Consider the following 57,671-nt stretch of genomic DNA (forward strand, 5'->3'; position numbering starts at 1 on the left):
GGGTTCAGGGTATTGACACTCCATCCAGAGGCTCCACACTCCTTCCCGAATCCCGAATCCCGAATCCCGAATCCCGAATCCCAACAACCGAACCCTAAAATCATGTCCCTACTCCAAGCCACGAACCTCGTCAAACGCTACCAGACCCGCGCCGTCGTCAACGATGTGTCGGTGCAGGTCGGCAGTGGTGAGGTCGTCGGCCTGCTCGGGCCCAACGGCGCCGGCAAGACCACCTGCTTCTACATGATCGTCGGCCTGGTCGGCTGCGACAGTGGCCGCATCCGCCTCGGCGACCGCGATATCACGCGCCTGCCCATGCACGCCCGCGCCCGCGCCGGGCTCGGTTATCTACCCCAGGAAGCCTCGGTGTTTCGCAAGCTGAGCGTACGCGACAACATCCTCGCCATCCTCGAGACCCGCGCCGGGCTCACCCGCCAGGACCGTCAGCGCCTGCTCGAGGAACTGCTGCACGAACTGCATATCGACCATCTGATCGACCAGCCCGGCATCAGTCTGTCGGGCGGGGAGCGGCGGCGCGTCGAGATCGCCCGCGCGCTGGCCACGGCACCGCGTTTCATGCTGCTCGACGAACCCTTCGCCGGCGTCGACCCGCTCTCCGTCATCGACATCCAGCGCATCGTGCGGCATCTTACCGACCGTGGCATCGGCGTGCTGATCACCGACCATAACGTACGCGAAACGCTCGGTATCTGCGGCCGCGCCTACATCCTCAGCGACGGTCGCGTGATCGCCGCCGGGGTGCCGGCGGAACTGCTCGGCAATGAACAGGTGCGCGAGGTTTATCTGGGTCAGGATTTCCGGTTGTGAAAAAACCCCGGGAAGCACTGGCACAAATAATGCTTATTGGTTAGAGTTAGACGCTGAGACCGCCATTTGGCATCCGCCGGAAACTATGAAGCAATCGATCCAACTCCGTCTCGGCCAGCATCTGACGATGACCCCGCAACTGCAGCAGGCGATCCGACTGCTGCAGTTGTCGACGCTGGAGCTGCAGCTCGAGATCCAGCAGGCGCTGGACTCGAACCTGATGTTGGAGGCGGTCGAGTCCGACAACACCGAGGAGCCGCATGGCGCCACCGCGGCGGAGACCGCCGAGGCAGAGACCGTCGCGGCCGCCGCCCGCGAGGACAGCCACGTCGAACCCAACCCCGAAGCGGATTTCTCCACACCCGAGAAGATCCCCGAGGAGCTGGCGGTCGACAGCGACTGGGACGCGATCTACGATTCCGGTGCCACCAGCTACAGCGCGTCGGGTGGCGACGACAACCGTGACTTCTTCGAAACACACAACGCCGGCGGCGGAACACTCTACGATCACCTCCTGTGGCAGATGGAGCTGACACCCTTCAGCCTCACCGACCGCGCCATCGCCACGATGCTCATCGACGCCATCAACGACGATGGTTATCTCGGCGCCCCGCTCGAGGAACTCCTGGAGGGTCTGAACAAGGCGAATCCCGAGATCGAACTGGACGAGGTGGAAGCGGTATTACATCGCATCCAGCACTTCGACCCCGTCGGCGTAGGTGCGCGCAACCTGAACGAATGCCTGGAGATCCAGCTCAAGCAGCTGCCTGGCGACACGCCCTGGCTGGCCGAGACCCTGAACCTGGTCACGCAGTACCTGGATCTGCTCGGCGCGCGCGATTACACCCAGATCATGCGCCGTATGAAGATCGACGAGGGCGGTTTGCAGGACTGCATCACCCTGATTCAGACCTTGAATCCACGGCCCGGCTCGCAGATCTCCGGCCCGCCACCCCAGTACATCGTACCGGACGTATTCGTCACCAAACGCAACAGTAAGTGGCGTGTCGACCTGAACCCGGACGCCGCGCCCAAACTGCGTATCAATGCCCAGTACGCCGGGCTGGTGAAACGTGCCGACAACAGCGATGACAACAACTATCTGCGTAACCATCTGCAGGAGGCGCGCTGGTTCCTGAAGAGCCTGCAGAGTCGCAACGAGACGCTGCTCAAGGTCGCCAGCTGCATCGTCGACCGTCAACGGGGCTTCTTCGATTATGGCGAGGAGGCCATGAGGCCACTGGTGCTGCGTGAAGTCGCCGAGGTAGTGGAGATGCACGAGTCGACCATCTCCCGCGTCACCACCCAGAAATACATGCATACCCCGCGCGGCATCTACGAATTCAAATACTTCTTCTCCAGCCATGTCAGTACCGCCGACGGTGGCGAATGCTCAGCGACGGCAATCCGCGCTATGATCCGGAAACTCGTCGCCGAGGAGCTGCCGACCAAGCCGCTCAGCGACAGCAAGATCGCCGACCTGCTCGGCAAGGATGGCATTCAGGTAGCGCGCCGCACCATCGCCAAATACCGCGAGGCGTTGGCGATTCCGCCATCCAACGAACGCAAGCGGCTGAGCTGACCCAGGTTACACCCACTCCAGGAGTAGCAACATGCAAATCATCATTTCCGGCCACCATATCGACATCACCGACGCGCTGCGCGACTATGTCAACACGAAGATGGAACGGCTGGAACGACGGTTCGACAATGTCACCGACGTCCATGTGGTGCTGAGCGTCGAGAAGCTGCGCCAGAAGGCCGATGCGACGGCACACGTGTCGGGGGGCAAGCTGTACGCGGAAACCATCGACGAAGACATGTATGCGGCCATCGACGCCCTGGTCGACAAACTCGACCGGCAACTGAAGAAGTACAAGGAAAAGCTCACCGACCACCATCGCAGCGAAGGCTCACTCAAGAATCAGGACGTCTGAACCCGACATGCTGCCCGGTCGGGCGACGAGGGATAGACCCACGATGCACATCTCCAGCCTCCTCACCCCGGAACGGGTTGTCCTCTGCCGGGACCTGTCGAGTAAGAAGCGTGTTTTGGAACAACTCAGCCAGCTGCTGGCCGCGTCCGCGCCCAACGTCACGGCCGAGGAGATCTTTGACGGCCTCATCGCCCGCGAGCGCCTGGGCAGCACCGGCCTGGGCCAGGGCGTCGCCATCCCCCACGGCCGCATGAGCGGCCTGGCGGAGCCACTGGGCGCCTTCATGCGCCTGGAGGCGGGTATCGATTTCGATGCCAGCGACAGCAAGCCCGTAGACCTGGTCTTCGGCCTGCTGGTGCCGGCGGAATCCACCGACGAGCACCTGCAATTACTGGCGCAGCTGGCGCAGATGTTCAGCGAAGCATCCTTCTGTGCGCAGCTGCGGGAGGCACACGATGAGCAGCGGCTGTACGAGCTGCTGCAACACTGGGAACCCGACCGCAAACTCGCATGAGCGAACCGCTCACCACCACCACGCTATTCGATGCCCTGCAGTCCAAGCTGCTGCTGGAATGGGCGGCAGGCGAAGGCGGCCATGGGCGTGGTATTCGTTACCAGCCCGACGATGAACGCTCCCGCGTATCGCTGGTCGGTCACCTCAACTTCATCCATCCGCACCACATCCAGGTGCTCGGTGAGGCCGAGCTGAACTACCTCGATGGCCTGCGCACCAATTCCCGCAAGGACACCATCAAACAGCTGTTCGCCGACACCACGGACCTCGTCGTGTTGTGTGAGGATCAGCCGCTGCCCGACGACCTGCGCGCACCCGCCGATGCGGCCGGTATCCCGGTCTGGCGCTCGCCCGTGCCGAGTCAGGAATTGATCACCCAGATCCAGTACTACCACGGTGGACTGTACGCCCAGCGCGCCACGCTGCACGGGGTGTTCATGGAAGTCATGGGTATCGGCGTGCTCATCACCGGCGACCCGAGCATCGGCAAGAGCGAACTGGCGCTGGAACTGGTCAGCCGGGGCCACCGCCTGATCGCCGACGACATTCCCGAGTTTGCCCGTATCGCCCCCGACCTGCTGGCGGGCAGCTGCCCGGAGCTGCTGCGCGATTTTCTGGAGGTGCGCGGCCTCGGTATCCTGAACATCCGCGCGTTGTTTGGTGACAGCGCCATCAAACAGAGCAAGTATCTGCGCCTCATCATCCATCTGCAGAAGATGTCGGAACAGGACATCCGCGGTATCGACCGCCTGCGCGGCAACCGGCGCGCCCGCGAGGCCCTTGGCGTGGAGATACCCGAGGTCACCCTGCCCGTCGCACCCGGCCGCAACCTGGCGGTGCTGGTGGAAGCGGCCGCGCGTACCCACATCCTGGCCATGAAAGGGTATGATGCCAGCCAGGTGTTCATCGAACGGCAACAGAAACAGATCGAAAAGAATGCGTTATGAGACTGGTGATCGTCAGCGGCCTGTCGGGGTCTGGCAAGAGCGTGGCCCTGCACACACTCGAAGATCTGGGCTATTACTGCATCGACAACCTCCCCATCGGCCTGCTCGAGCCCTTCGCCCAGCAGCTGCTGGATAGCCCATCACCGAACCCGGACAATGCGGCGGTCGGTATCGATGCACGCAACCAGTCCACCGAGCTGCAGCATTTTCCACAGATCGTGCGACGCCTGCGCGAGCGCGGCATCCACTGCGAGATCGTGTACCTGCAGGCCGATGACGAGACGCTGCTCAAGCGTTTCAGCGAGACCCGCCGCAAGCATCCGCTGAGCGGGCCCGACGTCCCGCTGGCCGATGCCATCCGCCAGGAGCGCTCGCTACTGGAGCCGATCTCGGCCAACGCCTCACTGCACATCGACACCACCCATACACATATCCACCAGTTACGTGACCTGGTGCAGGAGCGGGTGGCCGGCAAGACCACCGGCACCCTGTCGCTGCTGTTCAAATCGTTCGGCTTCAAACACGGCGTCCCGGAGGATGCGGACTTCGTCTTCGACGTGCGCTGCCTGCCCAATCCGCATTGGGACGCCCGTCTGCGGCCACAGACGGGGCTGGATGCGGACGTGGTGGAATACCTTGATGCACAACCCATGGTCGACACGATGTTCGACTCCATCCACGATTTTCTCGACACCTGGATACCGTACTTCGAGCGCGAGAACCGCAGCTATCTCACCGTCGCGCTTGGCTGCACCGGTGGTCAGCACCGCTCCGTGTACCTGGCGCGCCGCCTGGGTGAGCATTTCCGCGCACGCCACCCGTCGGTACTGGTGCGCCACCGGGAGCTGTCATGAGCGTCGGCCTGCTGATCGTCACCCACGGACGGCTCGGCGACGACCTGCTGAACACCGCCACCCAGATGCTGGGCGTCTGCCCGCTGGCGACCGCGGTGCTGCCAGTGACCTTCGACTGCGACCCCGAGGCCACCCTGCAGAAGGCCGAACAGCTGGTGGAAAAACTCAACGGCCACGGCCACGGCGTACTGATCCTGACCGACATCTACGGTTCCACGCCCAGCAACATCATCAACCGCCTGCATGACCACTACCCGGTGCAGATCGTCGCCGGCATCAACGTGCCTATGCTGGTGCGGGTGTTGAACTATCCACGTCTGAACCTGGACGAATTGACCGCCAAGGCATTGAGCGGTGGCCGTGATGGCATCGTGCTGTGCAAACCGGCAACCGGACTCTGAGATGCAGCAAAAAGACATTGTCATCATCAACAAGCTCGGCCTGCACGCGCGCGCGGCAGCCAAGTTCGTGACCCTGGCATCACAGTTCGAGAGTACCGTCGAGGTCGCACGCAACGGCCAGACGGTCAATGGCAAGAGCATCATGGGCGTGATGATGCTCGCCGCCTCCAAGGGCACGACACTGACGGTATCGACCGAGGGCCTGGACGAGGCGGAGGCCCTGCAGCAGCTCGAGGCACTCATCCTGGATCGCTTCCAGGAGGGGGAGTGAGGGGGCGTGAGGCGTGAGGTGTTAGGCGTTAGGAGCGAGGAGTGAGGCGTTAGGAGTGAGGAGAAAAGATCTTAGCCACGGAAACACACGGAAAAGCACGGAAGAAATTTATTGTCAAAACCGGCAGCCCCGATAGAGTGGGACGATAACCCGAGCAGGAGCCTGTAAGAGCCAAGGCTCCAAAATACCTCAGGTTTTCCGCCATAATAGACATTTCGTGTTTTTCCGTGTGCTTCCGTGGCTAAGATCTTTTCTCCTCACCCCTCACTCCTCACGCCTCACGCCTGACGAGGCCATTCGACAGGAGATTGGCGAGACACCATGGCCGTCCAGCTCACTGGTATCGGGGTATCGCGCGGCATTGTCATCGGCAAGGCCCACACGCTGCTGCGTGGCGAGTTGGAGGTGTTGGAATATTCCATCCCGAAGGAGCTGCTGGACGACGAGGTGGCGCGCTTCCGCCGCGCCCTGGAGATCGCCCGCGGCCAACTGCGCGCCATCCGCGAACGTGTCCCGCCCAATACGCGTGCCGACATCGTCGAGTTCATCGACACACACATCCTGATGCTCGAGGATTCGACCCTCACCGTCGCACCCGAGCACCTCATCCAGTCACTGCAGTGCAATGCCGAATGGGCGCTCAAACTGCAGCGCGATGCCCTGGCGCAGGTCTTCGAGGAGATGGACGATGCCTATCTGCGCACGCGCAAGGACGATATCGATCACGTAGTCTCGCGCCTGCAGCGCATCCTGATCCATGAGTACCAGGGACCGGAACACGAGGACATCGTCGACGGGCGGCTGAACGGGCGGATCCTGCTGGCCGACGATCTCACACCCGCCGACGCCGTACTCATGCAGCATCAGGGCATCGCCGCCTTCGTCACCGAGTACGGTGGGCCGCTGTCGCATACCGCCATCATTGCCCGCAGCCTGCGTGTCCCCACCGTCGTCGGCGTACGCCACGTGCGTCGCTACCTGAAAGACGACGAACTCATCATCGTCGATGGGCAGCGCGGTATCATCATCGCTGGCGCCGATGCGGCCCTGCTGGCCCAGTACCGGGCGCTGCAGGCCGAGGAGCAGCGCCAGCAACGTGCCCTGAAGCAGCTCAAGGGCACGGCGGCCGTCACCCGCAACCGTGTCGCCATCCGGTTGCAGGCCAATATCGAACTGCCCGAGGACGTCCAGGCGGTGCTGGCGGCCGGCGCCGAAGGGGTGGGCCTGTACCGCACCGAATTTCTGTTCATGAACCGCGTGGACACGCCCGACGAATCCGAGCAGCTGGACGCCTACACGGCAGTGATCCGCCAGCTCGATGGCCTGCCACTGACCATCCGCACCCTGGACCTGGGCGCCGACAAGGAGGTCGACGGCGGCAACCCGATCGGCCGTCCGTGTACCAACCCCGCGCTGGGGCTGCGCGCCATCCGCCTGTGTCTGCACAATCCCAGCCTGTTCCGGCCGCAACTGCGCGCCATCCTGCGCGCCTCGGCGCTGGGACCGACGCGCCTGATGGTCCCCATGCTGTCCAACGCCCAGGAAGTGCTGCAGGTGCTGGAACTGATCGCCGAGACCCGGCGCGAACTCGACGTCGAGGGACTGGCCTATGACCCCACCATGCCCATCGGCGGCATGATCGAGGTGCCGGCCGCGGCGCTGTCCGCCGATTTTTTTGCCCACAAACTGGATTTCCTGTCCATCGGTACCAACGACCTGATCCAGTATACGTTGGCCATCGACCGCACCGACGACGAGGTGAACTATCTCTACGACCCGCTGCATCCGGCGGTGCTCAGCCTCATCCACCGGGTCATCGAGGCCGGCAGCCGCGCCGGCATCCCGGTATCGATGTGCGGCGAGATGGCCGGCGACCCGCGCTATACCCGCCTCCTGCTCGGACTGGGGCTGCGTGACTTCAGTATGCTGCCGGCGACACTGTTGGAGGTGAAGCACATCGTCAATGGCAGCGACACCGAACAGCTCGGTCTGCTGACCATGAGGTTGCTCAAGGAACACGAGCCCGCGCACATCGCGGCGCTCCTCGAGCGCGTCAACGCGGCCAGCACCTGAGCTGCACCCCACCGTCGTCGGGGCGGCCACGCAGGCAAGATTCCCGCAGCATTTTTTTACCGCACTATAGCCGCCTGTTACACTGCGCGTGATTGCTCATGTCCGCCCCTCGAGGACACCCATGGCCGACGCCGACACCGAACAGCACCGTACTCAGAGCCGCCTGGAGATCCTGTCCGAGGCGCTTGCCTCGGGTGCGGCCGGCAAGGTACGCCGGCTGATGCACAACCTGCACCCGGCGGAGATCGGCGATCTGCTCGAATCCCTGCCGCTGAAACCCCGCATCATTCTCTGGGAACTGGTCGACCCGGAGGACCGTGGCGAGGTATTGCTGCACGTCAACGATGAGGTCCGCGGCGGCCTGATCCGGGAGATGGAGCCGGGCGAGCTGGTCGCCATGACCGAAGGCCTGGACACCGACGACCTGGCCGACCTGCTCGCCGACCTGCCCGGTGCCGTGATCCACGAAGTGCTGCGGGCCATGGACCTGCAGAACCGCCACCGCCTGGAGGCGGTGCTGTCCTATCCAGAGGACACCGCCGGCGGCATGATGAACATCGACACGGTGACGGTGCGCGCCGATGTGTCGCTGGACGTGGTGCTGCGCTATCTGCGCCTGCGCGGCAACATCCCCGATCTCACCGACAGCCTGATGGTGGTGAGCCGCTACGACAAGTACCTCGGCCTGCTGCCGCTGACCACACTGCTCACCAGTGATCCGGACAAGACCGTCGCCGAGGTCATGGACCGTGAGGTCGAGGGCATCCGCGCCGATCTGCCGGACGCCGAGGTCGCCAAGATCTTCCAGGACCGCGACCTGATCTCCGCGCCGGTGGTCGACGACACCGGCAAGCTGCTCGGCCGCATCACCATCGACGACGTTGTCGACGTCATCCGCGACGAGGCCGACCACTCCCTGATGAGCATGGCCGGTCTGGACGAGGAGGACGACATGTTCGCGCCGGTGTTCTCCACCATGCGACGCCGCTCCCTGTGGCTGGCCCTCAACCTGGTCACGGCCTTCGTGGTGTCATCGGTGGTGGGACAATTCGAAGGCACGATCGAGAAGGTGGTGGCACTGGCCGTGCTGATGCCGGTGGTGGCGAGCATGGGCGGCATCGCCGGCAGCCAGACGTTGATGCTGGTGATCCGCGGGTTGGCGCTCGGCCGCTTGAGCGATGCCAACACCCGTCACCTGTTCGTCAAGGAATCCAGCGTCGGCCTGCTCAACGGTGCCGTAGTGGCGATGGTAGTCGCAGGCGTCACCATCTTGTGGTTCCATGATGTACGCATCGGTGTCATCGTCGGTTCGGCCATGATCATCAACCTGCTGGCCGGGGCGGTGGCCGGTGTGGCCATCCCGCTGGCACAACGCCGTATGGGCATCGATCCCGCACTCGCCGGCGGCGTGATGCTCACCACCGTCACCGACGTGGTCGGCTTCATGACGCTGCTGGGACTCGGCACCCTGTTTCTGCTGTAGCCGGACGGTCCTCCATTTCCGCCGTCGCGTCGACCTTGGTGCGCACCAGCTTCTCCAGCACGGGGATATCCAGCGTCGTTTTGTAGGGGAAGCGACCGTCGTAGCCGAGCGCCTCCTGCTGCAGTTCGTAGCAGGTCGTCCCACCGATATCCAGCAACACCAGCGGCAGGCCCGCGCGCTCGAATACCTCGCTGTGCTTGATGAAAAAGGTCTGGCAGGTCATGCCGACCACGCCGGTCGAACCCTCGGCACGCAGCCGCGCCAACAGCGTCTCGAACCCCACCGAGGTGGTACCCTCACGCACGCTCAGCCCGTACTCCTGCGCGGTGCGATAGGCGCTGCCGACCTCACAGCCGGAACAGTCCTGGCAGTCCTCGAGCGGGCGCTCGCGGCACCCGGGCGGACGCGCACAGTACGGCAACAACAGCGTATCGGCGCGCGCGACCAGGGCGGCCGCGGCGGTCGTGTCGGCGGCGCCCACCAGGGTCAGACGGTTGGCCTGATCCACACTCAGCCCGAAGCGGCGCTGCTGTTCCGCACGATCCCAGGCACGCTCGAGCACCGCCAGCAGGTCCGCGCGGCGGAAGCCGACCAGTCGTGCCTGCAACTGGTCGCACACCGCGGCGAAGCGCCCCGGCAGCTCGATGCGCGACACACCGACCAGGTCCTCTGCCAGGCGCTGGAACAGGTTCAGCGGATAGACCTGCACCTGACCGCCGACCTCCAGATCACGCGGTGCCTGGCGCAACGCGTCCCAGTGCAGGCGGGCGCGCAGCAGACCGGTCGGCGTGTGCCAGAAGGACTCGGCCATGTCGGCCTGGGTGGCCGCAAGCTCACGCCAGTAGGTGGTCGCCGTCGGGATGCGCAGCGGCCGGTCGAGCCCGGCCGGCCAGCCGTCGGGCCGGGTGATGTTGCGCAGCGTCGCATAGACCGTCTTGGTGGAGGGCTGCGCGCCCAGATTGAAGACCGTGGCCAGCGCCTCGGCCAGTGCCTTGCGCAGCCGCGCCGGCGCCGGCGGGTGTGCCAGCAGGCGGTCCAGGGCGGTCAGGCGCTCGACCGCCGGTGCATGACCGTCGCCGGACGCCGGTTCGGTCGGTAGTCGCAGGGCACTGACGATGCGCGCGCTGTCGGCGGCCATCAGCAACACACCCTGCAGCAGGATGGAGCCGCGGTAGCGGCTGATGAACAGGCTCGCGAGCTTGCGGCCGCCCACCTCGATGTCGTTCGGCGCCTTGAATTCCGCAGCGATGCCGAACCCCTGCAACGCGACCACCAGCGCCTGGCAGCCGCGCTGCAGGATCGCGGTCTCGCCCTGCTCGGCGAGGCGCTCGCTCCATTTGATGATCAGGCTGAAGCCGAGCTGCCGCTCGTCCACGTACAGGGTGCCGCCGCCGGTGATACGACGCACCACCTCGAGACCCTTGCGGTGGCAGTACAACAGCCGCAGCTCGCGCTCCGGCCACTGGTGCAGGCCGAGCCAGGTGCTCGCCGGGCTGCGATAGAAGCGTAACAGACTGGCACGCTCGCCCGCGGCGTGGCCGACCAGCCAGGCCCGGTCCATCGCATTATTGACCTCGGCGCTGTTGACTCCCGTCTCGACCACCATGAACGGTGCGCGGCGCATATACCCTACCTCCGGCTCATGCGGCGGCCCACCCTCACCCACGAGTACCTCCCGCGGTGGCCACCTATCCATAAGAAAGCTCTAATAATAAAGTCGCGGTGGAATATTGACTTGATATGGGTCAACGCGCCCCGCCGGCTTGGCATGCTCCTGCCCGTAGGACGGTCGGCATCGTGTTGGGGACGTTCCTGGCGCTGGACGAGCTGCGCACTATCGGGGATCAGGCGTAGACTGGTCGCCACCTATGCCATGCTCAGAATCCCTACCGATACGTACTGCGGCCGGCCGCACCAGGGCCGCCCTCTCCCCGGCAGCCCTGTGCACCTGTCGCGGCCTCATCGCCGTGCTGCTGCTGTGGTGTTGCGCACCCAGCTTCGCCGCAGAGCCACTCAGCAGCGCGCATCTCGCTGCGGTCGACCGCAGCGCCCTGGAGGCGACCGTCCACGGCGATGTACTGGCACTGGAGCGTCTGCTGGCAGCTGATTTCCGGGCCGTGATCCAGGTACCGACCGATCGGGGCCCACAGACGCTGCACCTCGGCCGTAGCGAGTTCCTCCTGTACGCCTGGCAGGCCAATGCGGTCGCCGACGGCTACCGGGTGCGACCGCAGCCGGCGCAGTACCGCATCGCCGCCGACCGACGCTCGGCCGTCGGCGTACAGCTGCTGCACGAGAGCCTGCGCTGGAACGGCCAGCCACTGCGCTACACCAGTCGCCGCACCACCCACTACCGGCACGCCGGCGGCGGAATCCGCATCACCCGTCTCGACGTCGAGGTCCTCGACTGGCGCCAACCGTGACCGGCGACGGCAGACCACGCCATTCGTTGACAAATGTTGGCTGCTCGGCCATTGCACCGGTCTCCATGGGCGAGATTTGACCTGCATCAAGTCGCCCACGCGCCCGATTCGCTATCACATCACACCTCAGAATCCGGTCAGTACGGTGCCGGGGCTGGTGCTCACGCGCCACCACACCGACGACAGGATCGACAGCGGCAGCAACAATGGGCACGGGGCGCGGCAGCACCTGAGTACCGCGGCCCACCTCCGCTTCTAACGCGCAAGAGCAGTAACCGCTGGCAGGCGGTGCGAGGGCGTCCCCCCAGGATGGGGGGGCGCCTTTTTTTATGTGAACCGCCGTGACGCAAGCGCCGCAGCAGTGCGCAACGCACCGGGCAGCGCGGCCAGGCGGTCGGCCGTATGCGTTCCGCCGCCCTGGCAGCAGCCGGCCCGCTCAGGTTGTTCGCGAGATCGCCGCCAAACAGGGTTATGCAGCCGGGGCCAACCACACGGTGGGTTTCACCCGGTCGGGCCCCGGTGTAGTATTGATAAAAATCAAAATGCTGGAGGGGGACCTTGCTCACCGCAGCGCCACCCATTCGCCGCCTGCTGGACGTCAGCCCCGCGATGACCCGGGCCCCCACGGTCCGTGGGCTGCCCACCGGCGTCTCCCCCGTTGCCCTGTCGGCACTGGCGCAGCCATGACCGTCAGACAGGTCCTGCTGGCCATGATGGCACTGTTCAGCGCCCTGCTGTTCGTCTCGGTCCTGCCGCCGCTGAGCAGTACCTCCTATCTGCCCAATCCCACGCTGCACACGGCCGTCGAGATGCTGGGCGCCATTCCCGCCATCGCCTTCGCCGTCCTGTTGCTCGGTCGGGACCGGCAGGGTGATCTCGATAGTCACCTTTACCTGGTGGCCCTGGGATTCCTGGCCATGGGCATCCTGGACGGCTTCCACGCCGTTTCGGACGAGACCGCCCCCACTTTTGTCTGGCTGCGCAGCCTGGCATCGATCGCCGGGGGGCTCTTCCCCGCACTGATCTGGCTCGGCTGGGGACCAGCGCTGCAACGGCTCGCCTTCCATCGCCTCGTGGCCGTGCTCGCGGGCGGGGTCGGGCTGTTCTTCCTGCTGCGCCCCGAGGCGCTGCCCGCCCTCGATACCTATGGGGGCTTCGCCGTCCCGCTGGAGGTCATCAACATCGTCGCGGGGCTGCTGTCGTTCACCGCCTGCGTTTATTTCGCCAACCGCCACGCCCGTAGTCGGGACGCCGAGGATCTGACCTTCGCTGTCTTCTATATGGTGCTGGGCACGGCGGCGATCATCTTTCCCTTTTCGCGTCTCTGGGACGGGCAGTGGTGGCTGTGGCACGTCCTCCGGTTGATCGCCTACGCGTTCACCATCCAATACATGTTCGCCTGCCACATGGGCATGCTGCGCGACATGAAGCAGGAGATTACCGAGCGCACCCGTGCCGAGGCCCAGATCGAGTTCCTCGCCTACCACGATGCACTGACGCACCTGCCGAACCGGCTGTTGGCCCGCGATCACGCGGAGATGGCGATGGCGTATGCCGACCGGTCCGGCAACAAGGTGGCGCTGCTGTTCCTCGATCTCGACAACTTCAAGACCATCAACGACTCGCTCGGACACGTGGTCGGCGATGCCGTGCTCACCACGATCGCCGCGCGTCTGCACGACTGCATCCGCCATATGGACACCCTCGCCCGTCTGGGCGGCGACGAGTTCCTGGTGGTCGTCGCCGACGTGCATAACACCGACGTCATCACCGACGTCGCCGAGCACATCCTCGACCAGCTGGCCAAACCCTTCGACGTCGACGGGCACGATCTGTCCACCTCGTTCTCACTGGGCATCGCCGTCTACCCGGACGACGGCCGTGACTTCGACACCCTGCTGATGAAGGCCGACACCGCCATGTACCACGCCAAGGATGCGGGGCGGAATACCTATCGCTATCACACCGAAAAGATGAACCTCGACGCGGTGGAGCACCTGCAGATCCGCAACAGCCTGCGCAAGGCCCTCGATCAGGGGGAGTTCGTACTGCATTTCCAGCCACAGATCGATCTCGAGACCATGGCGGTGACCGGCGCCGAGGCGCTGATCCGCTGGAATCACCCCGTATTCGGCCTGGTGGCGCCGTTCCGCTTCATCCCCATCGCGGAGGACAGCGGGCTCATCGTGCCCATCGGCCAATGGGTGATCGAGGAGGCCTGCCGCCAGGCGGCCGCGTGGCAACGCGCGGGGCTGCCGCCGCTGACGGTCGCGGTGAACCTCTCAGCGGTACAGTTCCGGCGTGGTAAACTGGAGCAGATCGTCGCCCAGGCATTGAGGGCGTCCGGCCTGCCGCCAGAGAACCTGGAACTCGAGCTCACCGAGTCGATCCTGATCCAGGACACCGAGAAGGTGCTGGCGAAGGTGCGGGAACTGAAGGCCCAGGGCGTGAAGCTGTCCGTCGATGACTTCGGCACAGGCTATTCGAGCCTGGCCTATCTCAAGCGCCTCGACATCGACAAGCTGAAGATCGACCAGTCTTTCGTCCGCGATATGGTCGATGACCCGAACGATGCCGTGATCGTCCGCGCCATCGTGCAGCTGGCGCGCAGCCTCAATCTGCGCACCGTCGCCGAGGGCGTGGAAGACCAGCGGACCCTCTCGGCCCTGTGTCACGAGGGCTGCGACGAGGCCCAAGGCTACTGGTTTTCGCCGCCACTGCCCGTGGATGGATTCGTCCGTTATCTTGCCAGCGGCACGCGCCCCACCCCCGCCGGCATGCCTTCCCTGGAGCGGGGATCGGGGCGATAATCCCAGCCCTTCGAGACCCCGCCACCGGGGCCGGTTTCGCGAACGCAGGCCCGGCGTTCGGGCAAGGCACGAGGCCACCTGAGAGGCAGCGCAGAGGGCCGGGCTTCATCCACACAACATGAGGTGTGCCCGGGCAGGTCTTGTAAGGCCGCAGACCAGCGGCCGAGATACATTCTGAGGCAGATTCCAAGCAGTCCCATGACATCCCGCACCCCCAGGACCCTCATCGCCGGCGCCACCGCCATCAGTCTGCTGATCCTGGTGCTGGCCGCCGTGAGCCTGTTCTACCTCTCGACCATCCGCGACCGGGTCGAGACCATCAGCACGCACCACAACGCCAAGATCGACGTACTGCACGAGATGAGTCGCGTGATCCGCGAGCGCTCACTGCGCATGCACGCCCTGTACTTCAAAGATGACCCCTGGGTCCGGGACGACGAATTTCTGCATTTCAACGCGCTGGCCGCCGACTTCATCCGGCTGCGCGACCGTTTCCGGACCATGGGGCTGACACCACGGGAGCACGAGGAGTTCGCACGGGTGCTGGACATCATCCGCACCACGGCACCGCTGCAGCGCGATATTGCCGCGCGGCTTCACGTCGGCGACCGGAGCGGCGTGGAGCAGCTGATCGCGGCCGATCTGCCCTTGGAAAGCGGTCTGCTGACGGTGTTCGATCACCTGATCGACCTGGTGCGCGCCGCGACCCAGGGGGCGGTACAGGGGGCCAAGGCGGATGTACATGCTGCGTTCTGGCTGCTCGGCGGCATGACCCTGAGCGTGCTCGGTCTGACCCTCTGGGTCATGCTCGTCATGCGTCGCCACATCCTCGCCGCCGAGGCGGCCCTGTTCGAGGAGAAGGAACTCGAGGAGCTGACCCTCAAAAACATCATCGATGGCGTCATCAAGACCGATGCAGTGGGCCACATCCTGACCATGAATCCGGTGGCGCAGCAGTTGTCCGGTTGGAACGAGGCGGAGGCCCGGGGACGATCACTGGAGCAGGTCTATGCGCCGCGGGATCCCGACAGTGGGGCGCAGTCCAGCCTGGGGGATCTCCTCAGCCAGGCAAGCGGTACCCTGTCACGGCCGCTGCGCTATCTGCAGCTGGTCCGTCCCACGGGCGATCGGCGGCTGATCGAGGAGACCATCTCGCCGATCTTCACCGCCTCCGGCCGTCTGGCTCATGTAGCCTACATCTTCCGCGACGTCACCCAGCAAAAGCGCCAGGCCGACCGCATCAGCTGGCAGGCCTCACACGACCCCCTGACCCGGGTGCTGAACCGCAACGGCTTCGACCAGGCCTTGCGTCAGGCGCTGCGCGCCGCGCGCCATAGCCGTGCGGTGCACAGCCTGCTCTACATCGATCTGGATGATTTCAAATCCATCAATGATCGCTTCGGCCACGCGGCCGGCGACGAATTGCTGATCGCGCTGTGTCGGCGCGTCGAAGGGTGCCTGCGAAAGGGCGACCAGATCGCCCGTTTGGGCGGTGACGAATTCGCCGTGCTGCTGAAACACTGCGGCACCGCCGAGGCGCACACGATCGCGGAGGACGTCCGCAAGGGTATTGAGTCTCTGGAGGCCGGTCACCCATCCCGGACGTCCGGCATCGCGGGGGTCAGCATCGGCATCGCCGCGCTGTATCCCGACGCACCCGATGGCTGGCTCGCCGTCGAGGCCGCGGACAGCGCCTGCTATCTGGCCAAGCGCGAAGGCAAGAACCGCACCCGCCTCCCGGCCTGAGCCCCATCCCCACACTTCGTTCCCCGGGCACGGGCGGCGCGGATGCCCTATGCTTGAATACGCCCATCCACGCCCCGGAGCACTGCCATGAACAGCACCCTCGACGCCACTGCCAAGCTCATCCTGCGCCTGACCCTCGGTATCCTGATCCTGCTGCACGGCATCGCCAAACTGCTACACGGCATCGGCCCGATCGAGGGTATGCTGGTGGGCATGGGTCTGCCGGCCGTTCTCGCCTACGGGGTGTTTCTGGGTGAACTGCTGGGGCCGATCCTGCTCATCATCGGCTTCCATGCCCGCCTCGGTGCGGCGCTGATCGCCGTCAACATGCTGTTCGCCTTCCTGCTGGCACATACCGGCCAACTGACGAGTCTCGCACCCAGCGGCGGCTGGCAACTGGAACTGCAGGGCATGTTCCTGTTTACCGCCGTGGCGCTGGCCCTGATGGGGCCGGGGCGCTTTGGTATCAATCAACGCTAGGAGCCTCAGTCCCCCGCCACGGTCATGCGCTCGATGAGCACGGAGCCCGTGCGGTAGTTGCCGCGGTGTTCGACATCGGTACCGATGGCGATGAGGTTCTTGAACATGTCCTTGAGATTGCCGGCGATGGTGATCTCTTCGACGGGGTGCTGGGGCACGCCGTTCTCGACCCAGAAGCCGGCGGCACCGCGCGAATAGTCGCCGGTCACCATGTTCACGCCCTGCCCCATGAGTTCGGTGACCAGCAGGCCAGTGCCCATCTCGCGCAACAGACCGTCGAAATCCAGCGTGCCGGAATCCACCATCAGGTTGTGCACGCCACCGGCATTGCCGGTGGTCTGCAGACCGAGCTTGCAGGCCGAATAGCTGTCCAGCACATAGCCTTGCAGTACACCGTCGGCGATCAGGTCACGGGCACACGTCGCCACGCCCTCGCCGTCGAAGGGGGTGCTACCGAGCGCACCGCGCAGGTGCGGCTGTTCATGGACATGCACGAAATCGGGAAAGATCTGCTGGCCGAGATGATCGAGCAGAAAGCTGGACTTGCGGTACAGGGCACCACCGCGGATGGCGCCGACGAAACCACGGAACAGACCGGTGGCGATGTCCGCCGCGAACAGCACCGGGACCTGGCGGGTGGACAGGCGGCGTGCGCCCAGCCGGCGCACGGCCCGTTCAGCGGCACGCCGCCCGACCTGCTCGGCAGCCTCCAGATCCTCGTGCCGGCGGGCGACGGTATACCAATCATCGCGCTGCATCTGCGCGTCGCGTCCGGCGATGACCGAACAGCTGATGCTGTGCCGCGTGCTCGGATAGCCGGCGACGAAGCCGTGGCTGTTGCCGTACACGCGCAGGCCCCGATGGCTGGAGAGCGTTGCACCCTCGGAGTTACTGATGCGCGCATCGGCGTCACGCGCCGCTGTCTCGCAGCGCCGGGCGATCTCGATGCCGCGCGCGGCATCGATGTCCCACGGGTGGCAGAGATCGAGGTCGGGGATCGCGGTCGCCATCAGCGCCGCATCGGCCAGACCGGCACAGTCGTCCTCGCTGGTGTAGCGGGCGATGTCGCAGGCCGCGCGCACCGTCTCACGCAGTGCCTGCGGTGCGAAGTCCGAGGTGCTCGCCGAGCCCTTGCGTTGGCCGACGTACACCGTCACGCCGACGCCACGATCGCGATGGTATTCCAGCGTTTCGACCTCGCCGAGACGCACCGTCACCGACAGGCCTGCCTCCAGGCTGATACCCGCCTCGGCGGCGCTCGCACCGCCGGCCTTGGCCTCATCCAGTACCAGCCGTACCAGGGCCTCGAGTTCCGCCGGCTGCGGCAGCTCCGCACCGCGGGATTCCACTGCTTGGTTTGCCATCAACGACCTCGTTTGCGATGCACCATGACTTTTACCACGAAGGACACGAAGGAAAGCCCAATTGATGTAAAACCGTGAGCTCCCTCCTCCCGGATAAGGGAGCCCCCGAAGGGAGAGGGGACTCTCCATTCGGCATACGCGGGCAATTTTCCTTCGTGTCCTTCGTGTCCTTCGTGGTTAAAATGAACCCCACACCCACAGCCAGCGGCCACACCATGCAGGACGATTTCGACAGCGATGCCGACGAGCGACCCAGCCGGTCGCAGCTCAAGCGCGACGCCGAGGCGCTGCAGGAGCTCGGGCGTGAGCTGGTGGGACTGCCGCAGGCCCGGCTCGACCGCATCGAACTGCCCGAGAAGCTGCGCGATGCCATCGCTCTGGCCCGACGCATCACGGCGCACGGCGGCAAGCGCCGGCAGCTACAATACATCGGCAAGCTGATGCGCCGCATCGACGCCGAGCCGATCCGCGCCCGACTCGAGGCCATGCAGCAGGCCGACCACCGCGCAGCGCAGCGTTTCCATCATCTCGAAGCGCTGCGTGACAAGCTCATCCACGAGGGCGACGCGGCACTCGGCGCGGCCCTGGAAGACTATCCGCATGCCGACCGTCAGCACCTGCGCCAGCTCATCCGCCAGGCGCGGCAGGAGCGCGAGCAGGACAAACCGCCGGCCGGCGCACGCAGCCTGTTCCGCTACCTGCGCGAGCTGGATGAACAACCGACGTAACCACGAAGGACACAAAGGACACGAAGAGAAACCCCCAAAGAATGTTGAATGGAGAGCCCCCTCTCCCCGGATGAGAGAGGGAACTCACGGTTTTACATCAATTGGGTTTTCCTTCGTGTCCTTTGTGTCCTTCGTGGTTAATCTGTTCGTTACTACTCTGCGCTTGTGCCACCTACGGTCAGGCCGTCGACGCGCAGGGTCGGCTGGCCGACGCCGACGGGGACGCTCTGGCCTTCCTTGCCGCAGGTGCCGACGCCCTGGTCGAGCTTGAGGTCGCTGCCGACCATGGACACGCGTGTGAGCACGTCGGGGCCGTTACCGACCAGGGTCGCGCCTTTCACCGGGCGCGTGACCTTGCCCTTCTCGATCAGATAGGCCTCGCTCGCGGAGAATACGAATTTGCCCGAGGTGATATCCACCTGGCCGCCGCCGAAATTCACGGCGTACAGCCCCTTGTCCACGGAACGGATGATCTCTTCGGGATCGGATGCGCCGGCGAGCATATAGGTATTGGTCATGCGTGGCATGGGCAGGTGGGCGTAGGATTCGCGGCGGCCGTTGCCGGTGGGCGCCATGCCCATCAGGCGGGCATTCATCTTGTCCTGCATATAGCCTTTCAGCACACCCTTCTCGATCAGCACGGTGCATTCGGTGGGCGTGCCCTCGTCGTCGATATTGAGCGAGCCGCGCCGCCCCGGCAGGGTGCCGTCGTCGACCACGGTGCACAGCGGTGACGCGACCTTCTGGCCAACCCGGCCGGCGAAGGCCGAAGTGCCCTTGCGGTTGAAATCACCTTCCAGCCCGTGGCCGATGGCCTCGTGCAGCAGCACGCCGGGCCAGCCGGGGCCGAGTACCACGGTCATGTTGCCGGCGGGCGCAGCGACGGCCTCCAGATTCACCAGCGCCTGGCGCACGGCCTCGCGCGCATACTCGAAGGCCTCGCCGTTCATGAACAAGTCGTAGCCGCCGCGCCCACCGCCGCCGCTGCTGCCCTGCTCGCGCCGGCCGTTGTGCTCGACGATGACGGAGACGCTCAGGCGCACCAGCGGGCGTACGTCACCGGCCAGGGTGCCGTCACTGGCCGCCACCAGCACGACCTCGTGCACCCCGGCGAGGCTGACGATCACCTGCTGCACGCGCGCATCGATGCGGCGGGCCTCGGCGTCGATCCGCTTGAGCAGATCGACCTTGGCATCGGCACTCAGGCTGTCCAACGGATCGACCGGCCGGTACAGCCCCAGCGCGCCGCTTGGTCGCCACGCCTGCAGTTGCGCCTCCCGGCCGCTGCGGGCGATGGCGCGCGCCTGCCGCGAGGCCTCGATGAGCGCGGGCATGACGATCTCGTCGGAATAGGCAAAGCCGGTCTTGTCGCCCCTGACGGCACGCACGCCGGCGCCCTGTTCGATGCTGTGGTTACCTTCCTTGACGATGCCGTCCTCCAGCACCCAGGACTCGAAGCGGGTGGACTGAAAATACAGATCGGCGCTGTCGATGGCATGCCCCATCAGCCGGTCGAGCACGGTGCCGAGATCGGCATCGCCGATGCCGGTAGGGACGAGCAGGCGCTCGCGGGCGAGTTCAAGAGTGGAGACCGTCATGGGGTAGTCACATCGTCACAGCAGGGACGATCAAAGGTACGCGATGGGGTGGCTTGGCTCAACCCCATGGCGGTTGGAGGGATGCTGCTTAACCACGAAGGACACGAAGGAAGTTCATCCGTGCAGGTTGAATACGCCCCTTCAGGAGTGCCAGGGAGAGGATGATACAGCTTCTGGCATCCCCTCTCCCACGACGAGCGAGGGAATCCACCGATTCCCATAAAGTGATTTCCCTTCGTGTCCTTCGTGTCCTTTGTGGTTATGTCCTCCGTCCCAGCCGCAAAGACCATCACCCGCAATGCAGCCGGCGATGGTCGACGGCCGGGAAGTTGCGGCGGGTGCTCTTCACGCGCTCCAGGTCGATGGCGGCGCAGACCACGCCGGAGCCACGTGGCAACCGGTCGAGCACCAACCCCCAGGGATCGACGATCATGGTGTCACCGTGGGTCTCGCGACCGTTGACGTGGTAGCCACCCTGCGCGGCGGCAAACACGTAGGACAGGTTTTCGATGGCGCGGGTGCGCACCAGCATCTCCCAGTGGGCGCGGCCGGTGATGGCGGTGAAGGCCGAGGGTACGGCGATCATGTCCATGCCCCGGTCGAGCAATGCGCGAAACAACTCGGGGAAGCGCAGGTCGTAACAGATCGCCAGGCCGAGCCGGCCGAAGGGTGTCTCCACCACCGTCAGGTCGGTGCCAGGCTCGATGGTCTCGGACTCGGTATAGCGCTCGTCGCTGCCGACCAGCCGCACGTCGAACAGATGGATCTTGTCGTAGCGTGCCACCCGCCGGCCACGGTCGTCGTAGACCAGACAGGCCGCGCGCACCCTGGTCGGATCGCCGGCCGCCAGCGGGATGGTGCCGCCGACCAGCCACAGGCCCAGGCGCTTGGCGGTATGGGCCAGGAATTCCTGGATCGGACCGTGGCCGTCGCGCTCACGCGCCGCGACCTTGTCGGCCTCCTTGAGAGCCATGATGGCGAAGTTCTCGGGCAGCACGACCAGCCGGGCGCCCTGCTGGCTCGCCTGGTAGATGAGCTTCTCTGCCTCGAACAGGTTCGCGCCGACATTTGGCCCGGAGGCCATCTGGATGCATGCCACTTTCGTCATTCTCGTGCCTCGCCGGCGGCTCTCGCCGCGGTCGTCTCCAAACGCCGTTTCAAGATGTCGCGGCCCCCGGATCGGGGTTCGCCGCGCCGGGCCGCCGCAGGCCGGTGGCCAGCCCACACCTGGCCCTATATTACTGTCCACCCGCCGGTGCGTCTCCCGACCCCGCTGCCCCCGTCGATTTATCCTGCAAACCCCGTACCGTTTCGCCGACCGGCTGCAGCTGCGGGTCCTCCCAGCTACCCGTCACGGTGTACTGATAGCGTGCAAAACGGGTCAACCCTTCCATCTGCTCACCAAACAGTTTGTCGGCCAGCAACAGGGCCGCGCCGACCAGCGGTCCGCCGGCCAGCGCCCCGGCCAGCGGCAGGCTCGACTGGACCTGGGGGATGACCGTCACCAGTTGATCGTAATCATGCCGCGCCAGCCCCGTGCGGCCGGAGATCTCGATGCGTGCCGCCGGCCCCTCGATCTCCAGATCATTGGTATAGGCGTCCGAATCCAACAGGGTGAAGTGCCCCTCGATGCGGTCGAAGCTGAAGCCTTTTTCGAACACGTCGCTGAAATCCAGGGCCAGGCGGCGCCGCAATCCCTGCAGGCTGAACAGACCGAACACCCGTCCCGCACCGGCCTCGACATTTACCAGCCGCCCCGCCCCGATACGCAGGGCCAGCGATCCCTCCAGCTTCTGCAATGCGAAGTCGGTCGGACTACCAGGCCAGTTGGCGTCGATCTCGCCGCGGGTCTCGCCGCCGACGATGGTGCCGGCATAGCCGAAGGCCGACAGCAACGGCCCCAGTTCATCCGCCTGCAGATCGATGCGGAAGCGCGAGGCATCCCCGCCCGCCCGGCGGGTCCACGCGCCGCTGGCGTCCAGGCGCATCCAGTCGGCTGCCACCCCCAGCTGGTCGACGGCGAGACCGTCGGCCAGCGGGTGGCTGCGGAGGGTAACACGGCCGAGGTCGAGATCGCCAAGCCGGAAGCGGCCGATCTCGGCATCCAGCGCCGGCAGATGCGCCGGTGAAAGCCGCGCTTCGACCTCCGGCTCGCCTGCCACCGGTGGCAGGCGCAGATGGTCGAGGCGCAGGCTTACGGGCCGCGCCGGCGACTGCGGCAGCAGGACGATGCCTGCGGCGTCGGGGCCGGCCAGTTGCACGCGCCAGCCGTCACGGTCATGGCGCGCATCGACGCGTACCTGGCGAAAGCGGCGCTGCAAGGCGGTCAGCTCACCGACGTCCACCGCGAGCGCGGTCAGCGCGCCCCATGACACCGCCGCCGACGCTGCCGCCGCAGTGTCGGGACCGGCGGGGGCGAGCAGCGGTCGCCAGTCGTCCCAGACAAACCGCGGCAGGCTGCCGCGCACGCGCAGCCCGTTCCCGTCCGGTAGCCGCGCAGCGGGGCTGCCGAGGTACAGTTCACCGCGCAGCAGCCGCCACGCGCCGCTCTGACGCTGTAGTTCGGCGGCGGCGCTGTGCTCGCCGTATTGCAGGTACAGCGACCGGAGGCCATCCGCGAGCGCGACGGTGGTGCGCAGTCGTAAGGGATAGACCTCTGCCGCCGTCTTGCCGAAGGGCGCGGGTAGATCCACGCTGATCCCGCGCAGATCAGATACCAACTCCAGCGTCACCGGCGTGGCGCGCGGCGCCTCCCGCGGCAGGTCGACCGACGCCGTCCAGTCGCTGCTGCCGCTGATCCGCGCCCCCAGACCGTCAGTGGTGTCCGCCTTGAGCCACTGCAGCAGCGGCAGCGCGCCGCGCACCGCGACGCGGGTCGCGGGATGACCGTCGCGCCGCGCGTCGTCGACAGTCAGCGTGACCGGTACCCCGTTCAAACGCGCCTTGAGACCGTCCGCCGTCACGCTGCGCTCGGTGAACCTCAGGTCGCCCTGCAACTGGTCGAAGGCCAGCTCCCAGGCGGGCAGCGCGAGTCGATTGGCGGCCAGGCGCACCTCCCCCACGACCGTGGCCGGCCGGTGTTCGGCCAGCGGGATGACCAGGCCGAGCCGCAGCTCGGCCGGACCCTGTGCCTGTACCGCGCCCAGGGCATCGCCGGGCCCGCCGCTCAGCGGGCTTTCGCGGACGAAGCGCAGCATGTCCGCCAGCGGGCCGTGGGCGCGGCCGTCGACCTCCAGGCGTGCGTGCGCGAGGTCGTCGATGCGCACATCGACCGCCTCCAGATCCGCACCCAGGATCTTGCCGGCGACGCCGCGGATATGCATGCCGCGGTTGACGAAGGCGAGCTCCGCCTCCAGCCCTTCGATGCGGTGCCAACCTTCCCCGTAGTCCAGGATCGCATCGGTGACTGTCGCGCGAACCTCCATGCGACCGGATGCCTGGTCGAACGGAAATTCACCCGGGTGACCGTGAAACAGCATGGCGCCACTGCGGATCTCGCCGCTCACCAGCGCCCGGTCCAGCCAGGCGACGGTGCGCGGGGGCATGATACCGGCCGGCAGGTAGCTGCCGGTCTGCCCGACCTGCCCGCGGCGAAACTGACTGTAGAGGTCCAGAAAGGGTCGCGAACCGTCCAGCGGGAGGTCCAGCCGCAGCCGTGATTCGGTGGCGATGTCGGCATTCTCCGCGGCCAGGGACTGCGTCTCGATACGCAGCCGGTCGGCACTGCGCCGCCACAGGACACGACCCTGCAGCCGGTCGAGCTGCAAGGGGTCACGGAACAGACCGGGAAACGTCAGCTGCGCACCACGGCTGTCCAGGTCCACGGTGCCATGGTCGTGGCTGCCCGCAATGCGGCCGCTGAGTGCAGTGCCGCCCGGCAATTGGTTGACGGCCGTTGTCTCTACGCCGTCGAAACGCATCTGATAGACGACATCCACGAACCGCCCGTCGAGTGCCCGGAAGGCGAGCTGCAATCCCTCGACCTCGCCGCGGGGCTGCAGCGCCTCCAACAGCGCCTTACGTTCCGGTGCGGCCTCCAACAGGTGGCTCAACCAGGGCGCGACCAGCTCCAGGCGCAGATAGCTCACGCCGAGCTGCACGGCATGGTTTCCATTCTCCTGATCGCGCACCGCCAGGGTCAGGCCCGTCTCGGGCCAGGCCTCGCCACCTTGGACCAGCTCGACCTGACCCAGATCGAGCGTCCAACCGTCCACGGCACGGCGCCACTCCCACTGCCCGGTCAGGCGCTCGGCATCGAGCAACTGGCGGTCCCTGGTGGCGGCGGCGAGACCCTGTATATCCATATCGCCGCGCATGTGCCGCAGGCGACTACCGACCAGTTCAGCCCACAGGTGAGTGTGCGCCCGGCCGCGTAGCTGCAGGCCGCCGGGCGCGCGCCGGCCCAGCCAGCGCGCGATATCCACACCATCGACGTCGATGAACAGCTTTCCGGCCCAGTCCTGCGGCGTACCGACGTCGCCGCGCAGGTCGGCGGCGAGTTGCAGTTCCTCGCCATACTCCGCCGGCAGCCGCACGCGCACCTGCAGCTGGTGGCGGCGGCCACGATTGAGCAGTTGCAGATTGGCGTCCTGGAGGCGCAACGACGGCAGCGCCCCGGTATCGTCACGCCAGTGCACCTGGATATCGCGCAGTTCGACCCGCGGTTGGGACAGCACCAGCAGCCAGGGATTGGCGTGCGGCACCTTGAACTGCACGCCCTCGATGCGAAAGTGGCCTTCGGTGTCGCGGTACAGACTGACGTCGCTGCCGACCAGGACCAGGCGTGACGGCACCGGCTGCCACGCCCGCAGCGACGCCCACAGATCGATGCCGACGCGCAGCTCCCGCGCCGTCAGCAGGTCGCGGCCGGAGGGCGCGTCGTACAGGGCGAAATCGGTGATGCGCACCTCCGGTCCGAAGCCACGCCAGCTCAGTTCGAGACCGCCGATACGGGTATCCTGGCCGACGGCCTCCTTGACCAGACCCTCCAACCGGCCTTCGTGTGATTCGAGCAAAGGCAGCAATAACCGCCCCATGCTGAACAGCAAGGCGACGGTCACCACCAGGGAGACACCGACGTACCAGAGACTGATGAGCAGGCGCCGCTGCATGGCGAGGAATCTCTAGCGTGCAGGTGCCGGCCGTGCGCCGGCGGTGCCCGTGAGCATGCGGCAATGGCGCCCGGCAACGCGCCTCACAGCAGCACCACGTCGAATTGCTCCTGGGTGTAGAGCGCCTCGACCTGCAATTTGATCGGCTTACCGATGAAAGACTCCAGTTCGGCCAGCGCCGTGGACTCCTCGTCGAGCAGCAGATCGATGACCTCCTGCGTGGCCAGCACCAGCAGTTGCTGCACATCGAACTGACGCGCCTCGCGCAGGATCTCGCGGAAGATTTCGTAGCACACCGTCTCGGGCGTCTTCAGCGAGGCGCGCCCGCCACAAGTCGGGCAGGTCGAGCACAGCACGTGCTCCAGGCTCTCGCGGGTACGCTTGCGGGTCATCTGCACCAGGCCGAGGCTGGATACCTCGCTGATATGGCTCTTGGTATGGTCGCGTTCGAGGCTCTTCTCCAGCGCGCGCAGCACCTGACGCTTGTGCTCTGCGTCAGACATGTCAATGAAATCGATGATAATGATGCCACCCAGATTGCGCAGCCGGAGCTGGCGCGCGATCGCCTGTGCCGCCTCCAGATTGGTCTTGAAGATGGTCTCTTCGAGCGTGCGATGGCCGACGTAGGCCCCGGTGTTGACATCGATAGTGGTCATCGCCTCGGTCTGGTCGATGACCAGGTGGCCGCCCGATTTCAGCTGTACCTTACGCTCCAGCGCCTTCTGGATCTCGTCTTCCACGCCGTAGAGATCGAACAGCGGTCGCTCGCCGGGATAGTATTCCAGACGCTCGACGACCTCCGGGATGAACTCGGCGGCGAACTGGCTCACCCGCTGGAAGGTCTCGCGCGAGTCGATGCGGACCTTGTCGAGTTCGTCACCGACCAGATCACGCAGCACCCGCAACGCCAGGGGCAGGTCTTCATGGACGAGGCTGCCGGGTGCCGCCGTCTGGACGTGCTCGCGCACCGCCGCCCAGAGCTTACGCAGGAAATTCATATCGGCGACCAGTGCCTCGGCGCTGACGCCCTCGGCGGCGGTGCGCACGATGAAGCCCTGTGCCTCGCCGTTGGCATGCTGTGCGACGATTTCACGCAGTCGGGTGCGTTCGGCCTCCCCCTCGATCTTCTGCGAGACACCGACGTTACTGACCTCGGGCATGAACACCAGATAGCGCGAAGGGATGGTGATGTGGGTGGTCAGGCGTGCGCCCTTGGTGCCGAGCGGGTCCTTGATGACCTGCACCAGCAGTTCCTGGCCCTCGCGCAGCAGCTGAGAGATGGCCTCGGTACGCTTGCCCTCGGGACGCAAGCCCTCGACCTCTCGCGCGACGATGTCGGAGGCATGCAGAAAGGCGGCACGCTCCAGGCCGATATCGATGAAGGCCGCCTGCATCCCGGGCAGCACACGGCTCACCACGCCCTTGTAGAGGCTGCCGACCAGCCCGCGCGCCCGCGCGCGTTCGATCTGCACCTCCTGCAGCACACCGTTCTCGACCACGGCGACGCGCGTCTCCTGCGGGGTGACGTTGACGAGAATCTCTTCGCTCATGGGTTGTGTGGTGAGGCGTGAAAGACAAAACCCCTGTTGGCCACGGAAGCACACGGAAAGACACGGAACAAGATATGTTCAGTGACCACATTTCCGTGTTGTTCCGTGTGCTTCCGTGGCCATTCCAGAATTTTACTCCTCACATCTTACTCCTCACGCCTCACGCCTCACCCCCCAGCACCTCGATACCGAATTCGCCCAGCAGCTGCGCGGTCTCGAACAGCGGCAGGCCCATGACGCCCGAATAGCTGCCGGCGAGGTCAGCGACGAACACCGCGCCCAGGCCCTGGATGGCGTAGCCGCCGGCCTTGTCCGCCGGTTCGCCACTCGCCCAGTAGGTCTCGGCCTCGACCGGCGCGATGTCACGGAAGCGGACCCGGCTGCGGCTGAGCCGTACCGCCGCGTGCGCACCGTTCGCCAGGGCGACGCCGGTCAGTACTTCATGGTCGCGACCGGACAGCGCCGCCAGCGTAGCCAGGCCCGCGTCCCGCCCGTGGGGTTTGTCCAGGACCCTCCCGTCGCACACGACAGCCGTATCCGCCCCCAGCACCGGCCGGCCGTCATCCGCCGTCAGGACGGTCCGGCCGGCGGACGCCTTGGCCAGCGCCAGTCGCTGTACCAGGGCCGCGGCATCTTCTCCCGGCCGGGCCGACTCATCCACGGCCACATCCAGCACCCGGTAGGTGACCCCGATCTGGTCCAGGAGTTCACGCCGGCGCGGAGATCTGGAGGCGAGGTAGATGCGATAGGTACTCATCTTCCGCAGACTACCAGAAGCCATGGTGCCGTGCCGCTGTGGCGATTGACCGGTTTGAACCGCCAAGACCGCCAAGGCGCCAAGACGCCAAGAAAAACTTGTTGTGGCTGCCGAGAATCTGCGAACAAGCCGCAGCTAAACGCTTCAGCCGCGTCTCCCAATCCAACATACAACCCTATGCCAGCTTTTCTTGGCGTCTTGGCGATTCCAATCCGGGTCTCTTGGCGTCTTGGCGCCTTGGCGGTTCCAGCCAGAGGTCTCTTGGCGTCTTGGCGCCTTGGCGGTTCCAACCAAGGTCTCTTGGCGTCTTGGCGCCTTGGCGGTTCCAATCAGAATTTCTTGGCGGTCATGGCGCCTTGGCGGTTCCAATCAGGGTCTCTTGGCGGTTCCAACAACGGCTATCCCCGATGATAGGGATGCCCGGCCATCACGCTCCAGGCGCGGTACAGGGTCTCGGCGACGATCACCCGCACCAGTGGATGCGGCAGGGTCAGGGTGGACAGCGACCAGCGCTGGTCGGCGCGGGCGCGGCAGGCGTCGTCCAGGCCCTCGGGGCCGCCGATCAGCAGGGCGACATCGCGGCCGCCGCGCATCCAGCCTGCGAGCTGCGCGGCGAGTTGCGGCGTCGACCAGGCCTGGCCGCCGACCTCCAGGGCGATCACCTGGCAGTCGCCCGGGATCGCCGCCAGCAGGCGTTCACCCTCGTCGCGCCGGACGCGCGCCACGTCGGCATTGCGGCCGCGCCTGCCCGGCGCGATCTCCACCAGTCTGAGCGCACATTCGCGCGGCAGACGCTTGGCGTATTCCTGATAGCCCGCCTCGACCCAGGCCGGCATACGGGTACCGACGGCAAGCAGATGGATGTGCACGCCGTGCGCCCGGCGTCAGGGCGTCTGGCCCTTGCGACCGGCCAGGGTCTGCTCTTCGCTGACCGACCAGAGCTTCTCCAGATTGTAGAAGGCGCGCGTCTGTGGATGCATGACGTGCACGATGATGTCACCCAGATCCACCAGCACCCACTCGCGCGAGGTCTCACCCTCCACGCCGAGCGGCTGCACGCCGTGCTTCTTGGCGGCCTCCACCACGTTGTCGGCCAGCGCCTTGACGTGCCGGTCCGAGGTGCCGCTGGCGATGAGCATGAGGTCCGTGAACGAGGCCTTGTCACGCACGTCGATCACCTGCACATCCTGCGCCTTGAGGTCGTCGAGCGCCGCCAGTACCAGGGCCTTGAGTTGTTCCGTCGAAAGCTTTTCCGTCACGCCGTTGCCTTCCCCTCGCCGCAGTCGATCCGCGGCTTGCCGTCAATTGAAGTTGAGATACATCCTTTCGCGCTGCACACAGTCGAGCACGGCATCCGGCAGCAGGTAACGCGGGCTGTGGCCTGCGGCCAGCAGGTCGCGGATGCCGCTCGCCGAGATCGCCAGCGGCGTGACCGTCCGGGCCAGGACAGCCCCCGCCGGCCGCGCCCGCAGCGCGTCCACGCATTCCACACCACAGCGTTCGACCAGATCGCGTATGGGACCGTGGTCCACCAGCGTGCTGCCTGGCCGGGTGACCACTACCAGATGTGCGAGCCCCGGGATCGCCTCCCAGCGATGCCAGCCGTCCAGGCTGTTGAAGGCGTCCTGGCCGAGGATCAGGCACACCGGTTCGTCGCCCAGTTCGGCGCGCAGAGAACGCAGCGTGTCGACCATGTACGATGGCCCGTCACGCTCCAGCTCGCGCGTGTCCAGGCGCAGCAGCGACTGCCCTGCAAGCGCCAGCTCCAGCAGCCGGCGGCGCTGGTCGGCGCTGGCGAGCGGCGGGTCACGGTGCGGTGGCAGGCGCGCCGGCAGCATGCGCAGCTCACGCAGCTCCAGCTGTTCCGCAATCTCCCAGGCGCAGCGCAGGTGTCCGAAGTGGATGGGGTCGAAGGTGCCGCCGAAGACGCCGATCATTTGTTTGGAAGGTACAAGTTGCAAGATACAAGATACAAGTTAAAACCCTTGGCACGGACTACCCGCAGTGGTACCCGGTCGGTACTTGTATCTCGTATCTTGCCTCTTGTATCTACTGACGAACATGCCCATCGCCCAGCACGATGAATTTCAGGGTGGTCAGGCCTTCCAGGCCGACCGGGCCGCGGGCGTGCAGCTTGTCGGTGCTGATGCCGATCTCGGCGCCGAGGCCGTACTCGAAGCCGTCGGCGAAACGCGTCGAGGCATTGACCATCACCGAGCTGGAATCCACCTCGCGCAGGAAACGGCGGGCGTGGGTGAAGTCCTCGGTGATAATGGCATCGGTGTGCTGCGAGCCATGCCTGGCGATGTGCTCCATGGCCGCATCGAGATCGTCCACCACCCGGATCGACAGGATCGGCGCGAGGTATTCAGTGTCCCAGTCCGCGTCGGTCGCGGCCCGGGCGTCGGCCAGCAACGCGCAGGTACGCGCGCAGCCGCGCAGCTCGACCTCAAATTTCGCATACTGCGGCGCCAGCAGCGGCAGTACGCGGGCGGCGATGTCCTGGTGCACCAGCAGTGTCTCCAGGGTATTGCAGGTGCCGAAGCGCTGGGTCTTGGCGTTGACCGCGACGCGCACCGCCTTGTCGAGGTCGGCGGCGTTGTCGATGTAGACGTGGCAGACGCCGTGCAGGTGTTTGATCACGGGAATGCGTGATTCCTCGATGACACGCTCGATCAGACCCTTGCCGCCGCGCGGCACGATGACGTCGACATACTGCTTCAGGCGCAGCAGCTCACCCACCGCGGCCCGGTCGGTGGTCTCGATCACCTGCACCGCATCGGTGGGCAGGCCGGCCTCGGTCAGTCCGCTGCGGATACAGGCGGCGATGGCCTGGTTGGAATGGATGGCCTCGGAGCCACCGCGCAGGATCGCGGCGTTGCCGGACTTCAGGCACAGACCGGCGGCATCCGCCGTCACGTTCGGCCGGGATTCGTAGATGATGCCGATGACGCCCAACGGCACGCGCATGCGCCCGACCTGGATGCCGCTCGGACGGTAATTCATGTCGCTGATGCCACCGACCGGGTCGGGCAGCGCGGCGATCTGGCGCAGGCCGTCGGCCATGGCCGTGATGCGCGCCGGATTCAGCTCCAACCGGTCCAGCATGGCCGCGTCCAGGCCGCGCGCGCGGCCGGCGTCGAGATCCTTGCGATTCTCCGCAATCAGCTGCGCCTGCCCCGCCTCCAGAGCGGCCGCCATCGCCAGCAGCGCGGTGTTCTTCGGTCCCGCCTCGGCGCGGCTCAGCGCCCGTGCCGCGGCACGTGCGCGCTGGCCGATGTCCTGCATGTAGGCGGCGACATCGAAGGTCATAGCGTCAGCTTTTGTGTTCATCTCAAAGACATCTTGGGTTGCGGTAAGTGAGGCGTGAGGCGTGAGGTGTGAGGAGTAAAATCTTTGTCGCTCCGTAGATTCCGTGACAAGCAAGCGTATTGCCTTTCACTCCTAACTCCTAACTCCTAACTCCTCACCCGCCAGAGGCAGGGGCCGTCCGGCGAGAAGCAGGCACAATTGTACCAGTTCGTCCCAGACGTTGCCCGGCGCCTGGCCTTTGACCATCTGGTCGAGGTGGGCGCAGCGGCGCAGCAGGTCCAGCCAGGTGTCCAGCCGATGGCGGGTCAGGGCCTTGCCGATGGGCCCCTGGCGCGCCTTCCAGACGCGGTGGCGGGCCATGACCTGGCCCGGGGACTCGCCGTGCGCCGTCTCCCACGCCATGGCCGCCAGGCTGCGCAACTCGCGGGCCAGCGCCCACACCACCAGCACCGGCTCGACGCCCTCGCCGCGCAGACCGACCAGCATGCGCAGGCTGCGACCGGGCTCGCCGGCGAGGGCGCTGTCGACCAGCCCGAAGACGTCGAAGCGCGCCGAATCGGCCACCGCCGCGGTCACCGCCGCCGCGTCCACCGGCCCCTCCCCGACCAGCAGGGCGAGCTTGTCGATCTCCTGGGCGCAGGCGAGCAGATTGCCCTCGATGCGTTCGGCGAGCAGGTCTACTGCCGCGGGGGTCGGTTGCAGACCAGCAGCCCGCATCCGCGCGCGGATCCATGCGGGCAGGGCGCGCGCATCCACCGGCCAGACCGGGACACCGACGCCGGCGGCCTCCAGGTCGGTTACCCACTTGGACTTGCGCTGCTGGGCATCGAGTTTGCCGCTGATGATCAGCAGCAGGGTGTCCTCCGCCGGCCGCGCCGCGTACGCACGCAGGGCCTTGCCACCGGCATCGCCCGGCTTGCCGGTGGGCAGACGGACCTCGAGGATGCGCCGCTCGGCGAACAGTGACAGATTGTTGGAGGCCTCGGTCAGGCGATTCCAGTCGAAGTCCCGTTCAACCGTCAAGACCTCGCGGTCGGCGTAGTCACGTGCCCGCGCCGCGGCCCGGATGACGTCGACCGCCTCCTGCACGAGCAGCAGCTCGTCGCCGTGGATCAGATAGATCGGCGCGAGATGCTGTTGGAGATGCTGCGCGAGCTGTTCGGGTTTCAGTTGCATGGGGATTGTTCGGCCACCACCAAGATACCAAGTTCACCAGGACAAAGACGATTTGAACCGCCAAGACACCAAGGACGCCAAGGGTGTGTGAACCGCCAAGGCGCCAAGACGCCAAGAATGATTGAGGTGTTTGCAGCGGCTCTACAGCGAGCGATGGCTGGAATGACCCACTGCACTCTCTCTGATCCACCAAAACACTAATCAGGTTTTCTTGGCGTCTTGGCGCCTTGGCGGTTTAAATCGCCTTTTCTTGGCGCCTTGGCGGTTCATAACACCTGTCTTTCTTGATGTCTTGGCGGTTCACAATCCCTGGCGTCCCGGCGGCTCCCGTCTTGAGCCGGGCAACGGCTATCAGCGCGCCAGCGATTCCAGGCGCAGCATGGCCAGTCGCACCAGGTCGCGGCGCATGTCGCGACGCAGGGTCTCCTCTTCATTGGCCTTGCCGAGCACATCGGTCGGGTCGAAGAGGTAATCGCGGGTCAGTTCGAGGTGCTGGGCGGCGAGTAATTCGCGCCCGGCGGGGTCGCGCACGCGGAATTCGAGGATCTGGTAGAGCTCATATTCCTGTGCCTTGCCGGTCGCGCGCACCGACAGCACACGACGTTCGCCCCGGTTGGCGATGATCTGCAGGATCGCCGTCGCATCCTGCGCCTCCGTGACGACGGTCGAACCTGCCGTGGCAAGTGCCCGGGTCCAGTCGCGTACCAGCGGATCGTACGGATCACCGCCCTGGAGATAGACCTTGCTCAACTGTGGTGGCAGCTGCACAGCACCGCGCAGATGAAAACCGCAGGCACTCACGGCCAGCACCAGTGCTGCCAGCAGACCGGCCATCAGGTAACGCGAGTACATTTGCATCGATCCACTCCGGAATTCATAAAACCGCCAAGACATCAAGAAAGACAGGTGTTATGAACCGCCAAGACGCCAAGAACGCCAAGAATGATTGGGGTGTTTGCAGCGGCTCTACAGCGAGTGATGGCTGGAATGACCCGCTGCACTCTCTCTGATCCACCAAAACACTAATCAGATTTTCTTGGCGTCTTGGCGCCTTGGCGGTTCAAATCGCCTTTGCCTTGGCGTTCTTGGCGTCTTGGCGGTGCAAAACACAAACCCATTCAAACCACGATATTCACGAGCCGCTTCGGCACCACGATGAGCTTGCGGATTGGCCTGCCCTCGATGTGGCGCTGGACGTTCTCGTCGGCCGTGGCGATCGCCTCGACGGCGGCCTGGTCGGCCGTGGCGGGCACCCGCACATGGCCGCGCACCTTGCCGTTGACCTGCACCACCAGCTCGATCTCGTCCTGTACCAGGGCCCCGGCGTCGACCGCGGGCCAGCCGGCCTCGGCGACAGTGCCACTGTGGCCGAGTTCATGCCACAGGGCGTGACAGATGTGCGGCACGATCGGCGTGAGCAGCAGCGTCACCGCTTCCAGTGCCTCCTGCATCACGGCGCGGCCCTGGGGGCTGGCGTCCGCGAAGCGGGTCACCGTGTTGAGCAGTTCCATCACCGCGGCGATGGCGGTGTTGAAGGTGTGGCGGCGGCCCATGTCGTCGCTGACCTTGGCGATGGTCTCGTGCACGCGGTGACGCAGTGCGCGCTGCGCGTCATCCAGCATGCCAGGTTCCAGATCCCCGGGGCGGCCGGCAGCGACATGCCCGGCGACCAGTTTCCACAGGCGCTTGAGAAAGCGGAACGCACCCTCGACACCGGCGTCGGACCATTCCAGCGACAGGTCCGGTGGCGCAGCGAACATGGTGAACAGACGCACGGTATCGGCACCATACTGGTCGATCAGCGTCTGCGGGTCGATGCCGTTGTTCTTGGACTTGGACATCTTCTCGATGCCACCCACCGTCACCGGCCGACCGTCGGCCTGCAGCGTCGCGCCCGTGACCTTGCCCTTGGCGTCGCGCTCGACGTCCACCTCGGTCGGACCAAAATACTGCCGCTTACCGTCGTTGCCCTGGCGGAAATAGGTTTCGGCGACCACCATGCCCTGGGTGAGCAGTCGCGTGAACGGCTCGTCGGAGCGCACCAGCCCGACGTCGCGCATCAGCTTGTGATAGAAGCGCGCATACAGCAGATGCAGGATGGCGTGCTCGATACCGCCGATGTACTGATCCACCGGCAGCCAGTAGTCGGCGCGCTCGTCGAGCATGGCCGTGCCGTTGTCGCGACTGGCGAAGCGCGCGTAATACCACGACGACTCCATGAAGGTGTCGAAGGTGTCGGTCTCGCGTTCGGCGGGACCATTGCACTTCGGGCATTGGGTCTGGTACCAGGCGGGCATCTTCTTCAATGGCGAACCGATGCCATCCAACGCGATGCCCTCGGGCAGCAGCACCGGCAGGCGATCTTCCGGTACCGGCACGGCACCGCAGTCGGGGCAGTTGATCACCGGGATCGGGGCGCCCCAATAGCGCTGGCGCGACACACCCCAGTCGCGCAGGCGGTAGTTCACCCGCCGCCGGCCGCGGCCGAGCGCCTCGACGTGCCGGGCGATGGCGTCGAAGGCCTCCGGGAAGTTCAGACCGTCGAACAGCGCCGAGTTCTTCAGCACGCCCTTCTCGGTATAGGCGGCCGCGGCGACGCCGACCTCGGTACCGTCGGCCGGATGGATCACCTGGCGGATGTCCAGACCGTACTTGCGCGCGAACTCGAAGTCACGCTGATCGTGCGCCGGCACGGCCATGACCGCGCCGGTGCCGTAGCTCATCAGCACGAAGTTGGCCACCCAGATCGGTACCGGCGCACCGGTGATGGGGTGCAGGGCATCGATACCGATGGCCATGCCACGTTTTTCCATGGTCTCGAGGGCCGCCTCGTTGACGGCGGCGTGGCGGCACTCCTCCAGGAAGGCGGCGAGCGTCGGATTGTGCGCCGCTGCCTCGACCGCCAAGGGGTGTTCGGCGGCCACGGCCAGATAGGTGACGCCCATGAGCGTGTCCGGGCGGGTGGTGAACACCGTCAGGCGGTCCTCACGGTCCTCGACGCCGAACTCCAGCTCCAGGCCCTCAGAGCGACCGATCCAGTTACGCTGCATGGTGCGCACGGCATCCGGCCAGCCCTCGAGTCCGTCGATCTCGGCCAGCAACTCATCCGCGTACTGGGTGATCTTCATGAACCACTGTGGGATCTCCTTGCGCTCCACCGGGGTGTCGCAGCGCCAGCAGCAGCCGTCGACCACCTGTTCGTTGGCGAGCACGGTGAGGTCGTGCGGGCACCAGTTCACGGCGGCGGTCTTCTTGTAGACCAGGCCCTTCTCCATCAAGCGGGTGAACAGCCACTGCTCCCAGCGATAGTACTCCGGGCGGCAGGTCGCCAGTTCGCGCTGCCAGTCGTAGCCGAACCCCAAGCGCTGCAGCTGCGCCCGCATGTAGCGGATGTTCTCGTAGGTCCACTTGGCCGGTGGAACCTTGTTCTTGATCGCCGCGTTCTCGGCCGGCAGGCCGAAGGCGTCCCAGCCCATGGGCTGCAGCACGTTGCGCCCCTGCATACGCTGGAAACGCGCGATCACGTCGCCGATGGTGTAGTTGCGCACATGGCCCATGTGCAACCGCCCGCTCGGGTAGGGAAACATGGACAGGCAGTAGAATTTCTCGCGGTCGGGGTCTTCGACGGCACGGAAGGTCTGGTGCTGCTCCCAGTAGGCCTGGGCCTCGCGCTCGACCGCGTCGGACTGGTAGAACTCTTCCATCGTCTTCACTTCAAGTGGCTGACCGCAAAGGTGGAAGCATACAGTAGCCGGCGCGCGGGCTACAATCGCCGCGGGGCCGTGCGCGGCTTCCCCTTACCCACAGATTGGCTCAAACTGTAGCCACACCAGAGCGCGCCCCGCAGGCGCGATTGCCCTATTCATTGCCAGGTGGTGAACCCATGACCGAGCAGCGCCCCTCCCCTGCCGAACGTGCCGCTGAACATCTGGCGGTCGCCTACAACCACATGATGGAATGGATCCGCGAGCGCATGGAGGATGCCGAGGACAAAGGCATCCCCACCCTCGAGGAGGGCATCCGCCACGCCGCCGACAGGGCGGTCGAGCTGGGCGAGGTCACCCGTGAAGAGGCCGAGAAGATCGGCGGCTGGATCAGACGCGACCTGGAGGAGACCACCCAGTACCTTGCGGACGGTGGGCGCGAATTCGCCGCATGGTTGAAATTCGACCTCGGCCAGGTCGAAGAACGTCTGCTGGACGCGCTGTTCAGTGTCGCCGACAGGACCCGGCTGGAACTGGCCGCCTTCGAGCGCGCCATAGAGGCGAACAGCATCTACCGAACCGGCGAGATCACCAGCGCCGGCGTGCTGGAATGCATGGACTGCGGAGCACCCATGCACTTCTACGCGACGTCGACCATCCCCGCCTGCCCAAGCTGCGGCGGGACGAAATTCAAGCGGCCGCGGGCGCGCCTTTGAAATACGACGGCCGCCGCCCGCTGGTAGCTGCACGGACCCGGTACGGCAGGGCATCCCCCTCTCCATCCCACTATCGAATCAGGCAATGCCAACGGGTCTCACGGGACGACTGATGGCCGCTTGCGTCGCGTCCAGGGGTACCGGGCTGGCGAGGTGATGGCCCTGCGCGTAGTCCACGCCGATATCACGGAGGGCGGCCAGCGTCCGACCGTCCTCGACGTACTCAGCAATGGTGCGGATGCCCATGGTGTGGCCGATCTCGTTGATGGCGTGCACCATGGCGCGATCGATGGGATCGGTACACATGTCACGGACGAAGCCGCCGTCGATCTTCAGGAAATCGACCGGCAGATTCTTGAGGTAGCCGAAGGACGACAGGCCGCTGCCGAAATCATCCAGCGCGAATTTGAAACCGCGCGCCTGCAGACCGGCCAGAAACGCGATCGCATGCGAGAGATTGGCAATCGCCGCCGTCTCGGTCACCTCCAGGCAGACGCGGGCCGGGTCGACCCCGTAGCGCTCCTGACACTCGATGATGAACTCGGGCATGCCTGCGCGCGTGAGGGACAGACCCGACAGGTTGATCGCTATCGCCGGCAGCCTGGACGGCATGTCGCGCATCGCCATGAAGGCGTGCTCGATCACCCAGCGGTCGATGTCCGGCATCAGGCCGTAGCGCTCTGCCGCCGAAATGAAGCTGCCGGGCAGCACCAGATCACCTTCCTCGTCGCGCATGCGCACCAGGATTTCGTACATCGTACCGCCACCACCACGGATCGCCTCGATCGGCTGGATGTACAGTACGAAGCGATTATCCTCCAAGGCGTGACGGAGGCGCGATACCCACTGCATCTCACCGTGCCGCCGTGCCAGTTCGGCGTCGTCGGGCTGATACAGATGGCTGCGGTTGCGGCCCAGGTCCTTGGCGGCGTAACAGGCGATGTCCGCCGCACTCATCGCGCCACCCACCGAAGCGGTCTGTTCGTCGATGATCACGATGCCGATGCTCACGCCGACATCGAAGAAGCGTTCCTGCCAGGCAAAGCGGAACGCCCCGAGGGTCTGGACGAGTTTGTCGGCGATCTCCCGGGCCTGATCGACGTTGCAGCCGCGCAGGATCACCCCGAACTCGTCTCCGCCGAGGCGTGCCAGGGTGTCGGATTGACGGATGCACGTCAGCAGCATCCGGCTGAGCAGCCGCAGCAACTCGTCGCCGGCGCTATGGCCACAGGTGTCGTTGACGATCTTGAACTGATCGAGATCGAGATACAGCAGCGCACTGCAGTGCTCCGGATCGGCGGCGTGGCCGATGACTTCCTGCAGTTCGCGTTCGAATTCCTTGCGGTTGACCAGGCCCGTCAGGGCATCGTGGGTGGCCTGCCAGCCGATCTGCCGCGCCATCGCATGGGTCTCGCTGACGTCGTGCAGGATGGCGACGGCACCCATGATCTCGCCGCCCGCCCCGCGGATCGGTGCCACCGACACCTCTACCATACAGGTGGACCCGTCACGCCCCTGCAGCAACCGTGGTTCCGGCAGTTTTACGGACTGTTGCCGCTGCAGACAATGCTGCACCGCGTCGGGGTCTGAGGTGCCACCCTCCTCCTCGGACAGTACGCATACGGTCGCGAACAGCTCGCCCACGGCGAGCTGCTGCGGCCAGCCCGTGAGCCTGCAGGCGGCCACATTCATGAAATCGATCCGGCCGCCGGCCGTGGTCGTGATCACGGCGTCGTTGATGGACGCGAGGGTGATCTGGGCACGCTCCTTCTCGGCCATGAGCGCGAACTCGGCAGTGCGCCGGTCCGTCACGTCGGTCTGGGTGCCGACCATGCGCAGCGCATGGCCGTCGTGATCACGCTCGACGACCTTGGCGCGCACCAGCATCCAGAGCCAGGCGCCAGCGCCGCTGCGGAAGCGGAATTCCTGCATGAAGGCGTCGGACTCACCCATGACGTGGTCCTGCAGGGCCGCGAGTACCGCGGGGCGGTCGTCAGGATGCACCCGCTGGGCCCAGAAGTTATAGGTGCCGACGACGTCTTCCCGCTGATAGCACAGCATCTCGATCCACCGCGGGCTGTAATAGACCTCGCCCGTGCGGATGTTCCAATCCCACAGACCGTCGCTCGCCCCGTCCAGCGCGAAGGTCAGCCGTTGTTCGCGCGCGGTGACACGCCGGCGCGCCTCGATTTCCGCCTCCAGCAGCTGTTCGCGCGCGGTGATCTCGGCCGTGTGGGTCTGTTCCTCCAACGACAATGCCCGGATCACCGCGATCATGAAACCGAATAGGCCGCCCACCAGCGATGGGATGACGAACATATAAGGCCGGATCTCGCCGACGGACATACCCAGCACGACCGTATGCTGGGCAACCGCGAAGGCCTGCACGCTGACAGCCGCCAACAGGACCGCCCACAGGAACATCCTTGGATATTTCCGCACGAGCTTTTTCAGGCTGCCGGGCGTCATCCGCGAACCCCACTGCGGCAACTTTCAGGATTCATTATAGTTCTTGACGGTATGGTGGGAGGGATTATTCCGGAGTGCCCCGGAGCACCCCGGTAGTGCGCCAATGTGAGTGAGAATCATCGGTGCTCCATCGGGCATGGCGTCCGGTTGTGTGCAGGAGCTATTCGGGGACCAGCCAGTCGAGCCGCTGCCCGCCCTGCCGATCATGCTCCAGGCAGCGCCTCAGCCAGTCCAGCGGCGGCACCAGATGATCCTGTAACGGCCAGGGTGGGTTGATGATGAGCAGGCCGCTGCCGACAAAGTCGCCGCGTGCGGTATCCGGCGCGATCCGCAGTTCGGCGCACAGGATCCTGCGGATGCCGGTCGCCACGACGGCCGTATGGAAGCGCCCGGTCAGCGAGCGCGACAGAATGGGATACCAGATGGCGTAGATGCCGGTCGGCCAGCGCGCATGGGCCATGGTCAGCGCCGCGACCACGCGCGCGTACTCGTCCTTGCGCTCATAGGGCGGGTCGATCAGCACCAGCCCGCGGCGCTCCGGCGGCGGGAGCAAGGCCTTCAGCCCCTGATAGGCATCCTGGAGATGCACGGCCACCTGGGCATCGCCAGCGAACAGCGCCCTCAGCCGGGCGTGATCGGCCGGCTGCAGTTCGCTCAGCAGCAGCCGGTCACCCGACCGCAGCAGGGCGCGGATCAGCCGTGGTGAACCGGGGTAGCGCGACGGCACCTCGGCACCATCGTTCTCCGCGCGCACCAGTGCCAGGTACTGCGCCACCGTGTCCGGTGGATCCGGACACGCCATCACCCGCAACAGACCATCGGCAAACTCACGGTTCTTCTGCGCCTCCGCCGACTTCAGATCATAGCGGCCGAGCCCTGCGTGCGTATCCAGCACACAGAACGGCGTCACCTTGCGCCGCAGCGTACGCAGCAGTTCCACCAGCACCACGTGCTTGAAGACATCGGCGAAGTTGCCGGCATGATAGATATGACGGTAGCTGAGCATCGTACTTCGAGTGTTACACGTCTTTAACCACAAAGGACACGAAGGATACAAAGCAAATCGCAGGCCGGGTTAGGTGATAGCACCATAACCCGACGATGCGCACCTCACCATGCCGGATTACGCTGCGGCAAGCCGCACCACATGAACAACATGAACGTGTAGTACAGAAATCCCTTTGTGTCCTTCGTGTCCTTTGTGGTTAATTCGTTCTATGACGATGCCGGACAAATACCGCCCACACCAGTACCGCACCGATCACGATCGGCCAGTTGCCCCAGCGCACATACGGGGTCGCGCCGCTGCGCGGTTCGATCTCGCCGCGCACCACGGCAGTCTCGAACTGCGGGCCACGTTCGCGGATGGCGCCGTCGGGGCCGATGATGGCGGTGATGCCGGTATTGGTCGCGCGCAACAGAAAGCGGCCGGTCTCCAGGGCGCGCATGCGCGCCATCTCCAGATGCTGATGCGGGGCGAGCGAGTCACCGAACCAGGCGTCGTTGCTGACGTTCACCAGGAAGGCGGCCTCTGGCAGCTTGGTGGCGATCTCCTCCGCGAACACGATCTCGTAGCAGATGGACACGCCCACCGGCCAGCCCGCTACCCTGATCGGCGGCTGATCCAGGCCGCCGGCACTGAAATCCGCCACCGGCAGCGGCATCACCTGCAACAGTGAGCCGAACAGCGCACGCAGCGGCAGATATTCGCCGAACGGTACCAGGTGGTGCTTGTAGTAGGCGTCTTCTTCATCGCCCACACTGATCACGGCGTTGTAGTACTTCCAGGCCTCGCGGTCCAGCACCGGAATACCGGTCAGCACCTCGCTGTGGGCGCGGCGCGCCTCCTCGCGCAACCGGATCAGGAAGTCGTTCTCCACCTGATGCAGGAACGCCGGTATCGCCGTCTCCGGCCAGACGACCAGATCCCGCCCGCCGTCCGGGCCGTACCATTCGGCACGCGTCAACATGAGGTAGCGCTCCAGCGTCGCCAGCTGCTGGTCTTCCTCCCATTTCTGGTCCTGTGGGATGTTGCCCTGCACCAGACTGACGCGCAGCGGCGGACCGGCGGCCGTGGTCCAGTCGACCGCCGTCAGACGCTCGCCGCCCCACCACAACGCAACGAACAGCAGCGGGCCGACCCAGCGCGCCCGGCCGTGTCCGACTAGCGCCCAGGCCAGCAGCCCCGCACTCAGCGCCACCAACCAGCCCAGTCCATAGATACCGAACAGCGGGGCATAGCCGGCGAGTGGTGCATCGATCTGGGTGTACCCGAGGTTCAACCAGGGGAACCCGGTGAACAGCCAGCCGCGCACCCATTCGGCGAGCACCCAGCCGGCGGGCAGCAGCAGCAACAGCTGAACACCGTCGCCGGCGGCACGGCGCGCGACTGCCCAGGCCAGCACCGCGGGAAACAGGCTCAGGTAGGCGACCAGCAGCAGCATGACGCCGATGGCGGCCGGCAACGGCGAGTGACCGAAATAATGAATGCTGATATAGATCCAATTGACGCCGATACCGAACATGCCCAGGCCGAAGGCGTAGCCCATGCGGAATGCGGTCCCCGGCGTGCGTCCGCGCAGCAGCAGGAACAGCAGCGCCAACGCCACGACGGCGAGCGGATAGTAGCCGAAGGGTGCGAAGGCGAACGGTACCGTCGCACCGAGCAGGAAGGCCGCCAGCAATGACAGCCCCACCCACAGGGTACGCGGCAGATCAGGTATGGACATGATGTTCCGGCCGGCGAGTGTCGGCCACCGGGAGGGCGGTGCGTCTGCCGCGCAGCCTGATCGCTCCGGGACGCGGGTGGCAGGCCGTGGCACCGTTGCGGGTCGTCACTGCTTCGAATCCGGCGCCACTCCCTGCCCCGCAGTGCCGGCCGTCTCGTCCGGCGGCGACAGTACGGTCAACCGCAGCATGTGTACGCGGCGTTTGTCGGCATGCAGCACCTTGAATTCGAGGTTGCCGATCATCACGCTCTCGCCGCGCTTGGGCACGTGACCGAAGGCCTGGACCACGGGGCCACCGATGGTGTCGAATTCCTCATCGCTGAAGGCCGTGCCGAAATACTCGTTGAAATCCTCAATGGGCGTCAACGCCTTGAGGACGAAATGGGTCTCGCTACGCTTGCGGATGAAGGCATCGTCATCGGTATCGTGCTCGTCCTCGATATCACCAACGATCTGCTCCAGTACGTCTTCGATCGTCACAATGCCGGCCACGCCGCCGTACTCATCCACGACGATGGCCAGATGATTGTGGCTGGCCCGGAATTCCTTGAGCAGTACATTGAGGCGCTTGCTCTCCGGAATGAATACGGCCGGCCGCATGACATCTTTGATATCGAAGCTGATGTCACCGTCGAAGCGATAACGCAACAGATCTTTGGCGAGCAGAATACCGACGACCTCATCGCGGCTGTCGTTGATGACGGGGAAGCGCGAGTGGCTGGACTCGATGATGGTGGGCAACATCTCCTCGGTGGTCGCATCCCGGTTGACCACCACCATCTGCGCACGCGGGATCATGACGTCGCGGACCTGCATCTCGGAGACCTGCAGCACGCTCTCGATCATACCGAGCGCATCGGCGTCGAGCAGATCACGCTGTTGCGCGTCGCGCAGCAGGCCCACCAGTTGTTCACGGTCCCTGGGTTCGCGCAACAGCGCCTGACTCAGGCGGTCAAACCAGGATTTATACGGCGCCATGCCGTTGTTAGGTCGGTCGTCCATAAATCTCGTAGATACAAGTTGCAAGCAACAAGGTGCAAGTGGAAATCGGCGATTATACTTGCCTCTTGCCTCTTGCCTCTTGCAGCTCCTGATAAGGGTCTGGATAGCCTAACCGGCCCAATATTTCAGTTTCAAGCGCCTCCATGGCGCTCGCGTCGACATCGGTCAAGTGATCGTAGCCACGCAGGTGCAGCACGCCGTGCACCACCATATGCGCCCAGTGCGCCGGTGGCGCCTTGCCCTGCTCGTGTGCCTCGCGTTCTACGACGGGTGTGCAGATCACCACATCGCCCAGCAGCCGGGTGCGCATGCCGGGCGGTGTCTCGAAGGGAAACGACAGCACGTTCGTCGGGCCGGACGCGCGGCGGTAGGCCTCGTTCAGGGCGGCGCCCTCCGCGGCATCGACCAGGCGCAGCGTCAGTGCATGGCTGCCACCGAGATCGGCGAGCGCGGCACGCGCCCAGCGGCGCAGCTGGGTATCGTTCGGCTGACCGTCCGCCGTCGACATGCGCTGAATAGCCAGCGACAGACGCAGCGTGGCTGCGGGCTCAGGCTCCATGCGGCGCGCCCCCACCGTCACCCCCGGCCTGCTCACTGGCGTCATACGCGGTGACGATGCGCTGCACCAGGGGATGGCGCACCACGTCGTGCGCGTTGAAGAAGGTGAAGCTGACACCTTCGACGTCCTTCAGTACGCCGATTACATGTCGCAGCCCCGACTGAGTGCCACGCGGCAGATCGATCTGTGTCACATCACCAGTCACCACCACCGTGGAACCGAAGCCGATGCGCGTCAGGAACATCTTCATCTGCTCGACCGTGGTGTTCTGTGCCTCATCGAGAATAATGAACGATTCATTGAGCGTCCGGCCGCGCATGAACGCCAGCGGCGCGATCTCGATGACGTGGCGTTCGATGAGTTTGGAGACACGCTCGAAGCCGAGCATCTCGTACAGTGCGTCATAGAGCGGACGCAGATAGGGGTCGACCTTCTGGGCCATGTCGCCCGGCAGGAAGCCCAGACGCTCGCCGGCCTCGACCGCCGGCCGCACCAGCACGATGCGGCTGATCTGCTCGCGTTCCAGCGCCCGTACCGCCGCGGCGACCGCGAGATAGGTCTTGCCGGTGCCGGCCGGCCCGATACCGAAATTCAGATCATGCGTGACGATACTGGCGAGATAACGCTTCTGGTTCGGGCCGCGGCCATGGATCTGGCCGTGACGGGTCTGGATGGACACCTCGGCCTGCGCCACCTCGGTGACGGCGGCATCCACCAGCATCTCCGCGGCCTCGGCATCGGCCTGCCGCAGGTGCAGATGCACCAGTTCCGGTGTCACCGCGGCACTGTCCGCATCGGCATAGAGGCGCTCCAGCACGCGCCCCGCGAGGTGCACTGCGCCGTCGTCGCCGATCACCTGAAAGTGGTTGCCGCGATTGTTGATCTCCACGCCCAGGCGGCGCTCGATCTGACGCAGGTGCTGGTCGAACTGACCGCACAGGCTCGCCAGCCTGCGGTTGTCAGCGGGTTCCAGGACGAGATCGACGGCGGCGGGTTTGGGATCCAAAGGCGGGAATGGTGTATGAGGAAGGTGTGGCGGACCGGCTCAAGCCCAGTTGACGGCGCGGTCGGTACCGGTGTTGCCGGTATCTTCGGCCAGTGCGAGGTATTCGCCGCGCAGGGAATTGGGCAGGGCCGCGGTGATACGTACATCGACGAACCGGCCGAGACACGCGGGATCGGCGGCGAAGTTCACCACCCGGTTGTTCTCGGTGCGGCCGGACATCTCGCTGGCGTCCTTGCGCGCGGGCCGGTCGACCAGCACACGCTGCACCGTACCCACCATGGCCTCGCTGTAGCCGGCAGCGAATGTGTTGATGCGTGCCTGCAGACGGGCGAGCCGTGCCTTCTTCTCCTCGAGGCCCACGTCGTCGGGCAGTGCGGCGGCCGGCGTGCCGGGGCGCGCGCTGTAGACGAAACTGAAGGACTGATCGAAGTGCAGCTCCTCGATCAACGCCATGGTCGCCTCGAAGTCGGCTCCGGTTTCACCGGGAAAGCCGACGATGAAATCCGAGGACAGGCTCAGATCGGGGCGCGCCTCGCGCAGCCGGCGAATGATTGCCTTGTACTCCAGTGCGGTGTGCTTGCGCTTCATCAGTGCCAGGATACGGTCCGAGCCGCTCTGCACCGGCAGGTGCAGATGACTCACCAGCTTCGGCACCTCGCGGTAGGCCTGGATCAGGCTGTCGCTCATCTCCAGCGGGTGCGAGGTGGTGTAACGGATACGGCCGATGCCGTCGATGGCGGCGATGTAATGGATGAGCAGTGCGAGATCGGCAATGCCGCCGTCGTGCATGGCGCCGCGGTAGGCATTGACGTTCTGACCCAGCAGCGTGACCTCGCGCACACCCTGTTCGGCCAGCACCACCACCTCGGCGAGGATGTCGTCGAACGGTCGGCTGACTTCTTCGCCGCGGGTGTAGGGCACCACGCAGAAGGTGCAGTACTTGCTGCAGCCTTCCATGATGGACACGAACGCCGTCGGGCCATCGGCACGCGGTGCCGGCAACGCGTCGAACTTCTCGATTTCGGGGAAGGACACATCGACCACGGCACGCTGTTCGCTTTCCAGTTGCCGGAGCATAGCGGGCAGGCGGTGCAGGGTCTGCGGACCGAAGATCAGATCGACGCAGGGCGCGCGTTCGCGCAACGCCTCACCTTCCTGGCTGGCGACACAGCCACCGACACCGATCACCAGCTGCGGCCGGGCGTCCTTCCACTCCCGCCACTGGCCGAGCTGAGAGAAGACCTTCTCCTGCGCCTTCTCGCGGATGGAACAGGTGTTGAGCAGCAGCACATCGGCCTCTTCGGCGACCAGCGTCCGGGTCAGACCGTGCGACTCCTCGAGCAGGTCGGCGATCTTGGCCGAGTCGTACTCGTTCATCTGGCAGCCGAAGGTCTTGATGTAAAGCTTGTCCATAGATGTTCAGACATGGGTGGAGGAGGAGATACAAGATACAAGGTGCGAGATACAAGTAAAACCCAGGTCGCTTGTATCTTGTCTCTTGCCTCTTGTATCTGAATTCAAAGAGGAGATACAAGATACAAGGTGCAAGATACAAGTAAAACCCAGGTCTCTTGTCTCTTGTCTCTTGTCTCTTGTCTCTTGTATCTGAATTCAAACGAGTCGGCCTGTAAGCCGGGTTCTGTCGTGGACAGTCATTCATCTGCGATACGCGTCGCCGCGTACCTGTAGCGACCTACCCGGGGGCAGCGCGGGCCGCGCCAGTGCCCCCCTATTTGGTCTTGCTCCGGGTGGGGTTTACCCTGCCACTTCCGTTGCCGGAAGCGCGGTGCGCTCTTACCGCACCATTTCACCCTTACCGGCACGCCGTCCTTCGACGGGGTGCTTAGGCGGTATCATTTCTGTGGCACTTTCCGTGGGCTCGCGCCCCCCAGGCGTTACCTGGCACCCTGCCCTGTGGAGCCCGGACTTTCCTCGAGGGTTACCCCCCGCGACCGTCCGGCCGACTCGAGGGCGCAGTATAGCATGAGTACCCGCCCCCCCTGCAGGGCTGTGCCCTCAGCGACCGCGTGGGCTGCCCCGCCGCGGGCGATAGCTCAGCTTGCCCAGAAACCGGTTGAGGGGGTTGTCGCGGCCGAGAAAGGCCAGTGCCGGTGCCCGCCGGATCCCCATCTGGATGCGCAGATCACGCAGACCAACATGGCCGGGCTCGACCCGCAGCCCGCGGCGTACCGCCTCGCGGGCCTGCCGGCGGTGGCCGAGCTTGAGCTCCGCCCGGGCCAGATTCTCGAATACGTCGCCGCGCGCCCGCTCCTCGACAGCCGCCCGCCGGCACAGGTTCAGACCGCTGACATCATTGAGCTGCACCTGGGTGAGCCCCAGATAGGCCAGGTAGAGGTTGGCGTAGACATCCAGGTCTGAGGTCGCCTGGTTGGCCGTCTTGAAGCAAGCGAGTGCGGCGACCCAGTCGCCCTGCTTCACGTAGCGCCGCCCCTGCAGAAAATCGGGGTGCAGCTGGACCTCCTGGTGGATGGATGCCCATGGATCGTTCATCATCGCTCCCTCCTGTATTGTCTGGACTCGTCTTCCCTGAGCCGCCAGACCTGGTGGATCCCGCGGCAGCCCACTCACGCCCCATGAAAAATCATTGCAGCCACGGCAACACAGGACATTCCTGCCGCGGCTGCTCACCGCCGTCGGGGTAACGAAGGTACCTGCCGGAAGCCTGAGACCGTACCCATGCCTCTCGTGCTGAGCGTTGTTTTCAGAACGGTGCCAGGCTCTTGTAGTAATTGATCAGGCCGCGGGTGGAGCTGTCGTGCCCCTCGACCGGCCCCTCGGCCGCCAGCTCGGGCTGGATGGCGCGTGCCAACTGTTTGCCCAGCTCCACACCCCACTGATCGAACGAATTGATATCCCAGATGATTCCCTGGACGAAGATTTTGTGTTCGTAGAGCGCGATGAGGCTGCCCAGGGTGCGCGGGGTCAACTTGCGGTAGAGGATGGAATTACTCGGCCGGTTGCCGGGAAACACCTTGTGCGGCAACAGGCGCTCCAGCGCCTCGCCCGACAGCCCCGTCGCCGCCAGCTCGGTACGCACCTCGGCCTCGGTCTTGCCGCGCATCAGCGCCTCGGTCTGGGCAAAAAAATTCGATAGCAGGATGCGCTGGTGTTCGCCGAGCGGATTGTGACTCTCGGCCGCGGCCAGGAAATCCGCCGGCACCAGGCGCGTGCCCTGATGCATCAGCTGGAAGAAGGCATGCTGGCCATTGGTGCCCGGCTCGCCCCAGATCACCGGGCCGGTGGCATGATCGACCACCCTGCCCGCACGGCTCACGCGCTTGCCGTTGCTCTCCATGTCGCCCTGCTGAAAATAGGCGGGGAAGCGATGCAGATACTGATCGTAGGGCAGGATGGCATGGCTGCCGGCAGCGAAGAAATTGCTGTACCAGACACCAAGCAGACCCAGGATCACCGGCAGGTTATGCTCCAGCGGTGCCGTGCGGAAATGCTCGTCCAGGGCGTGCGCGCCCTCAAGCAATTCCTCAAAGGCGTCCATGCCGATGTACAGCGCGATCGACAGGCCGATGGCCGACCACAGGGAATAGCGCCCACCCACCCAATCCCAGAATTCAAACATGTTGGCGGTGTCGATGCCGAAGGCACGCACCGCTTCGGCGTTGGTCGACAGCGCGACGAAGTGCTTTGCAACCGTCTCCTCGTCACCAGCGTCGGCCAGCAGCCAGGCGCGTGCAGTCTGCGCGTTGGTCAGCGTCTCCTGCGTCGTGAAGGTCTTGGAGGCGACGATGAACAGGGTCGTGGCCGGATCGAGGGGCCTGAGCGTCTCGACGATGTGGCTGGCGTCGATATTGGACACGAAATGCACGCGCAGCCGCTCCGAACCGTAGGGCCTGAGCGCCTCGGTCACCATCAGCGGCCCGAGATCAGAGCCACCGATGCCGATGTTCACCACGTCGGTGATCGGCTTGCCACTGAAGCCTCGCCAGGTGCCGCTGCGCACCCGCTCGGTGAATTCACGCATCCGGGCGAGCACGGCGTTGACGGCCGGCATGACATCGCGACCGTCGACCAGGACGGGCCGCTTGGAACGGTTGCGCAGCGCCGTGTGCAGCACCGCACGGTCTTCGGTGAAGTTGATTTTGTCGCCCGCGAACATCCGCTCGATCCAGACCGGCAGGTCGCGCTCGCGCGCCAGATCCAGCAGCAGTCCGAAGGTCTCGGTGGTGATGCGGTTCTTCGAATAGTCGAGCAGGATATCCTCGAAGCGCGCCGAGAAGCGCTCGAAGCGTCCTGGATCCTGCGCAAACCAGTCACGCATGTGCTGATCACGAATCGCATCGTAATGCCCGGTCAACGCCCGCCAGGCACTGCATTGGGTCAGCTCGGACATGCCGTGTTCCTTGAAGTCGTTCCGAATGTCATTTTAACCACGAAGGACACGAAGGAGACGAAGGAAAACCATAACGAATGAAAAAGCATGAGCAATGGTATAGGCCGGGTTCAGCGGTGCTGCGCGTCTGAACCCAGCCTACGTCCGTTACACTCTTTTCAGCGCTCATTATAACTTTCCTTCGTGTCCTTCGTGGTTGATGCCTTCCACGTACACTCACTCCTCCTCCAGCGTATTGCGCCAGCGCTGGTCGTCGCGGATGAACAAGCGGTTGGCCTCCTGGGGACCCCAGCTGCCGGCGGGATAGGTGTGGATATAGTCGCGCTCGGTGGACCAGACTTTGAGGATGGGGTCCATCACACGCCAGGCCCAGGAAACCTCGTCGTAGCGCAGAAACAGTGAACTGTCGCCGTCGATCACGTCCAGTAGCAGTGTCTCGTAGGCGTCGATGTCATACGGTGAACGACTGCAGGTGGCGGCGTCCAGCTGCTGGGTCACGGCCCGCATCTCCAGACCCGGCTCCTTCACCTGCAACTCCAGCCGCAGGCATTCGTTGGGCTGGATGTTCATCAACAGCCAGTTGGGGCGCATCTGCTCGATCTGGGTCTCACGGAACAGCTGCTGCGGCGGATGCTTGAAGCGGATGCCGATCAGCGAATTATCATGCGCCATGCGCTTGCCGGTGCGTAAAAAAAATGGCACGTTGCGCCAGCGCCAATTGTCGATGTGCAACTTCAGTACGGCATAGGTCTCGGTGCTGCTGCTGGGTGGTACATCCTTCTCTTCCAGATAGGACACGACCTTGTCCCGACCGACGGTGCCGCGCGCGTACTGGGCGCGGAAGGCGTGTGCGTGCACCGCACTCTGCGAGATCGGTCGGATGGAACGCAGCACCTTCACCTTCTCGTCACGCAGCGACTCGGCGTCGAGGGTGGCGGGCGGCTCCATGGCCACCAGCGTCAGCATCTGCAGCAGATGACTCTGCACCATGTCGCGCAACGCCCCCACACCGTCATAATAGCCGGCGCGCATCTCGATCCCCGCCGTTTCGGCATGGCTGATCTGCACATGGTCGATGTAGTTGCGGTTCCACAGTGGCTCGAGCATGAGGTTGGCAAAACGGAACACCAGGATGTTCTGGATGGTGCCCTTGCCGAGGTAATGGTCGATGCGAAACAGCTGGTCCTCGCGCCAGTGTCGGTGCAGGCGTGCGTTGAGAATCTCGGCGCTCTCGAGGTCGTAGCCGAACGGTTTCTCGATGACCACCCGGCGCCAGCCGTCGGCGTCGCCATTGAGTTCGACCTCGGCCAGATGATGGCTGACCACACCAAAATCGGTGGGTGCGACCGCCATGTAGAAGGCGATGTTGGCGGGATATTCGGGTGCGGCCAGGGTCTCGCGCAGTCGCGGATAGAGTTCGGCATCATCCAGGTCGCCGCGAAAGAAGAACAGCCGCTCCAGAAAACGCGCGAGTACCTTGTGGTCCAGCCCCATGCGCACGCGCTTCTCCAGCCAGCCCGCCACCACCTTGCGCCAGGCGTCGTCGTCCCAGTCACGGCGCCCGACGCCGAGCACCCGCATCTCCCCAGGCAGCCGTCCAGCCTGCTCCAGATGGTACAGCGCCGGCATGAGCTTCTTCTGTGAGAGGTTGCCGGTCGCGCCGAAGATCACGAACGTACAGGGATCGGGCATGGCGTTGATCAGTCCTCAGTAGCGAACAGGGACGCGCGTCTGGAAAAGCACTTCAACCGCAAAGGACGCGAAGGCGCGCGAAGGAAATTCTGAAAAAAATCCAAAAACCGCATTTGCCACGGAAACACACGGAAATACACGGAAGGCGAGGGTGCGGCGGGTTATGAACTCCGTGTGCTTCCGTGTGCTTCCGTGTGTTTCCGTGGCTGAAATGAGTTTTTTGTTTGTCACTCGTTGATGATTTACCTTTGCGCGCCTTTGCGTCCTTTGTGGTAAAGATTCCTGGCCCCTCATTTCTTCGCCACCGCGTGTCCGCCGAAGGCGTTGCGCATCATGGCGAGCAGCTTGTTGGCGTAGCCTTCGCGGTCCTGGCTGGCGAAGCGCATGGCCAGGGCGAGGGTGATGACGGGCAGCGCCTGGCCCTGATCGATGGCCTCGATGGCGGTCCAGCGGCCCTCGCCGGAATCGGCCACCACCGGCTGGATGTCCTCGAGCCCCTGATCGGCCTGGAGCGCATCGGCGGTCAGGTCCAGCAGCCAGCTGCGCACCACCGAACCATGGCGCCACAATTCGGCGACCTGCGCGAGATCGAGCTGGAACTCCTGCTTGCCGCGCAACAGCGCGAAACCCTCGGCGAGGGCCTGCATCATGCCGTACTCCACGCCGTTGTGGACCATCTTGGTGAAGTGCCCGGCACCGACCGGGCCGACGTGCGCCCAGCCATGATCGTGCCCCGGCGCCAGCACCTGCAACGCCGGTTTGAGCCGGGCGATGGCGGCATCGCTGCCGCCGACCATGAGACAATAGCCGTTCTCCAGCCCCCAGACGCCACCCGAGGTGCCGGCGTCCACGAACTCGATGCCCTGCTCGGCCAGCCAGGCGCCGCGGCGCTGGCTGTCATGATAATTGGCGTTGCCCCCGTCGACGATCACGTCACCCGGCGCGAGCAGCTCGCGCAGTTCGTCCAGATGCGTCTCGGTGACGGCACCGGCCGGCAGCATCACCCAGACGACGCGCGGCGCAGTGAGCCGGGTCACCGCGTCGGCCAGCGACCCGGCCGGGATCAACCCCTCCGCAGCCGCCAGTTCATCGGCGACCGCGCGGGTACGATTGTAGCCCACCACCTCGATGCCACCGCGGCACAGACGGCGCGCCATATTGGCGCCCATGCGTCCCAGACCGATCATCGCCATACGCATTGTGCGTCTCCCTGCTCGTCCTACGGATGTTGGCCAGTATAGCCGCACCTGCGCGGTGCGCCTGCGACCGTGTGACTTGACGACGCGTGTCCGGCTCCCGCAGGCTAGGAGCCTGTCGGACTTGGGACTGATCTACTGCGCCGGGTAAGATAGCCGCCCCAAGTCCGATCAGACTCCTAGTGCGCTCACCTGCAAACCAGCCCACAGTGCCGCCCATGAAAATCCTGTTCGCCAGCAGCGAGGCCCACCCGCTCATCAAGACCGGCGGACTCGCCGACGTCTCCGGCGCACTGCCCAAGGCCCTCGCCGGCCTCGGTCAGGACGTACGCCTGGTGCTGCCCGCCTACTGGGACCTGCTGGCGCGCACCGGCGAGGCCCGCGAGGTCGGCCGCGTCGATATCGTCGCGGGCATGGGACCGGTGCGGATCCTGCAGACCACCCTGCCCGACACCGATCTGTCCGTCTACCTGGTCGCGGCACCGCACTGCTTCGACCGGCTCGGCAATCCCTACGTGGGACCGGACGGCCGCGACTGGCCGGACAACGCGCAGCGCTTCGCCAGTTTCGCGCGCGCCGTCGTGGAACTGGCCATGGACCGCGCCGGCTTGGGCTGGCAGCCCGATCTGGTGCACTGCAACGACTGGCAGACCGGGCTGGTGCCGGCGTTGCTGGGGCTGGAGACCACGCGCCCGGCAACGGTCTTCACCGTCCACAATCTAGCCTATCAGGGTCTGTTCGACCGGACGACCTTCGAGACGCTGCGACTGCCTGCTGAGTGGTGGTCGCCGCAGGCCCTGGAGTTCCACGATCAGGTCTCGTTCATCAAGGGCGGCCTGGTGTACGCTGATCGCATCACCACCGTGAGCCCGACCTACGCCCGGGAGATCCGCACGCCGGAACTCGGCAATGGCCTCGACGGCCTGCTGAACACGCGCGCCGACGCACTGTCCGGCATACTCAACGGCGCGGACTATAGCCAGTGGGACCCGGCCACCGATCCGTTGCTGCGGCATCACTTCAGCGCCGCGCAGCCGCAAGGCAAGGCCGCCAACAAAACGGCCCTGCAAGAGGCCTTCGGATTGCCACAGGACGCGCATCTGCCGCTGCTCGTGCACGTCGGGCGACTGGTGGAACAGAAGGGCATCGATCTGTTGCTCGACATCCTGCCGGAGCTCATGACGCGGCCGCTGCAGGTGGCCCTGCTCGGCAGTGGCCAGAAGCAACTCGAGGACGCCCTGCGCACGGCCCAGGCGGCCTACCCCCGACGGTTCGGCCTGCGCCTCGGCTACGACGAGCCGCTGGCGCACCTGCTCGAGGCCGGTGGCGATGCCTTCCTGATGCCGTCACGCTTCGAGCCCTGCGGGCTGAATCAGATCTACAGCCTGCGCTACGGCACCCTGCCCATCGTGCGCCGCACTGGCGGTCTGGCGGATACCGTGGTCGATACCGACGCCGCCAGCCTTCAACAGGGCACCGCCACCGGCTTCGTGTTCGACGCGGCCTCGCCGGAGGCGCTGCTGGCCGTGATCGACCGGGCGCTCACGCTGTACCAACAGCCCGACGCCTGGGCCCGCGTAATGCAGACCGCCATGCGCCAGGACTACAGCTGGACACGCAGCGCACAACGCTACGTCGATCTGTATCGCGCTCTGGCCACGGGCGACTGAGCCCGACGGGTGACCCAAGCCCTTGATACATCATCGCCAGGTCCCGAATCCCGGAACACCGAGGGGGCACAATTCGGGCCCTGGTGGTTTATAATGCGGGGCTCTTTGCGCCGACGCTGCGCGCCGCCAACCTTCGCTGTGGACCCATGATGCCCGAGACCTCCCCGCAGACCGTGATCGACCAGCCCCGCGACAAGGACCTGCGCACCCGCGTGCGTCTGTTCGGCGACCTGCTCGGCAACGTGCTGCGCGCCCAGGAGGGGGGCCAGGTGCTGGCGGCGGTGGAGACGCTGCGTAAGGGCTTCATCCGGCTGCGCGGTGCGGACGACGCGCGCCTGCGCGCGCGCCTGATGCGGACCATCGACGGCCTCGACCCGCAGCTGCTCACCCATGTGGTGCGTGCCTTCCACCTCTACTTCGGGCTGGTCAACATCGCCGAGCAGGCCTTCGAACACCGCCAGCGCCTGCGTGAGCTGTCCAGCGGCGGTCCGTTGTGGCTGGGTTCCTTCGACCACACCCTGCGTGAGTTATGTGATCGCGGCATCACCCCCGAGCAGCTGCAGACGCTGTTGGACCAGATCCGCTACATCCCGGTATTCACCGCGCACCCGACCGAGTCCAAGCGCCGCACCATCATGGAGACGCTGCGGCGCATCTTCGTGATCAGCGAGCAGCTCGATACCACCAAGCTGAGCAAGGAACAGCGCGACGAGATCATCCAGGATCTGCAGAACGAGATCCAGATCCTGTGGAAGACCGATGAGGTGCGTGTACACAAGCCGCGCGTGCGCGACGAGATCCGCAACGGGCTCTATTATTTTCGCGACAGCCTGTTCGACGCCGTGCCGGCCATCTACCGCAACCTGGAACGGGCGGTGCGCCGTATCTACCTCAACGGCAGCCAGGTCGCCGAGCTGCCGGTCCATGTGCCGAGCGTGCTGCGCTTCGGCTCCTGGATCGGAGGCGACCGCGACGGCAATCCCTTCGTGCTACCCGAGACCACCGAGCTGGCACTGCGCATGCATATGCGCGAGGCCATTTGCCACTATCTGCGGCGTGTCGATGCGCTGCGCCATAAACTGACGCATTCCGACCTGCTGTGCCAGCCCACAGCCGAGTTCCGCGCGGGGCTCGCGCGCGATGAGGAGCGTTTCATAGTAGCCTTCGGGGATCACCCGTCGCGCTACAGCCACGAGCCCTACCGCCGCAAGCTGTTCATCGTGCGCTACCGCCTGCGCCGTAATCTGGCTGCAATCAACGACCAGATCGACCGCGAGGGCAAGGCCGACCTCGGTCCGTATGAGCACCGTTATCTGAACGAGCAGGATCTGCTGCAGGATCTTTATCAGATCCGCGATTCACTGATCAGTCATGGCGATGCGCGCATTGCCGCAACGGACCTGACCGACCTCATCCGCCTGCTCGAGACCTTCGGCTTCTTCCTGATGCAGCTCGACATCCGCCAGGAATCGACACGCCACGCCGATGCCGTCACGGACGTACTGCGCCAGTTGCCCGAGGCACCCGATTACACCGCACTCGATGACGCCGACCGGTTGCGGGTACTGGCCGAACGTATAGCCGCCGGTGCACCGCCCGCACTCGACCACAGCCGGCTCGACGAACCCACGCGCGAGACGCTGGCGGTGTTCGATGTCATGCACCGCATGCGCGGCGAGGTCAGCGCCGAGGCCTTCGGCAACTACGTCATCTCCATGACCCACAGGGCCAGCCACGTACTGGAGGTGATGTTCCTGGCCTGGCTTACGGGTCTCGCCGGACGCACTGCCGATGGCTGGTTCTGTCAGATCCGCATCAGTCCGTTGTTCGAGACCATCGAGGATCTGTCGCACGTCGAGGATGTCCTCACCGAACTGCTCGGCAACACCACCTACCGCGCCCTGCTGGAGGCCTCGGGCGATCAGCAGGAGGTGATGCTCGGCTATTCGGATTCCTGCAAGGATGGCGGCATCCTCGCCGCCGGCTGGAACCTCTACGAGGCGCAGAAGAAGATCCTGCGCATCACCGGCGAGCACGGCGTGCGCTGCCGGCTGTTCCATGGCCGCGGCGGTACCATCGGCCGCGGCGGCGGCCCGACCCACGAGGCCATTCTGGCGCAGCCGCCCGGCACCGTGCACGGCGAGATCAAGTTCACCGAACAGGGCGAGGTGCTGTCGTACAAGTACGGCAACCTGGAAACCGCCATCAACGAACTCACCATGGGCGTGACCGGCCTGCTCAAGGCCAGTCGCTCACTGGTCCAGCCGGTCGAGCCCGATCGCCGGGAACATCTCGCTATCATGGACGAACTGGCGCAGATCGGTGAAAAGGTCTACCGCGACCTGACCGACCACACCGAGGGCTTTCTCGACTATTTCTACGAGGTCTGCCCGGTGAGCGAGATCGGCCTGCTCAATATCGGCTCGCGGCCGAGTCACCGCAAGCAGGGCAGCCGCGCCAAGGCCTCCATCCGCGCCATCCCCTGGGTATTCGGCTGGGCGCAGTCACGCCACACCCTGCCGGCCTGGTACGGCATCGGTACGGCCCTCGATACCTGGCGCCAGCACGATCCCGAGCGGCTCATCACACTGCAGACCATGTATCGGGAATGGCCGTTCTTCCGCGCGTTACTCTCGAACACGCAGATGTCGCTGTTCAAGGCACGCATGGATATCGCGCGCGAATATACGGCGCTCGCCATGGACAAGGATCGCGCCGCGAACATCTTCGAGGGGATTCACGCGGAATTCCACCGCACGCGCACGCACGTGCTCGCCGTCGCCAACCAGAAGGTGCTCATTCAGGAGAACCCGCCGCTGTATCTGTCGCTCAGCCGGCGCGACCCCTATCTGGACCCACTCAACCACATCCAGCTGACGCTGCTCAAGCGCTACCGCAACGAGCGGCTGCCGGAGGCCGACCGCGAACACTGGCGCGATGCGCTGCTGCGTTCGATCAATGCCATCGCCGGCGGCATGCGCAACACGGGCTGACATGATTCCATGAAAACGACACTCGACGCCATCGCCGCCTTCCGCCGCCTGCGCGACGGCAACCAGCGTTTCGCCGCGGGACTGCGCAGTATCGATACGATGGCCACCCACACCAAGCGCGCCGAACTGACCTCGGGTCAGACACCGTTTGCCATCATCCTGGGCTGCTCGGACTCGCGCGTACCTGCCGAGATCATCTTCGATCAGGGACTGGGTGATCTGTTCGTCATTCGCGTGGCCGGTAATGTCGTGGCACCGTCGCAGATCGGCAGTGTGGAATTTGCCGCCGCCGAGTTCGATATCCGTCTGGTGGTGGTGCTGGGCCATTCACAGTGTGGCGCGGTCAGTGCCAGCATCAGTGCATTGCGGCATCCCGACGAGGAACATTCACTGAATATCCGCTCCATCGTCGACCGCATCCGCCCCGCCATCGCGGGGCTGATGTCGACGGAACTGCGCGACCAGCCGGCGGCGCTGCTGCAGCAGGCCGTCCGGGCCAATGTGCGCGCGTCGGTGAACCAGATGCGGCATGGCTCGGTGATGCTCGAGGATCTGACCAACCATGGCGGGCTGCTCATCGTGGGCGCAGAATACTCACTCGAAACCGGCGTCGTGGACTTCTTCGACGGCATGCCCGAAAGCGGCTGAGACCCCGGTGGGAGCGCGGTCGTCTCCGCGCCGCCCGGAACTGTCCAGAATCGCCCTGAGGAGGGACCATGCGGACACTGCGTCTAATCCTGATCACGCTCACGCTGGCATTAGTGCTGGCGCCACCGGCACCGGCCGGGACGACGCCGACCGAGCTGGTGTTCGGTGTGGCCGATCAGGTCGTCGCGCGCCTGCGCGAAGGCCAGCCTCTCAACGACAACCAGGCCTATGACCTGGTGGATGACCTCATCCTCCCGCATCTCGATTTTGAGGCCTTTTCGCGGCTCACATTGGGCAAACACTGGCGCCAGGCGAGCCCGGAACAGCGTGTGGCCTTCACGCACGAGTTCAAGTCGATGCTGATACATACCTACGCGAGTTCGCTGAACACCTATGCGGGTGAGGCCTTCGAGCATGTCGGGGAGCGTAACGAGGGGGACGACCGCGTACTGGTGCAGACACGCTTCGTCCGCAGCCATGGCGAGCCCGTGCGCGTCGATTATCGCCTGCACCGGCGTGACGGTGAGTGGAAGATCTACGATGTGGTCATCGAAG

At 65.2% G+C, this 57,671-nt stretch carries 46 protein-coding genes and 1 other RNA gene (1 of these 47 running past the window's edge); 21 read left to right on the top strand and 26 right to left on the bottom strand.

The window, feature by feature from the left end:
* Nucleotides 1–102 precede the first annotated feature (102 nt).
* The 10 genes from lptB to mgtE all read left to right on the top strand — a co-directional run bounded on the left by lptB (nt 103) and on the right by mgtE (nt 9,308).
* Nucleotides 103–828: an LPS export ABC transporter ATP-binding protein gene (gene lptB, locus K8I04_00865; protein ID MBZ0070274.1), complete on the top strand. Its 726-nt coding sequence runs from the start codon at nt 103–105 to the stop codon at nt 826–828.
* 85 nt (nt 829–913) lie between these two features.
* Nucleotides 914–2,410: an RNA polymerase factor sigma-54 gene (locus K8I04_00870; protein ID MBZ0070275.1), complete on the top strand. Its 1,497-nt coding sequence runs from the start codon at nt 914–916 to the stop codon at nt 2,408–2,410.
* Between the two features lie 31 nt (nt 2,411–2,441).
* Nucleotides 2,442–2,765, top strand: a complete 324-nt coding sequence (gene raiA, locus K8I04_00875) for a ribosome-associated translation inhibitor RaiA (GenBank protein ID MBZ0070276.1) — start codon at nt 2,442–2,444, stop codon at nt 2,763–2,765.
* Between the two features lie 43 nt (nt 2,766–2,808).
* Nucleotides 2,809–3,279, top strand: coding sequence for a PTS IIA-like nitrogen regulatory protein PtsN (gene ptsN / locus K8I04_00880; protein MBZ0070277.1), 471 nt, complete (start codon nt 2,809–2,811; stop codon nt 3,277–3,279).
* Complete coding sequence (hprK, locus tag K8I04_00885) at nt 3,276–4,226, top strand: HPr(Ser) kinase/phosphatase (protein MBZ0070278.1); 951 nt, start codon at nt 3,276–3,278, stop codon at nt 4,224–4,226. The genes ptsN and hprK overlap by 4 nt, the downstream gene beginning before the upstream one ends.
* A complete protein-coding gene (gene rapZ, locus K8I04_00890) occupies nt 4,223–5,080 on the top strand; it encodes an RNase adapter RapZ (GenBank protein ID MBZ0070279.1) in 858 nt (285 codons plus the stop codon). Before hprK ends, rapZ begins: the two co-directional genes overlap by 4 nt.
* Nucleotides 5,077–5,481 (top strand): PTS fructose transporter subunit IIA, encoded by a 405-nt coding sequence (locus tag K8I04_00895; protein MBZ0070280.1) that lies wholly within the window; start codon nt 5,077–5,079, stop codon nt 5,479–5,481. Before rapZ ends, K8I04_00895 begins: the two co-directional genes overlap by 4 nt.
* Before the next feature lies 1 nt (nt 5,482).
* A complete protein-coding gene (locus K8I04_00900; protein ID MBZ0070281.1) occupies nt 5,483–5,752 on the top strand; it encodes an HPr family phosphocarrier protein in 270 nt (89 codons plus the stop codon).
* A 321-nt stretch (nt 5,753–6,073) separates the two neighbouring features.
* On the top strand, nt 6,074–7,825 hold the full coding sequence (gene ptsP, locus K8I04_00905; protein MBZ0070282.1) for a phosphoenolpyruvate--protein phosphotransferase: 1,752 nt from the start codon (nt 6,074–6,076) through the stop codon (nt 7,823–7,825).
* 121 nt (nt 7,826–7,946) lie between these two features.
* Nucleotides 7,947–9,308 (top strand): magnesium transporter, encoded by a 1,362-nt coding sequence (gene mgtE, locus K8I04_00910; protein ID MBZ0070283.1) that lies wholly within the window; start codon nt 7,947–7,949, stop codon nt 9,306–9,308.
* Here the strand turns inward: mgtE and K8I04_00915 are convergent.
* Complete coding sequence (locus tag K8I04_00915) at nt 9,268–10,932, bottom strand: DUF116 domain-containing protein (protein ID MBZ0070284.1); 1,665 nt, start codon at nt 10,930–10,932, stop codon at nt 9,268–9,270. The two genes, mgtE and K8I04_00915, sit on opposite strands and share 41 nt — an antisense overlap.
* 244 nt (nt 10,933–11,176) lie before the next feature.
* Here K8I04_00915 and K8I04_00920 point away from each other — a divergent pair, with 244 nt between their 5' ends.
* From K8I04_00920 to K8I04_00940, 5 genes are all read left to right on the top strand, one after another.
* Nucleotides 11,177–11,731 carry a hypothetical protein gene (locus K8I04_00920; GenBank protein ID MBZ0070285.1) on the top strand — a complete coding sequence of 185 codons (555 nt, stop codon included), beginning with the start codon at nt 11,177–11,179 and terminating at the stop codon, nt 11,729–11,731.
* A 76-nt stretch (nt 11,732–11,807) separates the two neighbouring features.
* A complete protein-coding gene (locus tag K8I04_00925) occupies nt 11,808–11,990 on the top strand; it encodes a hypothetical protein (GenBank protein MBZ0070286.1) in 183 nt (60 codons plus the stop codon).
* Between the two features lie 424 nt (nt 11,991–12,414).
* The gene (locus K8I04_00930; protein MBZ0070287.1) at nt 12,415–14,541 is read left to right on the top strand and encodes an EAL domain-containing protein; all 2,127 of its coding nucleotides are present in this window, start codon (nt 12,415–12,417) and stop codon (nt 14,539–14,541) included.
* A gap of 198 nt (nt 14,542–14,739) precedes the next feature.
* The gene (locus K8I04_00935; GenBank protein MBZ0070288.1) at nt 14,740–16,287 is read left to right on the top strand and encodes a sensor domain-containing diguanylate cyclase; all 1,548 of its coding nucleotides are present in this window, start codon (nt 14,740–14,742) and stop codon (nt 16,285–16,287) included.
* Nucleotides 16,288–16,374: 87 nt separating this feature from the next.
* The gene (locus K8I04_00940) at nt 16,375–16,767 is read left to right on the top strand and encodes a DoxX family protein (protein MBZ0070289.1); all 393 of its coding nucleotides are present in this window, start codon (nt 16,375–16,377) and stop codon (nt 16,765–16,767) included.
* A gap of 5 nt (nt 16,768–16,772) precedes the next feature.
* Here K8I04_00940 and pmbA read toward each other — a convergent pair whose 3' ends face one another.
* The gene (pmbA, locus tag K8I04_00945; GenBank protein MBZ0070290.1) at nt 16,773–18,131 is read right to left on the bottom strand and encodes a metalloprotease PmbA; all 1,359 of its coding nucleotides are present in this window, start codon (nt 18,129–18,131) and stop codon (nt 16,773–16,775) included.
* Between the two features lie 215 nt (nt 18,132–18,346).
* On the opposite strand from pmbA, the gene K8I04_00950 reads away from it, so the two are divergent.
* Nucleotides 18,347–18,859 (top strand): DUF615 domain-containing protein, encoded by a 513-nt coding sequence (locus K8I04_00950; protein MBZ0070291.1) that lies wholly within the window; start codon nt 18,347–18,349, stop codon nt 18,857–18,859.
* Nucleotides 18,860–19,011: 152 nt separating this feature from the next.
* Here the strand turns inward: K8I04_00950 and tldD are convergent, their stop codons facing one another.
* The 12 genes from tldD to leuS all read right to left on the bottom strand — a co-directional run bounded on the left by tldD (nt 19,012) and on the right by leuS (nt 36,067).
* Nucleotides 19,012–20,457 carry a metalloprotease TldD gene (gene tldD / locus K8I04_00955; GenBank protein MBZ0070292.1) on the bottom strand — a complete coding sequence of 482 codons (1,446 nt, stop codon included), beginning with the start codon at nt 20,455–20,457 and terminating at the stop codon, nt 19,012–19,014.
* A gap of 289 nt (nt 20,458–20,746) precedes the next feature.
* Entirely contained in the window at nt 20,747–21,565 is an 819-nt protein-coding gene (locus tag K8I04_00960) for a carbon-nitrogen hydrolase family protein (GenBank protein MBZ0070293.1), read from the bottom strand.
* A 130-nt stretch (nt 21,566–21,695) separates the two neighbouring features.
* Nucleotides 21,696–25,568, bottom strand: a complete 3,873-nt coding sequence (locus tag K8I04_00965; protein ID MBZ0070294.1) for a TIGR02099 family protein — start codon at nt 25,566–25,568, stop codon at nt 21,696–21,698.
* Between the two features lie 83 nt (nt 25,569–25,651).
* Entirely contained in the window at nt 25,652–27,118 is a 1,467-nt protein-coding gene (gene rng / locus K8I04_00970; protein MBZ0070295.1) for a ribonuclease G, read from the bottom strand.
* 160 nt (nt 27,119–27,278) lie between these two features.
* Entirely contained in the window at nt 27,279–27,875 is a 597-nt protein-coding gene (locus tag K8I04_00975) for a Maf family nucleotide pyrophosphatase (protein MBZ0070296.1), read from the bottom strand.
* A gap of 398 nt (nt 27,876–28,273) precedes the next feature.
* Nucleotides 28,274–28,744 (bottom strand): 23S rRNA (pseudouridine(1915)-N(3))-methyltransferase RlmH, encoded by a 471-nt coding sequence (gene rlmH, locus K8I04_00980; GenBank protein ID MBZ0070297.1) that lies wholly within the window; start codon nt 28,742–28,744, stop codon nt 28,274–28,276.
* 15 nt (nt 28,745–28,759) lie between these two features.
* Nucleotides 28,760–29,134, bottom strand: coding sequence for a ribosome silencing factor (gene rsfS / locus K8I04_00985; GenBank protein ID MBZ0070298.1), 375 nt, complete (start codon nt 29,132–29,134; stop codon nt 28,760–28,762).
* Between the two features lie 42 nt (nt 29,135–29,176).
* Nucleotides 29,177–29,812 (bottom strand): nicotinate-nucleotide adenylyltransferase, encoded by a 636-nt coding sequence (nadD, locus tag K8I04_00990; GenBank protein MBZ0070299.1) that lies wholly within the window; start codon nt 29,810–29,812, stop codon nt 29,177–29,179.
* A 112-nt stretch (nt 29,813–29,924) separates the two neighbouring features.
* Nucleotides 29,925–31,208: a glutamate-5-semialdehyde dehydrogenase gene (locus K8I04_00995; GenBank protein MBZ0070300.1), complete on the bottom strand. Its 1,284-nt coding sequence runs from the start codon at nt 31,206–31,208 to the stop codon at nt 29,925–29,927.
* 111 nt (nt 31,209–31,319) lie between these two features.
* Nucleotides 31,320–32,363: a DNA polymerase III subunit delta gene (gene holA, locus K8I04_01000; protein MBZ0070301.1), complete on the bottom strand. Its 1,044-nt coding sequence runs from the start codon at nt 32,361–32,363 to the stop codon at nt 31,320–31,322.
* 351 nt (nt 32,364–32,714) lie between these two features.
* Nucleotides 32,715–33,221, bottom strand: coding sequence for a hypothetical protein (locus K8I04_01005; GenBank protein ID MBZ0070302.1), 507 nt, complete (start codon nt 33,219–33,221; stop codon nt 32,715–32,717).
* 260 nt (nt 33,222–33,481) lie between these two features.
* Nucleotides 33,482–36,067: a leucine--tRNA ligase gene (gene leuS / locus K8I04_01010; protein MBZ0070303.1), complete on the bottom strand. Its 2,586-nt coding sequence runs from the start codon at nt 36,065–36,067 to the stop codon at nt 33,482–33,484.
* Nucleotides 36,068–36,246: 179 nt separating this feature from the next.
* Between leuS and K8I04_01015 the strand changes: the two genes are divergently transcribed.
* Nucleotides 36,247–36,783, top strand: coding sequence for a zinc ribbon-containing protein (locus K8I04_01015; GenBank protein MBZ0070304.1), 537 nt, complete (start codon nt 36,247–36,249; stop codon nt 36,781–36,783).
* A gap of 78 nt (nt 36,784–36,861) precedes the next feature.
* Here K8I04_01015 and K8I04_01020 read toward each other — a convergent pair whose 3' ends face one another.
* The 12 genes from K8I04_01020 to gnd form a co-directional block, all read right to left on the bottom strand.
* Nucleotides 36,862–39,207 (bottom strand): EAL domain-containing protein, encoded by a 2,346-nt coding sequence (locus K8I04_01020; GenBank protein ID MBZ0070305.1) that lies wholly within the window; start codon nt 39,205–39,207, stop codon nt 36,862–36,864.
* Between the two features lie 205 nt (nt 39,208–39,412).
* Nucleotides 39,413–40,258 (bottom strand): 23S rRNA (adenine(2030)-N(6))-methyltransferase RlmJ, encoded by an 846-nt coding sequence (gene rlmJ, locus K8I04_01025; GenBank protein MBZ0070306.1) that lies wholly within the window; start codon nt 40,256–40,258, stop codon nt 39,413–39,415.
* 199 nt (nt 40,259–40,457) lie between these two features.
* Nucleotides 40,458–41,981 carry an apolipoprotein N-acyltransferase gene (gene lnt / locus K8I04_01030; protein MBZ0070307.1) on the bottom strand — a complete coding sequence of 508 codons (1,524 nt, stop codon included), beginning with the start codon at nt 41,979–41,981 and terminating at the stop codon, nt 40,458–40,460.
* 105 nt (nt 41,982–42,086) lie between these two features.
* A complete protein-coding gene (locus K8I04_01035; GenBank protein MBZ0070308.1) occupies nt 42,087–42,983 on the bottom strand; it encodes a CBS domain-containing protein in 897 nt (298 codons plus the stop codon).
* A gap of 52 nt (nt 42,984–43,035) precedes the next feature.
* Complete coding sequence (gene ybeY, locus K8I04_01040) at nt 43,036–43,491, bottom strand: rRNA maturation RNase YbeY (protein ID MBZ0070309.1); 456 nt, start codon at nt 43,489–43,491, stop codon at nt 43,036–43,038.
* A gap of 40 nt (nt 43,492–43,531) precedes the next feature.
* Nucleotides 43,532–44,548, bottom strand: a complete 1,017-nt coding sequence (locus K8I04_01045) for a PhoH family protein (protein ID MBZ0070310.1) — start codon at nt 44,546–44,548, stop codon at nt 43,532–43,534.
* A gap of 39 nt (nt 44,549–44,587) precedes the next feature.
* Nucleotides 44,588–45,961 carry a tRNA (N6-isopentenyl adenosine(37)-C2)-methylthiotransferase MiaB gene (gene miaB / locus K8I04_01050; GenBank protein ID MBZ0070311.1) on the bottom strand — a complete coding sequence of 458 codons (1,374 nt, stop codon included), beginning with the start codon at nt 45,959–45,961 and terminating at the stop codon, nt 44,588–44,590.
* A 199-nt stretch (nt 45,962–46,160) separates the two neighbouring features.
* Nucleotides 46,161–46,516, bottom strand: an RNA gene (rnpB, locus tag K8I04_01055) — RNase P RNA component class A.
* A 48-nt stretch (nt 46,517–46,564) separates the two neighbouring features.
* Complete coding sequence (locus K8I04_01060) at nt 46,565–47,059, bottom strand: hypothetical protein (protein MBZ0070312.1); 495 nt, start codon at nt 47,057–47,059, stop codon at nt 46,565–46,567.
* 211 nt (nt 47,060–47,270) lie between these two features.
* A complete protein-coding gene (gene pgi, locus K8I04_01065; protein ID MBZ0070313.1) occupies nt 47,271–48,917 on the bottom strand; it encodes a glucose-6-phosphate isomerase in 1,647 nt (548 codons plus the stop codon).
* 216 nt (nt 48,918–49,133) lie between these two features.
* Nucleotides 49,134–50,609: a glucose-6-phosphate dehydrogenase gene (zwf, locus tag K8I04_01070; GenBank protein MBZ0070314.1), complete on the bottom strand. Its 1,476-nt coding sequence runs from the start codon at nt 50,607–50,609 to the stop codon at nt 49,134–49,136.
* 290 nt (nt 50,610–50,899) lie between these two features.
* A complete protein-coding gene (gene gnd, locus K8I04_01075) occupies nt 50,900–51,808 on the bottom strand; it encodes a decarboxylating 6-phosphogluconate dehydrogenase (GenBank protein MBZ0070315.1) in 909 nt (302 codons plus the stop codon).
* A gap of 215 nt (nt 51,809–52,023) precedes the next feature.
* Between gnd and glgA the strand changes: the two genes are divergently transcribed.
* The 4 genes from glgA to K8I04_01095 all read left to right on the top strand — a co-directional run.
* Nucleotides 52,024–53,475, top strand: coding sequence for a glycogen synthase GlgA (glgA, locus tag K8I04_01080; protein ID MBZ0070316.1), 1,452 nt, complete (start codon nt 52,024–52,026; stop codon nt 53,473–53,475).
* 149 nt (nt 53,476–53,624) lie between these two features.
* Entirely contained in the window at nt 53,625–56,468 is a 2,844-nt protein-coding gene (gene ppc, locus K8I04_01085; protein ID MBZ0070317.1) for a phosphoenolpyruvate carboxylase, read from the top strand.
* Between the two features lie 9 nt (nt 56,469–56,477).
* Nucleotides 56,478–57,116 carry a carbonic anhydrase gene (locus tag K8I04_01090; protein ID MBZ0070318.1) on the top strand — a complete coding sequence of 213 codons (639 nt, stop codon included), beginning with the start codon at nt 56,478–56,480 and terminating at the stop codon, nt 57,114–57,116.
* A gap of 68 nt (nt 57,117–57,184) precedes the next feature.
* Nucleotides 57,185–57,671 carry the 5' portion of an ABC transporter substrate-binding protein gene (locus K8I04_01095; GenBank protein MBZ0070319.1) on the top strand. The gene runs 125 nt beyond the window's last position, so the window shows 487 of its 612 coding nt (coding positions 1–487); it begins with the start codon at nt 57,185–57,187; the stop codon falls past the right edge of the window.

The sequence above is a fragment of the Gammaproteobacteria bacterium genome (assembly GCA_019911805.1).
Taxonomy (GTDB): Bacteria; Pseudomonadota; Gammaproteobacteria; order Thiohalobacterales; family Thiohalobacteraceae; genus JAHJQQ01.

Excerpts from the sequence above, each read along its gene's own strand:
- tldD (MBZ0070292.1), bottom strand. The coding sequence starts at position 20,457 with ATGACGGTCTCCACTCTTGAACTCGCCCGCGAGCGCCTGCTCGTCCCT.
- ptsP (MBZ0070282.1), top strand. The coding sequence starts at position 6,074 with ATGGCCGTCCAGCTCACTGGTATCGGGGTATCGCGCGGCATTGTCATC.
- K8I04_01035 (MBZ0070308.1), bottom strand. The coding sequence starts at position 42,983 with ATGGACGACCGACCTAACAACGGCATGGCGCCGTATAAATCCTGGTTT.
- nadD (MBZ0070299.1), bottom strand. The coding sequence starts at position 29,812 with ATGATCGGCGTCTTCGGCGGCACCTTCGACCCCATCCACTTCGGACAC.
- K8I04_00930 (MBZ0070287.1), top strand. The coding sequence starts at position 12,415 with ATGACCGTCAGACAGGTCCTGCTGGCCATGATGGCACTGTTCAGCGCC.
- K8I04_00870 (MBZ0070275.1), top strand. The coding sequence starts at position 914 with ATGAAGCAATCGATCCAACTCCGTCTCGGCCAGCATCTGACGATGACC.
- K8I04_00940 (MBZ0070289.1), top strand. The coding sequence starts at position 16,375 with ATGAACAGCACCCTCGACGCCACTGCCAAGCTCATCCTGCGCCTGACC.
- pgi (MBZ0070313.1), bottom strand. The coding sequence starts at position 48,917 with ATGTCCGAGCTGACCCAATGCAGTGCCTGGCGGGCGTTGACCGGGCAT.
- hprK (MBZ0070278.1), top strand. The coding sequence starts at position 3,276 with ATGAGCGAACCGCTCACCACCACCACGCTATTCGATGCCCTGCAGTCC.
- lptB (MBZ0070274.1), top strand. The coding sequence starts at position 103 with ATGTCCCTACTCCAAGCCACGAACCTCGTCAAACGCTACCAGACCCGC.
- ptsN (MBZ0070277.1), top strand. The coding sequence starts at position 2,809 with ATGCACATCTCCAGCCTCCTCACCCCGGAACGGGTTGTCCTCTGCCGG.
- ybeY (MBZ0070309.1), bottom strand. The coding sequence starts at position 43,491 with ATGTCGACGGCGGACGGTCAGCCGAACGATACCCAGCTGCGCCGCTGG.
- raiA (MBZ0070276.1), top strand. The coding sequence starts at position 2,442 with ATGCAAATCATCATTTCCGGCCACCATATCGACATCACCGACGCGCTG.
- K8I04_01060 (MBZ0070312.1), bottom strand. The coding sequence starts at position 47,059 with ATGAACGATCCATGGGCATCCATCCACCAGGAGGTCCAGCTGCACCCC.
- glgA (MBZ0070316.1), top strand. The coding sequence starts at position 52,024 with ATGAAAATCCTGTTCGCCAGCAGCGAGGCCCACCCGCTCATCAAGACC.
- K8I04_00900 (MBZ0070281.1), top strand. The coding sequence starts at position 5,483 with ATGCAGCAAAAAGACATTGTCATCATCAACAAGCTCGGCCTGCACGCG.
- K8I04_01020 (MBZ0070305.1), bottom strand. The coding sequence starts at position 39,207 with ATGTTCCTGTGGGCGGTCCTGTTGGCGGCTGTCAGCGTGCAGGCCTTC.
- K8I04_00960 (MBZ0070293.1), bottom strand. The coding sequence starts at position 21,565 with ATGACGAAAGTGGCATGCATCCAGATGGCCTCCGGGCCAAATGTCGGC.
- gnd (MBZ0070315.1), bottom strand. The coding sequence starts at position 51,808 with ATGCGTATGGCGATGATCGGTCTGGGACGCATGGGCGCCAATATGGCG.
- lnt (MBZ0070307.1), bottom strand. The coding sequence starts at position 41,981 with ATGTCCATACCTGATCTGCCGCGTACCCTGTGGGTGGGGCTGTCATTG.
- zwf (MBZ0070314.1), bottom strand. The coding sequence starts at position 50,609 with ATGCCCGATCCCTGTACGTTCGTGATCTTCGGCGCGACCGGCAACCTC.
- leuS (MBZ0070303.1), bottom strand. The coding sequence starts at position 36,067 with ATGGAAGAGTTCTACCAGTCCGACGCGGTCGAGCGCGAGGCCCAGGCC.
- K8I04_00915 (MBZ0070284.1), bottom strand. The coding sequence starts at position 10,932 with ATGCGCCGCGCACCGTTCATGGTGGTCGAGACGGGAGTCAACAGCGCC.
- K8I04_00920 (MBZ0070285.1), top strand. The coding sequence starts at position 11,177 with ATGCCATGCTCAGAATCCCTACCGATACGTACTGCGGCCGGCCGCACC.
- K8I04_00965 (MBZ0070294.1), bottom strand. The coding sequence starts at position 25,568 with ATGCAGCGGCGCCTGCTCATCAGTCTCTGGTACGTCGGTGTCTCCCTG.
- K8I04_00950 (MBZ0070291.1), top strand. The coding sequence starts at position 18,347 with ATGCAGGACGATTTCGACAGCGATGCCGACGAGCGACCCAGCCGGTCG.
- rlmJ (MBZ0070306.1), bottom strand. The coding sequence starts at position 40,258 with ATGCTCAGCTACCGTCATATCTATCATGCCGGCAACTTCGCCGATGTC.
- K8I04_00975 (MBZ0070296.1), bottom strand. The coding sequence starts at position 27,875 with ATGAGTACCTATCGCATCTACCTCGCCTCCAGATCTCCGCGCCGGCGT.
- K8I04_00995 (MBZ0070300.1), bottom strand. The coding sequence starts at position 31,208 with ATGAACACAAAAGCTGACGCTATGACCTTCGATGTCGCCGCCTACATG.
- K8I04_00935 (MBZ0070288.1), top strand. The coding sequence starts at position 14,740 with ATGACATCCCGCACCCCCAGGACCCTCATCGCCGGCGCCACCGCCATC.
- mgtE (MBZ0070283.1), top strand. The coding sequence starts at position 7,947 with ATGGCCGACGCCGACACCGAACAGCACCGTACTCAGAGCCGCCTGGAG.
- rapZ (MBZ0070279.1), top strand. The coding sequence starts at position 4,223 with ATGAGACTGGTGATCGTCAGCGGCCTGTCGGGGTCTGGCAAGAGCGTG.
- miaB (MBZ0070311.1), bottom strand. The coding sequence starts at position 45,961 with ATGGACAAGCTTTACATCAAGACCTTCGGCTGCCAGATGAACGAGTAC.
- rng (MBZ0070295.1), bottom strand. The coding sequence starts at position 27,118 with ATGAGCGAAGAGATTCTCGTCAACGTCACCCCGCAGGAGACGCGCGTC.
- K8I04_01005 (MBZ0070302.1), bottom strand. The coding sequence starts at position 33,221 with ATGCAAATGTACTCGCGTTACCTGATGGCCGGTCTGCTGGCAGCACTG.
- K8I04_01015 (MBZ0070304.1), top strand. The coding sequence starts at position 36,247 with ATGACCGAGCAGCGCCCCTCCCCTGCCGAACGTGCCGCTGAACATCTG.
- ppc (MBZ0070317.1), top strand. The coding sequence starts at position 53,625 with ATGCCCGAGACCTCCCCGCAGACCGTGATCGACCAGCCCCGCGACAAG.
- holA (MBZ0070301.1), bottom strand. The coding sequence starts at position 32,363 with ATGCAACTGAAACCCGAACAGCTCGCGCAGCATCTCCAACAGCATCTC.
- K8I04_00895 (MBZ0070280.1), top strand. The coding sequence starts at position 5,077 with ATGAGCGTCGGCCTGCTGATCGTCACCCACGGACGGCTCGGCGACGAC.
- pmbA (MBZ0070290.1), bottom strand. The coding sequence starts at position 18,131 with ATGGCAAACCAAGCAGTGGAATCCCGCGGTGCGGAGCTGCCGCAGCCG.
- K8I04_01090 (MBZ0070318.1), top strand. The coding sequence starts at position 56,478 with ATGAAAACGACACTCGACGCCATCGCCGCCTTCCGCCGCCTGCGCGAC.